A 47,406-nucleotide genomic window follows, 5' to 3' on the forward strand; every position below is an offset into this window, starting at 1 on the left:
GTTTGCCGCCGGCTTCCTTCAGATTCCACCTCGCGATGGACACCCTTGCCTTAGGCTAATGGCTACTGCTACCTTCGCCGCTCGGGACTTCCACCCTATAGCCAGCGCCCATGCCGGGCGCACATAAATGAGGAACCTGATCAGGTTCCCCGCTAGTAGCTATACAACTATATACTATCACAATTCGAGCCCGGCAACTACTCAAACTCGGGCTCGATCAACCCGTAATTCCCGTCTCGCCTGCGGTACAAGACATTCACTTCCGCAGACTCCACGTTGAAAAACACGAAAAAGCTGTGCCCCAGGAGGTTCATCTGCATAATCGCCTCTTCCACATCCATCGGCTTCAGCGCAAACCGCTTGGTCCTGACCACCTTAGCGGCTTCTCCTTTCTCCTCCTCTTTTACCGGTGGAGCCTCCCCCGTGACCCCCTTCTTCAGTCCTACCTCCCGGTAACGCCGGTAGATGCGGGTCTTGTACTTGTCAATCTGCTTTTCTAGCTTGTCAACCACCAGGTCGACCGAGCTGTACATGTCGTCTGTCTTCTCCTCCCCCCTGAGGATAACCCCGTTTAGCGGAATGGTCACTTCAACCCGGTGGGTATCTCCTTCGACCGACAAGGTCACCTGGGCCTCTTTGAGGTCGTCGATGAAGCGTTCCAGCTTGGACAACCTTTTCTCGACGTACTCTCGTAAGGCATCAGTTAGTTCGATGTTCTTGCCCCTGACCTCGATCCTCATACGACCACTCCCTTCCTTGCATTACTAGATATTATATTCTACAATTACCGGTTAAATCCTCCATCACCTTGTACAACCGACACCCGCAGTTTGTCTTAAATCTCCTGCGTTAATCAGCGTCAAAAACAGAAAACGCGAAAAATGTAGCCTAAGGCCCGCCCTTTCTGTGGATAACAGTGTTAATAACCCACCTCTGGCAAAAAACTCTTGTGGATAAAACTTCCTGTCGATCCTTTTGCCCATCGGTTGTTAGCGGAAATCATCGAAAAATACAATCTCGTACAGAAACGAAAAACCCGGGGAATTCCCCCGGGCCTCGCTGTCACTTGTGTTGCTCGGAAACCTAGATAGCTCTTTGTTTGGCAAAGCAGTCTTGACAGTACACCGGACGGTTTGCTACCGGTTTGAACGGAACCTTGGCTTCTCCGCCGCACCCGGCACACACCGTTGTGTACATTTCCCGCGGTGCCCTGGCGCCCGTGTTTCTACCCTGCCGGTTCTGCCGACATACCCTGCACCGCTTCGGTTCGTTTTCAAATCCTTTTTCTGCGTAGAACTCCTGTTCTCCGGCAGTGAAAACGAACTCCTCACCGCAGTCCCTACACACTAAAACCTTGTCTTGGAACATGTTGAAAAAACCCCTCACTTTTTGGATATTCTGCTCCGGCTCCTCCCGAACCGGCAAAGTTGGTAAGACCGCCTTGCCTGAGTGAATTCCCCGAGCAGTTAATGTCATTATACTCCCCGCAAATCATAATAGCAAGCAAAATAACCGGTCTGCTCTAAACTCGCCCCGATAAAACAAAAAAAGGCGGTATATCCCGCCGTTATCGTCCCCGGTTAAGGAGTTACCTTTTTTTGTCGATGAACCATGCCGGATTGGTGCCCGGCGGCAAGCGGTAAGCCTGGTTGGCCTTGCGGCTGGTCCGCACCTCTCCCAGCTTCTCTTCCAGCCCTTTAAGCCTGGCCTGCATTGTTTCCTGACAGGTCGTGTCCTTGGCCTGTATCTGGGCTATCAGACCCTTAATCTCGTCTACCAACGTCCGGTACTTTTCTCTTACCTCTCCAGTCTCCTCATAAGACCCCGGTCTCGCCCTTACGGCTTCGACCTCTTTGGTCAACTGGTCTACTTCCTGCATCAAGCCCTGGCGCAGCTCCAAAAGCCTCAGAAACTCGTCCAACCAGCTTTCATCCTCCGCCCCTCGGGCGAGCTGCAATTGCTGGTCAGCTATTTGTAACATCTCGCTGAAAATGTCTTTTTCCCGCCTGAGCTTTTCCACCACTTCTTCCAAAACACTCATCACTTCTACCCTTCCATGCAAATGCCTTGGGACTTGCCGCAACTCACTGCCGCTGTTCGTCCCGCTTTTCTAACTGCCTCCCGCCAGGTGTCCCTGAGTTCGGTCATAAAACCGTATACTTCTTCGACCAGCTCCAGGCTCTTTTTCACGTTGGCCTGAACCAGCTGCCGGTACAGGTAGTCGTATAGGCTCCACAGGCTCTTCGATATCTGATACTCCATGTTCAAGGTGCTCATCAGTTCCAAAACGATGTCCTGGGCCCGGGTCAGGTAATTGTGAGCCCCGGCCATATCGTTGCCCTCTATGGCCCGCTTGGCTCCTTCCAGGTTCTGAATCGCGGCGTCGTACAGCATGAGAAGAAGCGTTCCTGGGCTCGCCGTTTCGACCGTCGAGTTCCTGTATTGTTGATAAGCGTTAATGTTCACACTCATGTTACCCCTCCCTGCCTCACACCAATTCGTCTACCATTAGTCCTACCATCTTGTGGAAGTTCTCGAGCATTTCCATTATACTGGCAGAGAGCCTCAACATCTGTTCCGGGGGAATCTCCCTGATGACCTCCTGGGTTTCGGCATCCACCACTTTCACCTGAACCCTTCCGCTCTCTTTGTGTATACGAAACTGCAGATTATAACCGGAAATTTCCATGGCCTTATTGGCAATGTCTACCGCCCGGTCCAGGCTCTCAGGTTCCCTCGTTGCCTTTTCTCCGTCCGCTTCTTTCGAAACTTTCAATCTGTTTTCATCCTCGGTCTTCTCCAAAACCCGCTTTTCACTGATCATATCGACCGATACCGGACGGACCGGTTCGATCTTTGCGGTGCTCACATCGCTCGCCGTCCCTGGCCCCTCGATCCGCATCCGTTTCGCCTCCCTGCTGTCTTCCTGCTTAGTCTCATATTAAACATATCGGAAACAACCAATGCTCACTTTAACCAATTCCATCGAAAGCAGCAAACGACACAACTCCCATTGTATTCTTCTTTATGCAAGCATCCAGCAGCAAGCAAAATCTGGCCAGAAACTAACCGATCCACTAGCCGGTTTTCCAGACGGCGCTGATGATGGGAGCGTGCCGAGTGCCGGCTTACCGTGTATGCGTGGCAGTATTGACAGTAATTTTCCTAATTCTTTCGATTTCTGTTCACAGAATCGTAAAACTTTCGGGATAGACTCTAGTTAGGAAGCGGCTCTCGGTTTGAGCCGGCTTCCCAGACTGCCGATAAAGGAGGTGAAGATTTGAAGAAAAAGGTCCTGTTTCTAGTCTTGAGTTTGGTACTGGTATTCGGCGTAACCTCGGTGGCGTCTGCTGCCGGCTTGGGCCTGGGATTCGGCGGGCTTCGCGGTCAGCTCAGTATCGACAACTGGACCCCTCTGTCGCAGAAGCTCAATCTGACCGAGGATCAGAGCCAAAAACTAAAAGAGCTCAACCAGAGCACCTATGAAGCCACCAAGGAGCTGCGCCAAAAACTGGCAGACGCCATGTTCGAGCTGAAGCAGATGGAGCTCGACACCAACCCGGACAAATCGGCAGTTGAAGCCAAGATGAAAGAAATCAACCAACTCCGTGCCCAGCTTCAAGAGCTGATGCAGAAACAACGCGACCAAATGAACCAGATCTTAACCGATGAACAGAAGCAACTCATGAAGAACTGGCACGGCAAAGGCAAGGGACCCAGGCGTGGTTTCGGTCAAGACACCTGTAATCAAAACGGCCAGTCTAGTACCGAAAACAGCACCCAGTCCTAGTGAATCAGGTCGATCAGGGGGACGGTTCCTGCGGTTTATTTTTTGAAATAAACCGCAGGAACCGTCCCCCTGATTTTTCCCCTTTTTTCACGCTTTCAAATCAACCATGTCTACCTTTCCCACAAACCCGGCCTGGCCGTTTTCTTTGAGGTAAATCCCCCCGCTCCTCAACAAAGCCAGGTCGGAATTCGCTGGCGAGCGGAAGGAAAAGGGTGTCGCAACCCGGCCCAAGAAAACGGCGCCTACGGAAAGCTCGGACAAGCTGAACATTACCTCGCTGCCTCCGGCTGGCACCAGGACCCGCAGTTGGGAGTAGACGGAGTCACCTTCGTCGATCCATCCGTTTCCGTCGCTGTCATACGCCGCTAGTTCGGCCCAGCCGTCGCCGGTAGAGGGACCGAACATCTCCCGCCCATCGTTTATAACCCCATCGCCGTTTCGGTCCAACACCAAAAATCCAGCCCCCGGAGCGAGAGTTGCCAGTTTTTCTTTCACCCCGTCGCCGTTCAGGTCAAACTCCCAGGGCTCGGTGGTAAACGAGATGCCGTTGTCGACAAAGCTTATCGCCAAAGGATCTATCGCCGCGTCCCCCAAACGCAGGCTCAGCCTCTCCTCAGCCGCGAACGAACGGCTCATGTCCAGTTGGAAATCGAAGTTAAGCACCCGCCCGTCAGCGGTCTTGACCACGCCCTGCCCGGAGAAGGACAGCCTCTCCTCTTCACTGTAAGAAAAGCGGTAGTCGTAGGCGAGACCCCACCCCCGCCTGACCTGCCCGCTGCCGGCAGGAACGGTCACCGCCGCTTCTCCTGCCTCGGTTTCACCGTTCAACTTCCGCAGCTTCAGTTTGTTAACCTCCACCTTGCGCCCGGTAAACATCTCCACCAGCAGAGCCACTACTCTAACTTTTTCTTCTAGCTCAGATGGTAACTCCACATCGTCCGCACTCTCGGTATCGTTCACGGCTTTGCCCTTTTGCAGGGCTGTTGTCGAAAGCTCCACCCTGTCAGCCCGGAGCCACTCACCCGCAGGCCCGCCGCCCCTGCCCGCACCACCATCCCAGACTTCCAACCGTTCCTCTATTACCTGCGTCTTCTTTTCCTGCCAGGAACTCGTAAGGCTTACCTGATAACCTTCCACGCGCATCCTTGCGCCCCCTTCCCCAAATCCTTTTGGCCTCATTAAGGTTATCGTCAAAACCTCTACCCGTCTTTAGCCAAGCATGGGAAGGGACTCAGCCTTAGTCATTACTGGCACAACCGTGTTGGTTCCCCATTCGCGACGCTGTTATGCAAAACCAAAACCCTCCCGGATTTGCATAGCCACCGCCTCTTTCCCGGCCGTCTTTTCGTCAAAAACCCGGGCCGCATGTCACCCGGCAGCCCATTCGGATAGCGTGTCGGGATATAGTACGCATCGAGAACACCCCAACCCCTGCGCAACTCTCCCATTTCGCTCGCAAAACCTGCGGCTTTTTCGCTGAGCATGCTGACAGAGTGCCGTCTACGGTTCATCCCGGTCTCACTTCCGGGACTACCTCAAACCCCGAACTGAGAAAAGCATCCCAAAGCCTGGCATCGAAGCACGCTGCTCTGACCCGGCTCTTAGCCGTTCCCTTTAAAGTCATCGCGGAAGCCAGGTGAATCGAATCAAAGCCCCGCAGCCGGTAACGCTCGGCCAGCTCCCCTGCCAGCCACACCAGAGAATCAGAAACCGCCAGGGTCAGGTACCGCGGCCAATCGGACTGCAGGGACGCGACCACCTGAAGGTAGCCTTCCTCTCCCAGAACCCCCTCGCGGAAAGCCCTGGCAAAAGCTGCCCGCGCCTCGGCATAGGCTACTTTGCTGGTAGCAACTAAAGACGCACTGTTTACAAGTGTCCGCACCGTTTCGGACCCTGCTTCTCGAACATAAAGCTTTACCAGCGCGCTCGTGTCCAGGTACAAAATCATCGCCGGTCCTCCACCACAAGTGCTGCGATGGAAGCAGATCCGCTTAACTCTGGCCCGTTGTGAATCCCTGCCGGTTTCCCTCCCTCCCAAGAAGCCAATCCCCGTTCAACCAGATCCAGCACTTCTGCCTTCAAACTCTCTTCAACGGGGACAATCTTGGCTACCGGAACGTTCCTTTCGGTGATGTAGATGATTTCCCCCTGCTTTACCCGCCGAAGGTATTCACTCAAACGATTTTTCACCTCGCGAACGCCCGCCTTCATCCGACCACCTCCTAGTAGCTACATGATAACGTATTTGAGGCCACGTTGCAAATTGCGATTGACTTTTCAATTATCAGTCAACCGGAGTAATAAGTCACAGGAAGCCACGTCCCAGACTCATCGGGTATAATGGAACTAACGAAGTAGCAAAGGCAGTGCTCTCCGAGTTTACCCAACTGTGTCAGTCAAGGCATAAGCAAAAAAGAATCTATCGTTAATATCAAGGAAGCCTTAAGATCATTCAATTGAAAGTCTCAGGGGCGATGGCACCCCTGTCTTGCCGCAACGGAAACACCATCAAATAGGCGATTTCAGCATATGGATCGTCTCGCCCGAAGACCCGATACTGTCGAAACTGGCTTGGGCCAGGGACTCTCGCTCTGAGACGCAAATACAAGACGTGAAAAACGTGCTAGGCTACTTGCGAGGGCAGATTGACATAAACTACCTGCGATACTGGGCCCAAGAGATCGGTGTAGACGGTTTTCTGGAGGAGATACTCGATGAATGATACCCATCCGGAAATAGAGAGGCTTTTCGACTCCCTACTGCGGAACAAGAGCGGTGAAGAAAGACTGTTGATGGCCGCCTCAATGTTTGACGCTTCGCGAATAATGGCGGTGAACTCTATCCTGGAGGAATATCCCGAAATATCTCCAGGTATACTCCGGGCAAAGCTATTCAAACGAAGCTACGGCCAGGATTTCGCCCTTTCTACTGTTGACAAAATAGCATCCCGCCTGGAGCAAACGGAAGAATAAGCCACAGGAATCGCCTGCGGTTTACGTCTCTTCCAGCAGCAGACGGTCCATCTGCTGAAAAAACTTCGTGAGGTCTTTCTTCACTGCAGAGGATATCGCGGGCAACTTGGTAAGAAGTGCCCGTACCTTTTCTGGGTCGAGGTTGAAACCGTACATGTTGCGGAAAACATGCCTGAATCCCCGCAACTCGTCAACTTTACCCTTTGTCTGCTTGCTTATTACCGCTACTCGAACCCCTGGGATGGCCAAAGCCATCTCCTCCAACAATTCCCTATGCCACTGTGACCCGTCAGGTACACGCTCGCCGAAGCTGCGGGCAACATGCACAAAAACCCGCTCCAGGCAGCAGTAATAATCGTGGAGATACGAACCTAACACCCGACATGAAATCTCGTCATCCAGCGGCAGTCCACTGATGTTGTCGGTAACTATCTTTGGAAACACCTGCAACTTCTTGAGAGATGTCTCCATCCTCCGGATGTTCTCTAACTCTTCTTCCACTCTGGCCTTCAAAGCCAGGTATTCGACCGGCGTGATCACAGCCGCACCCCCTTTTCTTTAACCTTTGCCTTCAGACTCTCCGTACAGTCTTCTGCACAGGCCACGCTAACCCGAAAGGGACTGGCTGCGGCTTCCGCATCAATGTAAGCCTGCCAGTATTCGCCAGAAAGCCCTACCACGAAGAGATCGATGTCAGAATGCTCATCGAAACCGCCCCAAGCCAAGGAACCGTAAAGGTAGACCTCTCCTGCCCCGTATCGCTCCTTCAACATCGTTGCTACATCACTAGCTCTCTGCCAAGCAAGCCGGTACAAGCGCTCTTTCTTTCGTTCCTCCAGTCCCAGCAAGCGCCGCCGCAAGACCCTGTAGTCGTTGATATCGACTTTGTCCTTTCCTTTAGCCATTCCTGACCCCGCCCTTAATACACACATGACAGCTTGCATCTCGGTGTTAAGTTAGCACAAAGTAAGGCCCCCGGCTTTGTACCACATAATAACCTCTTTAACCCGCGAAACCTTCTTAAACCACCCTGCTGCAGATAGCGCGACTGGCAATGTTATCGGCGAACCGCTAAAAGCTCGTATAATCAATCGCTCCACTCTACCCCATTTGATTGCTGCGACCGCTTATCTCCGGGTTCAAAGCCTCCTAACTCCCTATGTCAATTATATCCATTCGGCTCTTCGTAAAGCAATTGTTGCCCCGGATCACAAGGGGACGGTTCTTTTGATCCGCTTATTTGATAAAATGGAATAAAATAGATCAGAAGAACCGTCAGTCTGTGTGAAAACGAAATTTTGACGCTTAATCATACATCGAACTGCATAGTATGCTCCCGCTGACCGGATTGCTCGTGATTGGTGTGTATATTGATGCTAGCGCGAACCAATTTTCACACAGACTGCCGTCCCCTTGTGCCCTTGTTATAAATCCCAACAATAAGCCCGACCACCGATCACAAAGCTTGCGCAAGTGGTATAATGTCAACAGAAGCAACACACTGACGGATGTGATGGTTATGGCTGGCCAACTGATTACGGTATCTCTAGCTCGATGCAGGCAAGTCTCATGTGACGAACGCTGGCAGATAACCAGGTCTTATACGCCTTCCGACAGCCTGCTCTGGGTACCAGAACTTGCTCCTAGTCCCCGGCTGTTTAATCAGTTCATAAACCGTTGGAAAGACCAAGATCCGCAAATGTGGTGGCCGCTTTATAAAGAACAGTTCGTTAGGGAATTAGAACAGGAAGAAAAGAAGTCAGCCCTTCGGCGGCTGTGGAAAAAGCTAAAGGCCGGTAAGTCTATAGCCTTGGTCTGCTTTTGTCCGGACGCCAGCATTTGTCATCGTTCATTGGTAGCGGAGTTCATGAGGCACTATGGCATAGAAGCCTTTGAGTACGAGCCGCCTAGTCAGCACGAGGTGGCAGATGACCCCTACGTTACAACCCTGTTTTGAGGTGATACTGTGGTAATTTATACCATCGGTTTCAGTAAGAAGAACCTACGGGAATTCGTAGCTCGCTTGAAGAGAGCCGGAGTTAAGAAAGTCATAGACATAAGATTAAACAACACTTCGCAATTGGCGGGCTATGCTAAGAAAGATGATTTGGCATACGTGCTAGAGTTGGTTGGTGTCGAATATGAACACCTAACAAACTTGGCTCCTACCCAGGATTTGTTGGACAGCTATAAAAAGAAAGCAATTTCCTGGCCAGAATACGAAAAGCGATTCCTAAACCTCTTGCAGGAGCGGGAAGCAAGCACTTACACAAACCGCATTGCTGAATCCGATGCTGTGTGTTTCCTCTGCGCTGAAGATAAACCAAACTTTTGTCACCGACGCTTGGTAGCAGAGTACTTCGCCAGTCTAATCCCGGGAACGAGAATAGAACATCTATAAAGTCCATGGGGAGGGGTTGAATACCCAGGAAAAAGCTTTTGTGTCTTGCCCTCTCACGCAAGATGAGAGGAACGTGCATTGCAGGTATAGACGCGGAAACTCACACCTGGCTGCGACCGGTAAACACCGGCGGAGCGGAACTTTGTGAAAATGACATCAGATACCAAAGTGGGGACGACTTGCCGAAGCTTCTGGATGTCATGGAAATCGTGGTAACTCAGCCCGAACCCCTGTATTACCAACCGGAGAATTGGGTCATTGACGGATCTTGCCCGTGGAGAAAAGCTTACAACCTTCTGGAAAGAAAAGGGACCAATAAACAAAAAGTTCTCGATGAGTTCCTGAGCGATCAAGAATACGTACTGGGAAATACGAGTGACAGGCTGACACCAGAGGAATGCCGCAACCTGAAGTCGTCGATAATGCTAATCAAAGTACCCAAAGCTACCTTTGAAGTTACTTTGAGTATTCGTCATTCCCTGCAGGTAAGAGCCCATTTTCCCTACCGGAGTAACGAATACAATCTGGTGGTTACAGATATCGCCTGGGAAAATAAAATGAAAACAAACGCCTTGGGCCTTTACGAGTATAACACCCCTTTTTACCTGACAATTGGCTTGGGACAGAAGCTACCAGCACTGAACGCCCACTTTAAACTGGTCGCCGGAGTAATCCCTGTTAGAATCCTTTAACCCAAATCAAGGTTGTCTGGTCCACTGTTTACAAAATAGAACTCCACCTGGAGCAAACCCAGCAATAAGCCTCAGGAACGCCCCTTTTAGCTGCGGCTCACGACTTTTTCTCTCTAAGCTTTAGAACATTTATCATGGGAAGCCTCACTGGAGGGTTTATCCCTGACTGAGCGGTAACCGTTATCACATAAGCACGACAGAGGTGCAATAAAGTGATCAAGCCGTTCAACTCCAGTATCTGCACGAATTGATCTTTTGAAAACCTTTCCCTACTACCCGCGAACAGCGCCTCCATATCCAAGCTCAGCTTAAAAACCAAATTCCGCCCCTTGCTGGCCCTAACATTCACCATCAAGGCCAGCACCGCAAAAAATCTCTCCTCCCCTTCCTCCATGGAACGGATCTCATAGTCAAAATCAAAATCCAACCTGCCCTGCGCTTTTTCTTCTACGAGGCGCGTTTCTAACGTAAACTTTGCCACCCGGTTTCCCAGAAACTGAAAATCAGCCAAAACCTCGCCGGCCTTCATGCTCCCACCGCCAGACATCTCACGTCGTAGTCAACCACATCCACACTTTCAATGGTCCACCCACCAGCAACCGTCTGCCCGGCAGCTTTTTCTCCGAACTCAATCCTAAACTCGAGGCCCAGCTTACTGGCTATCTTCCACAGCTGCTCAATGGTGTAGTTATAGTCACCGCTCTCCAGCTTGGCCACCATCGGCTGGGTTACCCCCAACTGCTCCGCCAGTTGCTTTTGCGTAAAGCCACTCTTAACCCTGTACTCGAAAATCGCCATAGATATCCGGTAGTAGATATCATAAAGCTCCTGCCGCTGGCGCGCCCCCTCATCACTCAAATTATCGAAAATGTCCCACGCTGCCGGCAAATTTCTAATCTTCATGACTAATTTGCTCAACCTCCTTCAACCTTTCCCTCGCCACCCTTATAGCCTGACGATAGCCATGAGAACCTTTTGTGTTCCCGTTCTTTTCTTCAAACGCGTGCAACAAAACCGCATATTCCAGCATTCCTTCGCTCACAAAAGCAAAAAGTATCCTGATATTCTTCTGGCTTTTTCCAAACCGCATGGCGTGCAAACCGCCTGCTCCCTTAAGCTGCTCAAACCAGTCCCTTTTTAGTATGCAACGGTTGCGGTAACTCTCAAGAAGCAGCATCCTTTGACGAAATTTGCCCAGAAAATCATCCTTCTGGCCGCTTCTTTCAATAATGTCCCTGAGTTCGCCTTCAAAATCGTAATGCGCCACAATATACTCATTGCGAAATTCTTCCGGATAAACCACCTTTACGGTCCTGCGCATGACCTAACCTCATTACCATTATATTACCCATAAGTTATAATCGCAATACAAATTGTCCCTACCCTAGAGACGTTCTGTCGGAACAAACCCGTTGCTACAGACACCCCGCCGGCTCGATTGGCTTGCCTAGAAACAAACGTGTTGATATTTACGCCTCATCTATGCTCTGCACCGGTGGCAAACGGCGGATAAACCTCGCCAAAGATATCGCATAAACCAGTGAGACGTCAGACTGACTGTGTGAAAATAAAATTTTGACGTTTAATCATACATCGAACTGCATGATATGCACCCGCTGACTGGATTAATCGTGATTGGTGTGTATATTTATGCTAGCACGAACCAATCTTTACATAGACTGACGGTTCTCGTGGCTTACTGTCTATGCAAAATGAGAACCGTCCCCATTTGCACATTTGCATATAAAGCTGGGGAAGAAACACCAGTCTTACTATCTCTGCTCCGGTCAGCTCTTCCCCTCTCTGTACCTTACCTTTGAGGTATTCGTGTTCCTTCTCCCCATCCATCCGGTTCAGGTAGACATTCGTCACCTGGTAGACAAGCGAACCATGGCCTATTCCTTCCGGCCCTTCCCTGACCCGACCGGAATAGATAACCGCCGTCCTTATTGTCTTCCGATATCTTTCTGCCAGCTTCAGGTCGTACCCGGCAAACCGGTACAAGTCTTCTACCCGAGCCGTGGTTTGAAATTCTAAGTGTAAGAGGCTTTCGTCGGCAAGCCGGAAAAGAAAATCAATCCGTTCTTCCTTGACCTCGGCTACCGGCAACACGGTGGGCAACATCTCTACTATAGGCGGTACATGAAGACCTATTGCTTCTAATGCTTGCCCCCGGAATACCTCTGCTGCGGCTTTCAGTATTATGTCATTGCTCTGGCGGCTTATTCTTGAGTCCAGAACTTGTTCCCCCCTGCCTTAATTATATGTCCTCAGCTCGGCGCGGGGCAATCACTGCCTCCCCTGCGATATGACGTACCGACATGTAAGACAGCGACGGTTCTTCTGGTTTTATTTTTATGCAACATCAGAACCCTCCCCGCCTTGCACACCCTGCACGACTTGCACTGGCCGATCTAATGGACTAGCAAAACAAACCGCGAGAACTGTCCCTCTGGTTTACCAGGTTGCCAATACCTGGGTATTACAGGTATAATCAAAATGTAGTTCCTTAACTTACTTGCGGACATTTCTTCTAGCTAGGGAGGAGAAGGTACCTCTTGGGTGAAGCCAAATTAAACATGCGGCGCATATTCGAAAAAATCGGAGATATCAGAGAATCTCTCGGATTTCTATCTGATTACGCTGGCTGGAGCGATGAACGTTTCTTGAACAATCCCGAGGCCATTCGCGCCGCCCGCTACAGCTTTATTGTGCTTGCAGAAGCGGCAAGTAATATAGCTACTCATCTGTGCGCCCGGCTGCTGAGAAAGGCACCGGCTACTTATGTTGAAAGTTTTACCCTGCTCGCCGACCATAAACTGATAAACCCTGAGCTTGCGCAGCGCCTGGGCCAAATGGCGAGCTTCAGAAATCTGCTAGTTCATGGCTACAGCAAGATAGATGACCGTAAAATGCTGCAAATAATGCGCAGCGACTTGTCCGATCTGGAACTCTTTATAAAAGAAGTTAAACGCCTGGTTCATGCGTCTGAGGAGTGACCGACATGCAGAGTGACTCAAAATTTCATGAGATGATCCAAATGGAGCAGGGCAGACGTGCCCTTTCAAATGAGGAAAAAGACTTCATCTCCACTATAGTAAACAAGCGGTTAAGCGAATACCCGGAGGTCCGCTTTGCCTTTTTGCACGGCTCGTTCCTGGAAAACCTCCCCTCCCGCGATATCGACATCGCGGTTTACTTTGACCCTCGGCTTGACTCTGAAACCATCTTGGATCTCACCCTTAAACTCTCGGTGGAAATAACGTCTTCCATCCATATCCAAGCAGACGTGCACGCATTGAACCTCGCCAATAATGACTTCCGCTACCACGCCACTCAGGGACAGGTAGTCCTGTCTAGGGACGATGAAGAAACTTTCGGCTTCATCGAGAATACCTGGCTGGCCTTTATGGACTTCCATCCCCTGGCCCGGCAGATACTGTCCGATCTTGCAGATTAGTAAAATAAACCGCAAGAACCGTCCCGGTGGTTTACGCCCCAGTTGATACTCTCATATGTTTGTTTATGGCCCTTCCTCATACAGCTCTACCTCCCAGACAGTCCCATTGAAAGTCAAAAGGACTACTGCCTATAGATCCACCTTATTGTAGAACCCAATGTTTGCGGGCTGACTTCGAAAAGCCGTGCTACCGGGCAGCCCAGCGATAAAAGACCCTATCACCACCGTCTTACATCATTTTCAATCACCAGCCCGGAGCTTGACTTGCCAATTCTGGGAACAAATTGAGGTAAACTCTCGTACAACCCCCCAAGGAAAAGTTTTGCAAGGGTTGGCAGTATATCCTGGTGCCCGTTATCTTGTAGCAAGTTGTGCCCTTAACGTGCTTAGAGATGGTGACTTGGTGTATACTTGATTGCGCTTTCAAACAATCCAGGGTTTCCTGATGAGGATGCCGATATCGTTTGCTGTTTCCCGCGGATATGAAGGCATACGTTGGAGCTAGCTTACTAAGCAGAATATCGCTTGTGCCCGTAATACTACCGTGATGAGAAACCTTAAGTATGGCATTGTTGTGGTTGTTCGCATTCAACCTGGACTGTAATACCGGATAACCCGCGTCACCCGTCAAGTAAATCCTGCCATTCTTATACGTAACACACATCACAATAGAACTGTCATTGATGTCCGGGGCCTTATCCTTAGTTCTCGTCTCATGGGTGGGATTAGTGATATCTAATTTACATGCCCCCTCGATAATCGACATTTTGTCATTTACGTTAACCCACTGCTTAATAGACGTGGCTGCCTCCATTAGATTCGCCACTGCGTTGGTCTCGTGTTCGTAATCCATATTAATCAGCAGATAGTCAACTGTAAAATTCTCAGTTACTGCGTTTATTCCCCGTATATGGTCGAGGTGTTTGTGGGTAATGACTAGAGCTTTAAGATGACCCTGCGGTAGCCCAAAGTTGTGCAAAATATGTTTAATCTGGCAAACGTAGTATTGGGGATTCCAGTTCCCATTGGTCACGAAGTTGAGGTCAATGAGGTACGTGCTTCCGTTGGGAAGAAGAAGTAAGAAAGAGTCCCCTTGGCCGACATTAAAGCAAAACAAGTACATAGCATCGAGTTTATCGAAACTTGAATGTTTACTTAATAGTTGTGCTCCGGTCTCTGGTGACAGAATTTCTTTGTTTAAGTTCTTGTAATCTCGCTTATAGGGTGAATCTTCAATGTTTCCACGAAATATATCTTCAATAACCTCGAAGCCTTCGATTTCTCGTTTCATAAGCTCGCCGAGCTCCGGCCCTGAGATTATGGTCCGGGGATTAAATACGTGGGGCGGAACGTTCTCGACCGAAATCTCATAATAGCCACCCTGAACCACACTGCCGCGGCAATCGAAATCCTTACGGAAATCCTGGTTAGTTGCAAGCTTAGACCGCATAGATTCGTAAAAGGAATTCTCCAATAGATCTGCTGTGATGTTGATTGTTCTTGTAAAAAAAGGTGGGAGGTTTTTAGATTTTATGTCCGGGATAATTCTGGCAGAGAAAAGAAGATTATTAACACTCGGCCGGAACCTGTCGTCACCGAAAGGGAATATTTCATCTACAAAAAACCGCAAACTTTTCCCCCGCAACAGAGGATCCAACTATATCCCTCCCCTAAAAAGCCTCTATTCCCATCGAAAAGAGACCCTGGATGCACCAGGGTCTCTTTCTAGGTGGTCAATACTACCGGCCGAGGAGCTGGAGTACTGTCTGCGGCTGCTGGTTGGCCTGGGCCAGCATGGCGGTCGCCGCCTGGGTTAGGATGTTCTGCTTGGTGAACTCCATCATCTCCTTGGCCATGTCCACATCTCTGATGCGGGACTCGGCGGCAGTCAGGTTTTCGGAAGCGGTACCGAGGTTATTGATGGTGTGTTCAAGGCGGTTCTGGATAGCACCGAGTTTAGAACGTTCTGCTGAAACCGTGTCTATTGCTGATTGGATGGTTGTAATTGCAGTATTTGCTCCCGTCTGCGTGGTCACATTTATACCACTTACGCCAAGGGCAGAAGAATCCATTTTATTAATTGCCAATGATGTACTTTGATCTTTATTGGCGCCAATATGGAATTTAACTGCTTTGTTTGTAACATTGACAGTAAATACATCACTATTTGAACCGTGGTTGGTTAAAATCTCGAACTGGAAGCCACCGATATTAACATTGCCCCCGGAATAATCAAAAGGTGCATTGCTGACAGTTTTATCGCCGCTCAAATCAATATCAACATTGTCAAGGCTTAGAGTAATATCAATCGCGCCGTTTTGCGTAACATTATCAGTATCCAAGTTAAGGGTCAAGCCACCAATATCCAAGTCAGTAACTGTCGAAGCTCCGGTGACAACAGTCCTCGTCCCGTCAGGGCCAATCAGCTCAAAATCCGCAGTCTGCCCGCTACCATCATAATTCGACACTGTCAAATGGTACGTCCCATACTGAATATGCGCTCCTGCCTGAACTGAGAAGGTTCCTGCATCAATCGCAGCGTTCAGCGAACTGTTGGCGGTTGCAAAGGTATCAGTTCCGGCCGATGTCAGGGTAAGAGTATAGGTTCCTGTATCAATGTCTTCTCCTACAATATTGAAATTTGTCGCAGTAAAGGAATTTGCAGCAACCGTATATGTCTTGCCCATATCGCCGTTCAGGAGCTTCTTAGTGTTAAATTCAGTATTGTTAGCAATCCGATCGACTTCGCTAATCAACTGATCAATTTCTTTCTGGATTTCTGCTCTGTCATTATCGTTATTAGTGTCATTTGCTGCTTGTACTGCTAATTCCCTCATTCTTTGTAATATACTGTGGGTTTCGCTGAGCGCACCTTCAGCTGTCTGGATGAGGGAAATACCGTCTTGAGCATTCTTGGAAGCCATTTCTAATCCCCGGATCTGGCCGCGCATCTTTTCGCTGATGGCCAGGCCCGCGGCATCGTCGCCGGCACGGTTGATGCGAAGGCCACTGGACAACTTCTCCAGGGACTTGGCCGTTAAAGCGTTATTCGCCGAAAGCATACGATAGGTATTGAGAGAAGCGATGTTGTGGTTGATACGCATAAAAAATCTACCTCCTTGTACTTTCTGCGGCGGCGTCCGTGCCGCCTGATCAATTAAGAATTAAGAATGCAGAATAAAGAATTGATTTGGGATGTGGAATTAAGTTATGAAGGCGGAGACTTAAGAACGTTCGTGCCTTTCGGCACTAATTCTTAATTCTCAATTCTTCATTCTTAATTCCTTCTACCCCCTCCCTTCTTTCGTCCCCGGAACCGAAGGCTGGTAGCCCGGCTCCGGTTCTGTTACATAGAGTATCGAAAAATCCACCCCGAAAGTTTAGACTTTTCAGGGTGGATTTTTATGCATTTACGATGTTTTTTCTTGTGTTCTCGCCATTTTTCTTTCTATTACTGTCCTTGGGTCCCAATTCCCAGCCACAGACCCGGCACTCAGCTTAAATCTTGATTAGCGACTAGCGTTTTGGGACCTGCTGTCATGTTACAACTTCAGTCGACTGAGTGCCGGGCAGATGGGCACAGATTCTCACTGAGGATTTAGACGCTGATTAACGCAGATTTTTTCAAATAATAGTCATGTTGTGTTTTCCCGCAAAAAGTCACAGCCGAGTCTTGACCTTTCCATTCTTCATTCTTAATTCTCATTTCACTGCTGTTGCTGGCTGTAGCCGCCGAACTGCATAGCCAGCCACATGCTCTGCTGGTTCATGCGCTGGATGGCCTGCTCCATGGCCTCGAACTGGCGGTAGTAACGGTCTTCCATGTCGCTAAGGCGGTCTTCCATCTGGTCGATGGTGGTATTGATGCGGCCGATTTCGCGGCCGATGCTGCTGTTGTCATAATAGCTGGTACTGGAACCGGCTTTATCGGTGATGAGCTTCATGCTGTTGGTCAGTTCGTCGTAGAGTCTCACCGCAAGCCCCTCGTATGACTCAGTGTCGCTGGAGGTTGTAAAAAGGTTCATTACCCCTTCGGGGTCGGCGGTCAGGGCTTGGCGGAGCTTGGACTCGTCGATGTAGAGTTTGCCGCCTTCCTGGTAAGAGCCAGTAGTGATGCCGATGGCGCTCAGGTTGTTGTAAGTGGTCGACAGCCCTTCCACCCTGGCCATGGTCGTGGACCGAACCCGGCTGTATACCCCGTAAAGGAGCGAATCGCCCTTCAAAAGCCCGCTCCTGGCTTTCGCCTCCCACTTTTCTATGTCCGAGTCCTTCATCTCTTTTTTCTGGTCATCGGTCAGGGGCTGGTAGTCACGGTAGCGCTCCTCGTTCAGCTCGGTGAACATAAGCCCCACCGCGTCGTTGTAGGCGTTGACCCAGGCCTTAATCTTGTCGATGACCGCCTCCGTGTCGTTGGCGACGCTGACCGTGACCGCACTGGCGGACGTACTCTTGAGGTTGAAGGTGATGCCGGCTACCGTGAACTGGTTGCTCGAAAACTTGAGGCCGGTCAGGTCGTTGAAGTCAATCTCGGCATCGGTGCCGTGGTAAGCGTTGGCCTCGTCCGCTCCTACTGTAACGTTAAGCTTGAGGCTGCCGGTTAGAAAATTCTCGGCGTCGGCCTTCACATGGAGCTCGGATGAGCTACCGGTCGATGCGGTCATGAGAAAGAATCGGTTCAAGGTGCTGTCGTAAGATGCCTTGAGCCCGATATTAGCATTATTGATCTCGCTCACCACCGTGTATATATTGGCAGTGGAGGTATCAAACGAGAAATCTTTAGAAACGGCCTCACCGTTTACGGTTCCTTCCAAGGTGAAAGTAACGGTCCCGCTCAACCCGAACTGCTGAGCCAGGGTTTTAGTCCCGCTTGTCCCCTGCTCGTCCGGAAGGGCGTCGGTGCTGGACTTGTATACCCCGCTCGCGAGGCTGTTCACCTTCACGGTGTAGGTGCCGGCAACCGCGGACGTACCTGCGGATGCGGTAAGCACGTTGGTGTCGGAAGATGTTACCGTTTTCGACTGGAAACTTCCCTGGAGCTTGAGGTCGAAGGTAGCGTTCCTGAGAGCCAGAAGTTTGGTGTTTATATTCCGGTAGTCTTCCTGCTGCCATTCTAATATCTGCTTCTTCTGGTACCAGGTGTCGACCCGGGTGCGCTCGGCCTTCATGAGGTCGCTGACCCACTGGTCGATGTCGATGCCGCTCGCTAATCCGGTTATCCTTGTAACCATCTTATCCCCTCCTTTGAGCCACAGATTTACACTGATTTTCGACCACAGATTTACACCGATTTTTACTGATTAACACAGATGGTTTTTAGACGCTGATTAACGCAGATATTATTAGACGCGGATTGACGCACAATATTTGTTATGTTAATGATAAATACCCTATATAAATATGAATCGCTTGCGTCCGCGGTATGGCGCCTTACTGTCTTCTGTTAACCGATAATTGTCGTACGTTATTTGTCGTTGCCCGTTCTGCGTTTTTCTGCGTCTAGTAAGACGTTCACCAGTCCCTCGATACCGCCCATGGTCCGCGCGGCGCGGAGGTTCTCTTCGCGGATGGCCTCGTACAGTTCCTGGCGGTAAACTGTAAGCTCGCGCGGTGCTTCGATGCCCAGCTTCACCTTGTCCCCCTGAATCTCGACTACCGTAATGCGGATGCTATCTCCGATGACTATGGCCTCGTCTTTTTTCCTGCTCAATACAAGCATACTCTACAACCCCTGCCCGGCGGAAGCCGCTTTTTTTGGTTCTTGCGGGTTGAACAGGCGGTGACGGGTGCTGTAGGGGGACTGCACCGGCACATACTGCACTCCCTTTTGCTTATCCAGGTTAACGACTACCGGGGCGAGGAGATTGGCAGTCGTATCTCTGAAGTCGTCGGGTATAGTCAACACCACAAAAACCGCCAGCCCTTTTGCGTCTTCCTCTGCGGCTAGCTTCCCCAGTTCCTCCTGGGGTAGGTCAACCGCATAGTCGGGGAAGAACATGAAAGGCACCGCCAGTACCAGGCAAAGATCGGGGTTTCGGACCGAGTGCATGTAGTAGAACGGGGCGTCCGGTGCCAGAGAAAAAATGGCGAATTTCTTTTCCGATTCGAAGCCGGGAATGCCGTCCGGGAAGTCGATTACCTGCTTATCATCTATTTCGATCTCGCCCAGGCGGCTGCTTTTAAGTAGCAAAGAAAACACCTCCAGTAAGAGCCACAGATGAACACTGATGTTCACTGATTGACACAGATTTTTAACGCTGATAGGAACCACAGATTAACACAGATTACCACTGACGTACACAGATTACCGTAAGAAACGGGATCATCCCATAGTTGTCAGTCAACGAACCTTTTTCTTTCTTTAGTGGCGACTCCGTTAGGTGTCATTGGAGCTGCGTCCGTCTGCGTCATATAATTATATCGTAGTTTTTGCCCACGTACTGAATGTCGAGCTGCGGGGGCTGTAGGAGGTAGGCTCTCACCTGGCCCCAGTCGAGATTCCCGCGCACCGCTCCCGGTTCGAGGTGGGTTTCGACTGTTCCCGGCTCTACCTTGATATTGACCGGGTATACGGCGAAGCCGATTTCGGGCGGGTGTGACGGCACCGCAGCCACGTCGTACTCCTTTACGTCGAACGAGTTTTCGAAAGCGATGTCGGAAACGGTCAACCCGTCTTCGATGGAGGCCAGCATCTCGCCTTCTGCTGCTATACGCTCGGTTCCCTGCTGTCCCAAAGCCCAGGCCAGGTTCGCCATGTAGCTCATAAACTCTATCGGGGTCCTTTTGCCCATGTCGGCAAAACACTGGGTCTGGTCGATGCTGATGTCCGGCAGGCGGCTCGTTATCTCCATCCGTGGCGGAACCGACCTTAAGTTCAGCCTGGGCGAACTCACGTCCAGGTTCAAAAACGGGTCTTTTATGTTCAGGCCGATCCGCGCAAACGACTGCTCGATGCGCAGCTCCATCCTGTCCACCCTCCTCAGTGTTAACCACAGATACACACAGATTAACGCTGATTACCACAGATAATTTATTCTTATTAATATAGTTCATCAGTGTAAATCTGTGAAAATCCGTGTCTATCTGTGGCTCACCTCAAGAAGTCGGCCAGGCTCGGTAGAATGATGCGGGCGCCGGCGGCGAGCGATGCCCGGTAGACATTTTCCTGCATCTTTAGGTCCATTATCACCTCAGCCATGTCCGCGTCTTGATTCTTGCTCAAGAGCTCGGTGTAGTTGGTACGGGTGGTTTCGAGCCGGTTTTGCTGGAGCTCCAGCCGGTTCACCTTAGCCCCGACGATGGCCCGTTCGGAGTTGCACTGGTCGAGCCGCTCCTGCACCAGCCCCAGGTCCTTCTCCAGAGCGCTAGTATCTCCTGAGTCAAGATGGTCGGCTATGCCGTTCAGAAGCTGGAAAAGACCAGGTTCGTTAACGTCTTCGTTGTAGAAAAACTTGCCCATTACGGAGTTAACCGGTATCTTAACCCCGGCCCCGATCTCAAGCTCCATCACCCTGTCGTTGCCTGTCCACGAGCTTCCGGTAAACGGGGCTTCGGTGACGTTAGTCCCCGCGAATACATGTTTCGAACCGTAGGTGGTGTTGGCGATGACCCCCACCTGGTCGGCCATCTGGCGCACCTCTTTGGCTATCGCTTCGCGCGAAGCTTCGGAGTTCGTCCCGTTCAGTCCCTGGATGGTGAGTTCATTGGCCCGCTGCAGGATATCGGTGATGTTGCCCAGGGCGCTGTCGGTGGTGTTCAGGAAGTTCTTGGCTTCGTCTATCTTCCCCAGGTATTCCTCGGCTTCCATTATGGTACTCGAGTAGCGCAGGGTGTTGATGACCGCCACCGGATCGTCGGAGGGCTTCCTTATCTTCTGGCCGCTAGCCAACATATTCTGGTATTTCTCCAGGGTTCTCATGTTGGTGGATAGGTCCCTTTTCAGGTTGGTTATCATCATCGAGTTGGTAACCCTCATGACCAATGCCTCCTTAAAGCCACAGATAAACACTGATTATCGCTGATTTACACAGATTCTTATTTAATTGAGTCCGGCAAGTACCAAACCGCGCTGAGTTCCAGGCCTGTACCGACAAAGTCAAAGGAATTTCATGATTAAAAAATAATATCCAAAATATATCAGTGGCCATCAGTGCACATCTGTGTGCATCTGTGGCTCCAATACTATCTCCCAACCACGCCCATGCGGTTGACGATGACTTCGACCGCTTCGTCGATGACGGTGATGTAGCGGGCCGCGGCGTTGTAGGCGTGCTGGAACTTTATCATGTTCACCATCTCTTCGTCGAGCGAAACCCCGCTGGTGGCCTGGCGCTTGGCCTCGAGCTGGTCCAGAAGCACCTCCTGGTTTTCCACCATCCGGGTCGCCTCCTGGGAAATTACCCCGACGGAAGAGACCTGGGAGCGCCAGTAGTCGTCTACCGTCACCTGCTGGATCATCGTTCGTGCAGCCACATTACTGAACCCGGAAGCCGGGAACGTCCCGCCTGTAACCCCCTGGAACTGGTCGCTTGACGAGTAGAAAACCAGCCTCTTGCCCTCGGCCCTCACCCCGACGTTCAGTCCCATCGCTTCCAGTTGGCCAGAGATAGCATTCACTACCTCCTGGAAGTCCTGGTAGGGCTCGGCCGGAGCATTCATCGTAATTTCGTAATCGACCCCGCCATACCTCACCGTGAAATTCCCCTGAAACTGAGTACTGTCGGGGAAAGTGACATCTATCTCGTCCGAGGCAGTCCAGTATTCATTCCGGTTCAGGGTGTGCTTGAGCTGGGCAATCTTCAAGGCATTGGCGCCGTCTCCGAAATTAACCGGGTTGCCGGTGTCGTCGCTGGTACGGTTCAGAGCAGCTGCGATGTTTTTGGGGTCTGATACTATCTCATCGGCCACCTGGATGTATTTTGCCCATTCGGTGATGCTGTCCTCGTTCGCCTGTTTGAAGAAATCAAGCCCGTCGGGGTAGGGCGTGGTGTTATTCAGGCTGTAGCCGGCCCGGTGCAGGGCGTTGGTGGTCATGACCACGGTTTTCGCCATGAGGTTAAGCCGGTTCATGAGGTCGGGCACCAGGTTACGCTCGCTGCCCAGAGTTGAGTGATCCGCCGGGCCCCGGGCTTCAAGCAGGCCCAGAAGCTCGCCCGATTTGAGATGCAGCTCGGTGTATCCCGGGTCGTCAGCCGGGTCCCCGGTAATCGAAGTTCCCGGGTGTCCGGACGGGTCCGGGTCCCACACAACTTTGTAAATTCCGTTGGTGTCGGCGTTAAGCCCTACCTTCATCGTCGTTATGCCCTGGACCAGAGGAGTGCCGCCCACCATCACCGTAACCATCCCGTCTAGTTCATATACAATCTTGGCGTCCACTATCTCGGCCAGCTGGTCCAAAAGGAGGTCCCGCCGGTCTTTCAGGTCGTTAGGCTCCTTGCCGGCGATGGTTATGGCCTGTATCTGCAGATTCAAGTCAGCTATCTGGGTCGCGTAGGAGTTCAGCTCGTCCACCTTGGCCTTAACCTGGGAATTCAAGTCTTCTCTCAGTTCCTGAAGCTGGTTGTAAATGTGGTGGAAGGTGTCGGCCACCGCCATCCCCCGCTGGGCCACGACCTGCCTGACTGATTCGTTTTCAGGGGACTCGCTAAGGTCCTGCCAAGCCTGCCAGAAGTTGTCGAGCACCCCGCGAAGTCCCTCGTCGCTGGGCTCGTTTATCACCGCTTCAATCTTGTCCAGGGCAGTTTGCAGAGCCTGCCAGTAACCGGTGGTATTCGTCTCGTCTCTTACCTGCATGTCTACGAACCCGTCGCGCAGGCGCCGGATCTCCGAGACTTTGACCCCCGTACCTATCTGCCCCACGCTCAGATTTTGGGTCAGGGCTGGGCTGTGGTAAGCGGGAGTGGTAACCATTACCGCTACCTGACGGGAATACCCCTCGGTGTTGGCGTTGGCCACGTTATGCCCGGTCACGTCCAGTGCCGTCTGCTGGGTCATGATGGCTCTTCTTCCTATTTCTAGTCCGAGAAACATCGAACGCATGGCTATAACTCCTTTTACAGCCACAGATGAACACTGATTGGCACAGATTAACACTGATTGATTAACACTGATAAAATACTGGTTTAAAACATAACTCTATTTGAAAAGGACAACCCCCTAATGAAAGTCAGCCAGTCTCTCGATTAAATTTTCTCGGCGTTGCTGAGGTACAGCGCGCAATCATGAAGCCTCTCGTAAACTGCCCAACACCATTCTATACAGTTTATACAGTTATAATCTGTGTACATCCGTGACAATCAGTGTTTATCTGTGGCCCGTGAATCTGTGGCCCTATGGCTCTGCGGCTAGATCTTTCTGTCCACCAGGCTGGTCGGTGGCTGGTCGGACACGAGGCCTCCGCTACGCGTGTAAGTGGTAGCGCCGCCTCCAGTCAGTTCTCGCTCCACCGCCTGGATAAAAGCGATAGACTGCTTAATGAGATCTTCGTTTTCCCGGTTCAAAAACTTTAGCGTAGTCACAGCCTGGTTAAGGGACTCAATACGCTCTTCCAGTTCCCGGGCCTGCTCCAGGCCGAGCTCTCGCGCTTTCTCTACAAGCTGGCCCCCACGCAAGTCAAGAGCGGTGCTGCCCCACTCCTGGGCTAAAGCTTCGTGCCTTTGGTGGCGCTCAGCCTCTGCCTTTTCCAGAGCAGTCACTGCCCGCGCCTCCCGGTTCAACAGTTCCTGTAGCTCCTTTACCTTCCCCAGCACTACCAGTTGCTTTTTCTCCCGCGCGATCTCGATTAAGCCTTCCAACACCTTGATTTCTTCTTCCAACACGCTGAGAAATTCTTCCAAGGCCTGCACCCCGACCCCTCCCATTCTCAATTCCTAATTCTTAATTCTTCATTATGGGTTCAGCGGCTTTCGCCCCAAACAAAAAGGGACCTCTACAAGTCCCCTCATCAACACGCTATATTGGTTGCCCTCAATGGCTAAACCAGCTTATCCACCAGCGACCGGTAGATTATCTTTTCCGCGACCTCTTCATTAGACACCGTGTAGGTGCCGGTAGCTATGGCCTGGCGCAGCTCGTTGACCTTCTCCTCCCTGACCTCGGGAGCAGCCTTCGCCGCCGCCACCGCCTTCTGTTTCACCCGGCTGTCACTGGATATGGTCACCTGATCCGCCTGCACCGGAGCGTTTGCCTCGTTCTTGGGCTGGACCTGGTTGGCTTTGAACTGGCGACCGTATATTTTTAAGACGTTTTGCACTTGACTCGTACTTATGTTCATACTTAACACCCTCTTTCCGGCCACAGACTAACACAGATTGGCACAGACCTGGCACTCAGCCTGGTCAAAGCATGATTATCACTGCAGCACGGGTTCTCCTGTACCTGGATACCCCGTCGTCTTTTGCGGTTTTGTTGAGTGAATAACCTTTCGTTGCCTCGAATAAGCGTTCACCAACAGCTCTCACACATAGTCTACGGATATTGATCTTTGTAATAGCTATTATGAGTTTCGTCATGCGCCAGCCAAACTTGAACCTTCTCAGAAGCCTTCTCTGCCGTTTTCCTCCGCCTATCTTCTTCCTGCTCCGGCTTTAGCCTTCAGTCGTCATCATCCGAACCCAGACGCGCGTCTTTTTCTTTTATGAACATGCGGTCCCTACCCCGACTCTCTCCAGGTTCGCTGCGCTTCTCAGGCTCGCCTTTTAAAGCCTTTACGGTCTGGGTAACGGCCTTATTCAGTTCATCCAGACACCGCCTGCAGAACCGCCCTTCCGATATGCGGGTCCCGCAACTCTCGCAATAAAACACCGCAGCCTTGGCCAGGCCCTTGGATATGAGGCGGCCTTCTTTCAGCCAATCCAGAATCTTGAGCTCATCAACCCCGGTAGCTTCGGCCACTTCGATGACGGTGGCTCCGGGATACTTCCTAATGTACTCCTTCACCACCCTGAACTCCTCTTCGGCCTTTTCCGCGCACCGCGGGCAGAGGTTCCGCCCCATGTATACGAATAGGCGGTCACATTCCGGGCAGTTCCTCAGGTCCTGCATTCTCTCACCTCTGCTTACAAGCCACAGATTAACACAGATTTTTCACTGATGGACACTGATATTCATTAGACCCACAATTATGCAGATTTTGGACATTAATATATTAAGTTATCATTAAGTTATCACTATTAAATACACTCTAGCTGTTGTACATTACCATGATAATATATTAGCACGCCAGCATATTATTCTTTCTGTATTATTTGTTATTATTGTTATTTATTTCTATTCTGCGTTAATCAGCGTCTAATTAAATTAAAATATCTGTGTCAATCAGTGCCAATCTGCCCGGCACTCAGCTGACTGAAGTTGTAACACGACAGTTGATCCCGAAAACGCCTGTCGCTAATCAGGATTTAAGCTGAGTGCCGGGTCTGTGGCTGCGGTTCGCTCAGAATCCCTTGCCTGAGGCCCAAGTTATAACCGAAACCCGATTGGCCCCGGCGTCCAAAAGAACCGTCGCGCACTCCTTAGCCGTAGAACCGGTAGTGTACACGTCGTCTACTAAAAGTATATTCTTTCCCCTGATCTTTTCGCAATCCCGAACATCAAAAGCTCCTTTCAAGTTCTGCTGCCGCTCTTCCTTGGTCAATTCCCGCTGGGAAGGGGTCTCCCTGACCCGCACCAATACGTCCGGCAGCATCTTAAGCCCCAGGGCTTTGGCCACGTTCCGCGCTAGTACCTCGGACTGATTGAACCCGCGTTTCATCAGGTTCGGCTGCGAAATGGGGACCGGGATAACCAGGTCCAGAGGCCAATAGCGCGGCTCGTTCTTCACCACTTCCGCCATCATCCGCCCCATGCGGACGGCAATATAACCCCGGCACATGAACTTTAAAAGCTTCACTGCCACCTTATAACACTTCTCATAAGGTCCCACGGCCCGGGCAATAAAAAATGGCGGAGCTTGTTCGCTACAATCCTGGCACTGACTATCCCCGCCACACAGGTACTTTCCGCATCTATCGCAAACAGGCCGGTTCTCTCTCGTCGCCTCTAGTTTTCGGTCACACTCCTCACACCACGGCCTCCCAGTCCAGTAAAGGCCCGGTTTGCGGCAGAGGGCACAGGTGTTGTGAGGAAAAACCAGATCGAATAGGAACTCAAACATAGGCCCCACCTCATGACTTCAGATCACTGCGCTTCACGGCGCCGGTTTCGAGCAGCCCCTTCTTTTCCGCCTCCTCGTTTAACAGGTTAATCTTTCTTATAGCCCCCTCTATGGGGCGCGTCATCCGCGAGGCTATGAACCATACCTTCCCGGTCGGGTAGCTATCAGACCACCCCACTCTTCCGGCAAGTTGGAGCAGGGCACCCTCATCAAAGGTCGGGTTATCGGCGTAAACCACGATAACGTTGGTGTTAGGGGCCACGTCTCCTCGCCGGGTCAGGTTGGTCGTAACCAGGATTGGGAATTCTCCCCGCACCCAGCTGTTGACCTTGCGTTGCTGCTCCTCGTCCTGGCACCCGGTCGACATCAAAAGCCGGTCAGCATCGCCATACGCCATTTCCATGAACTTCTCCCGCAAAAATGCGCCTATCCTCGCTGAAGTACCCTGGTCCGGCACCACCACCAGGAGCTGGGCCAGGTCCTCTTCGATAGTTTCCCGGACCAACCCAAACAGGCTGTCGGGAATCTTGCGTTCCCCCTGGATATCTTTCTCGACTATCATTTTGGGCACCGGCAGCGGAATCCCGTGCACCCGCAGAGGTATCATGATAACCTTGACCTCGCCGCGCTGGGCCCGGGCATACATAGCCGGGTCAGGCGTAGAGGTTATATAGACGTACTTGCCGTCTGTCTTCCTAGCCCGCCTCAGGGCATTCACCAGCATATCACAAGCCCGAAACGGGAAAGCCTCTGCTTCGTCCAGGATGACCAGGTCGAAATTGCGGTAGTACTTGAGAGCATGATAGGCAGAAGCCAGAACGATGTCCGGGTCCTTCACCGCCTTGGTCACCTTACCCCGTACCCCGGCCACTGTAACCCCGGGGAAAGCCTGGGTAAGGCGATAGTTCATCTCCTCCATGATCTCTTTACGCGGTATACCAAAAAGCACCCTGCCTCCCCGCTTCAAAACCTCCCTGATCGCCCCGTAGGCAACTTCAGGACGGGCCGCACCGCTGGCCGCCCAGACCATGGCCTCCGACAAGCTATCCTTGCGTACAAAGCGTGCCAGTGCTTCAAACGCCTCATACTGTGGCAGGCTGAAAGCGATGTCCAGGTTCAGCCTTACGCTCTTCACATAATTCTCCTGCATCCGGGGACGGGCCGGAGCGGCGTACAGTGCCTCACAGGGTTTAGACTCACCTAGCATAAGGCAGCCTTCACAGAAATAGCACTCTCTCTTGCCTACGTTGCAGTACGCTTTCTTGATACGTTCGTGGTGACCACACCGGTTGCACACCATCCTGTCAGGCTCCGCTATCTTGATCGATGGTACCTGCTGGACTTGCCCCCTCAGGGTCGAAAGATGAAGCAAAACATCCAAGTTATCTAGTTCAATTCCCCGCTCCTTTAAACGTCGCTCTATCTCGCGCCGGTAATAAATACGGCCCGCCAGAATGTCTTCGAGAGCATCCTCGTACCTGTGCAGGGAAAAATAGTCTATACTGATGGACTTACTGGAAAAATGTAAAGGTTTTTCCAAAAAGCATTCTTCTTTAAGCTGTTCCAGCTCCTTCTTCACCTGCTTGAATTTGGCGTCTATAATGCGCTTCACACTTCTCGCCGGAGAACTAACAAGGGGCAGCTTGAGCCCGGAAGAATAGTCTTTACCTATCCGTTCCTGGGGCTTCGAAATGGTCGACAGCACATAGTCACTTACAGCCAGGGGTAGGGGAGACGAGATGTAGGCTATATGGTCGTATCCCTCATTATGGTTCAAGAAGGAAAGGTCGATCTGGGGATTGGCAGACATTCCCAGCTTGTATTTCTTGTCGTTCCACGCCACGTAAATAACATACCTGCGGCATGGCATACTAACCCCTCCCCCCTTTTTCCTATTTTTATTCTTGCACCAAATGCCCGAACTGTCAACGTTTTTACCTTGTTTATCAGAACCATCGACAGGGGTGGGTTTCCGCGACGCGCAACGCGAAAACATGACTATAGTCTCTCTGTTTGCAACACGAAAGAAGTCCCTATTTTATAAAAAAATACCACCACTATTCTGCAGCATCAGCCTGTCGCCTGCCCGGGTTCCGGTACGGCTCACGACACCAGGCGGAAGCTCAATTACCAGCTTGGCACGTCTAACTACAGGACTAAAGCGAAACGGTTCCATTTTCTCAATGACGTGCACGACTAACCCGTCTGCGCTTACAAAAACGACGTCGATGGGGAACCTCATCCAGAAAGTGTGCACGCTTCGACAGGGATCGAGTAAAAGCGCTTCCCCGAACTCCGCTGTTTTATTGCCCATCCACCCGCGGAAACGGGACCAAAAGGTACCGGCGTAAACCGCCCGCTCCGCCAGCACCTGGTTTCGTGTAAGGTTTATAACCAGCAAGCAAACGTCCTCCTACTTGAAAACCTTGCCGATTTGAAGCAAAGCCGGGCCTAAAAGCACTATAAAAATAGTGGGAAATATAAAAAAGAGCATGGGTATGAGTATCTTTACCGGAGCTTTTTGCGCCTTTTCTTCCGCCCGCTGTCTCCTCTTCTGGCGAACCTGTTCAGCCTGCACCGTCAACACGTTGCTGATGCTGACCCCCAGGGTATCCGCCTGAACTACCGCTCCCACGAAGGTCGAGACGTCATCCACTTCCACGCGCCTTGCCACGTCCCGAAGCGCCTCGCGCCGGGGCTTTCCCATCCTGATCTCATTCAAGGCAGTGTCGAACTCGTCCGCCAGGGGGCCCTGGCTTTTTTCTACCACCTTCTGCAAGGCCGCGTCGAATCCCAGGCCGGCCTCCACGCTGACACTCAGAAGGTCCAACACGTCGGGGAGGCTTTTGAGTATACTCTCCGAGCGCTGCCGCCGGCACAGGTTCAGATACATATCGGGCAGCAAAAGCCCGGCCATGCCCAGTAACACAAGCAGCCAAGGCGAGCGGGTCAAAACCCCCAGCAGCACCGCAGCGGCAAACACCCCGTACTTGGCAGCCACGAAGGTCTCGGCTTCAAGCCCGTGCGGGTTGCCAGCCAGAGTCAGCCTGTGCTCGTAAGCCCGGGCCTTTTCCTTAGGAACGAACCGCTTCATGCCTCGCAATGCGGCTCCTATCAGGGGCTTGAATACCCGCTGCGATAGCGGTTGGTTCAGCTCCTGGTAAATGGTCTTCTTGCGCTCCTCGGTGTAGTGCTCAAGTCTTTCCAAGACGGCCATCCGTTCCCAAAACAACGTGTACCCCACTCCCAAGGTCAGGCAAAACCCGGCAAGGAACACGGCACCGTAGACAGCCAGCTCCATACCCGCCCCTCCTTCTTGCTAATAGAGCCACAGATGAACACAGATTGACACAGATTGACACAGATTGACACTGATGGTCATAAATATTGATTAGACGCAGAAGGACGCAGATTCTGTACTTAGTAATAATCTTAATTACTATCATAATATTTCTATATGCATACTCTTGCCTTGCCTTTTTCTGTCAAATCAGGACAATTTTTGTAGCATTTTGTTCTTTATTACATCTTTTGTCTGCGTTAATCAGCGTCTATTTAATCAGCGTAAATCTGCGTCTAAAAATTATCATCTGTGCAAATCTGTGCCCCATCTGTGCTCATCCGTGGCTACACGTCGATATCCACGATCTTCTTTATCACAAACAGCCCGATGACTTCCGATAATGCCGCTGCCCCCAACAAATATACCCCGATAGGATTCTGCAGGAACGGGGTCATGTAACCCGGGTTCAGGATGAGGAGTATGAACAGAAGGGCAATCGGGAGAAGGCCGATAATGATTCCGGACAGTCGCCCCTGGGCGGTCAAGGTCCGTATCTCTCCCTTGATGCGGGTTCGATCCCGGATAGTTCGGGAAATGTTGTCCAGTATCTGGGCCAGGTTGCCTCCTACCTGCCGCTGGATGAGTACCGCGGTCACCACCATGTCGAGATCATCGCTTTTCACGCGTTCGCAGAGGTTAAGGAGGCTTTCCTCGGTAGTCGAGCCCAGCTGAATCTCGCGCAGTGTCCATTCAAACTCGGTGGAAATCGGCGGGGGTAGTTCGCGTCTCACCGTTTCCATGGCCTGTTGAAAACCAAACCCCGCCCTGAGCGCGTTAGCCATAATAACCAGGGCATCTCCGAGCTGTTGGTTAAAAGTCTTCAGCCGCTCGCCCTTCTTGTGCTGGAGATAGAAACGGGGCCCAAAGACTGCCAACAGTAGCACCAGGATGGCCAAAGGCCAGTTCCGGGTAACAAGCCAGGTCATCGCCGGAATCGCGGTCGCCAAGAACACCCAGAGGGTAATGAATTCTTCTCCTTTCAAGGGTAGTCCGGCTTGCAGCAGTTCGACCTGGATTTTCTCGGTGTAGGACCGCGAAGCAAAAACCGAGGCCATTCGTTCGAACCCGGCTTTAAGAGCAGGGGTTGACTTTTCTTTTTTCTCGGTTTCGGCAAGTCTCGCGACGTAACGCTCCAGCCGGTCTTTTACTTCTGATTTGCGGTCAAGAGATCGCACCAGTGCCAGAGTGAAGAACATCGACGTAAAGAAAACCATGACCAGTACAAACCCCATCTCCCCACCCCCATAACCACAGATGGACACTGATTAATACTGATTAACCCAGATAAACTTGTGTCACAAATGTGATACCTGGCCATAACTCTCGAAGTGTAACCTTAAACAGAAGGATTTGATGACAACAAAAGATCAATATCAGTGTTCATCTGTGGATACGTATCCCGTCATTTTCATTCCGCTAGTCACCCTGAAAAAATCTCCGCTGAAAGGTTGATTCCGGCAGCGGCGAGTTTGTCCAGGAACCTGGGACGTATACCAGTGGCCCGGTGCCGTCCCAAAACCCGGCCCTTGGCATCCACCCCGGTCTGCTCGAAGACAAAGATGTCCTGCAATACCACTACGTCCCCTTCCATTCCGGTTACTTCGGTAATATGGGTTATCTTGCGGGTTCCGTCCTTCATCCGGGCCTGGTGCACGATGAGGTCGAGGGCAGATGCTATCTGTTCGCGAATCGCTTTCACCGGAAGCTCCATTCCCGCCATCAACACCATGGTTTCCAGCCGCGAAATCATATCCCGGGGCGAATTGGAGTGCCCGGTGGTCAGAGACCCATCATGACCGGTGTTCATGGCCTGTAGCATGTCCAAGGCTTCTCCTCCCCTCACCTCGCCCACTACGATCCGGTCCGGCCGCATCCTGAGAGAATTGCGAACCAGGTCGCGGATGGTGATGGCGCCCTTGCCCTCGATGTTGGGCGGCCGGGTCTCCAGTGAAACCACGTGCTCCTGACTCAACTGCAACTCCGCCGCATCCTCGATGGTGATAATTCTCTCGTCCCCAGGAATAAAAGAAGAAAGCACGTTCAAGGTGCTGGTCTTACCGGCTCCGGTCCCCCCGGATACCACGATATTCAGCCTGCCCTTGACGCAGGCCTCCAGAAACTTGGCCATAGCCGGGGTCAGAGTCCCGAAGCGAATCAAGTCTTCAATCGTCAAGGGATCTGACCCGAACTTGCGGATGGTAAGCACCGGACCGTTTAAAGCCAACGGCGGGATGATGGCGTTCACCCGCGATCCGTCGGGTAGGCGGGCGTCCACCATGGGCATGCTCTCGTCTATTCTCCGGCCTAAAGGAGAAATTATCTTCTCGATGACGTGAAGCACGTGCTCGTCGTCGCGAAAACCGATGTTCACCGGCTCCAGCTTGCCTTTTCGTTCCACGTAGACCTGGTGGGGCCCGTTGACCATGATTTCAGACACATCTTCGTCTTCGAGCAACGGGGTTATCGGCCCAAAGCCCAATATTTCATCCAGAACCTGGGCCATTATCCTCTCCCGTTCCACTCTCAAAAGTACCCCGCCTTCGCGGTCAAGGACCGCCTCGGCTATCCTTTTCACTTCCTGTCGGATCTGCTCGTCGTCGGTTTCGCCGCCATTGCTCCGAGACTTCAAGAATTCGCTGTCGATTTCTTTTATCACTTCCCGGTGGATAAGCTGAACCAGGTCCTGGTGCGGGTCCCTGGTTTTTTCTTGTCGGTTGTCCAACTTGCGGGTCTCCGATTTCTCAGCCTCCAGCCTCTTCAACAGGGACATAGTCTCTTCCCCCTACTTGACCTCCAACTTCTAACGCTTGCCGTCTTCCCAGCCCTTGCTGATACAAAAAGCCTTACCTTATCCCCTGCTAGACTTCTACCGCTTGCCGGTTCCAGAAACCGCGGCCTTTGCTTGGCCTCGTTCTTGTGTGTCCATCTTGCCCCGCAGAAGACCCGGTTACCAACCCCAACATGGAATAAACTCCCCGGCTGAGAGGGGCGGCAGCGTCCATCAGCACCAACGGTTGTCCCCGGTTCACTGATTGCAGGGCCAGCTTCCCCTCACTGGGCAGGTAAGCCTCAATCTTTATCTCCAAGACCCTTTCCACGTCTTCAGGTTCGATGCTCTGCGCCCCGGAAGCGCGGTTTAACACCAGCTTCACCTTCGGCAGGAGCCCCAGGGTCTTTAGAATATCGACACTGCGTTTGATGTTCTTGACAGTAGGCAGATCCAGGGTAGCTACCAGAAGAATCCGGTCCGATGCATCCAGGGCCACCAGGGTGGTGTCGTTAAAGACCGGGGGCGTATCCACGAGAACGTAGTCGTGGTTCTTCACAAACGCCTTCAATACCCGGGCGACGCCGTCGGGAGTCACCAGTTCCGCCAGTTCCGGTTTGTTCGGAGCGGCTAGGACCTTGACACCGTGGCGTTCGTACAGGTAGTTCTCCAAAAGCTCGGCATCGATTTCGTACTGTTCCTGCATGAGTTCGGCTATGGTGCGTTTCGGATAGACGTTCATCATCACCGCCACGTCTCCGAACTGCAGGTCCAGGTCCACAAGCCCTACCTTCTCCCCGGTCTGCCGGGCCAAGGACACCGCCAAGTTCGTACAGATCAAGGTCTTACCCACCCCGCCTTTGGTGCTGAAGACCGTGACTATTTTGGGTTGGTGGCTTTTGGCCTCGGCCTGGGCCTTCTGCCTTTCTCGCCGCTTGCGGTTTAACTCCACTACTCGCTTCACCGTGGAGGCGAGCTCATCTGCGGTAAACGGCTTGATTAGGTACTCTTGGGCCCCAGCCAACATGGCCCGCTTCAGGTATTCCTGTTCCCCTTGCACCGAGATGATGATGACCGAGATTTCGGGGAATTCCATGGAAATCAGTTCGGTGGCCCGTATCCCGTCCATTTCCGGCATGTTGATGTCCATAAGGATAACGTCCGGCCCGGCCACCCGGGCCAGCTCCACCGCTTCCTGCCCGTTGCCGGCCTCGCCCACTACTTCTATGACCGGGTCAAGTTCCAGCAACATGCGGATGTTCTGGCGAGTTTCTTTCACGTCATCGGCAATAGCCACCCTTACCCTGTTCACAGATATTCACCCCTTGTTTATATCACTGCCCCCCGACAATATCGACAAGCCGTAAGGGCGCAAGGCTCACCCGGTCGTGGTCGGCGGGAGCGCGCAGGGCTAACCGTATGCTACCCCGTTCCGAGGCTAACACCAAAGGCCGGGCCTCTTCTGGGGTCACTGCCAGGGTAACAGTCTTCGCCATGGCAGCCTCTTCTTTCCCCGCCGGGACCGGTTTAGTCTCGTCCAGGTTCTGATCCACCGCCAGCACCTCCACGTCCTGAAGGATGAAGCTGGTCACCGCGACATTCTCCTGCCCTGATGCAAGCTCGACGGTAGCTATAACGTCGACCCGGTCGCCGGGCCTGACTAAACCAGAAACCCCACTCACTGCATTAACCGGGACTGAGACCGCCCGCTTACCCCTGGGAACGGCGTAAGCGAGTTTGTTCGACTTTTCAGCATCGGAAATAATCTTCGCAGACAGGATCTCTTCCCCAGCCACGATGTAGCTCGCGGCCACCCGACCCACCACCTTGTCTAGGTCCCGAACGGCGGCGGGATGGGCAAACTGAGCCGGAACAAGTTCCAGCTTGACCATCTCGCGGGTGATGATGGAATTCTTAGGGATGTCAGTGGCCGCAATCGCCACTTGTACCAGGTTTTTCGGCTCGTACCGGGCCTTTACCCCTTCTATGTAACGGTAGGCCAATACTGTTGCCGCCAGACCGAATAACATCGCCAGTATCCAGTACTTTTTGGCACCCTTCATGCCCTTCCCCCTCTACTCCACCAGCTGTACCCCGTAGGCCCCGTACTCCGCGGTACCGTCGCCAGCCGTTCCCGGAAACACGGTTTCCACGAAGTGACCCGTAACCTCGTTCTCGTGCCCGCAGCCTGGAGCTTCATCCACCAAGAAGGCTCCGAAGGCCACTACCTTTACGCTTTTGACCGAACCGCCGGGACTCGTTTCTTCTATCCTAACAATTGGAACCAGCAAAACCCGCGGGCAGGTTCTTTCATAATGTTCGCCTGAACATTTCGGATAATGTGGGCACTGGTTCAGCCGGTAGTTTATGCCTTGCGATGTGGGGCCCGACATGTTGCCCGGTTCTACAGGTATCACGTCCCCGACCTTTATTTCACCCTGGTAACCGTATTTCAGGTTGTCCCGGTAAACCGAAGCCCCGGATCCGCCTAACCGCAGGCAGCCGAACCACCCCTTGTGCTGCCCGCCCCCGGCCCCTTCTTTCAGCGTGTACTCGGCCCCGATCTCAAATTCGTCTTCCAAAACCCCGAGCGGGGCACACCCGGTTGCCGCCGTCAAAGCTCCCACCCGGGCCGCGGCCCTGGCTTTTACCTCGCCTTGGGTGAACCCCAGCACCCGGGCGAAGTACAGCCCGACCCGACGAGTGGCTTCACCCACGATCTGACGCCCGTCCTCCGACACGCTGAAAACCGCCTCAGCATCGGTCACCCCGTTGGCCTCAGCATATGTTCGGGCGACCGCTAAGGCAGCGTCGGGATTACCTGGCAACTCCTGCGCTCCGGCCAGCACGGCGCTGTCTACCGCATTGGCCACTCTACTCTGGTTGAGAAACAAAAGGCCGCTGTCCGTGACCAGGGCGGTAAAACCCAGCAAAGCCGTCAAGCTCAGAGCGAACAGGACCGCAGCTGTACCTCCCTCACCGCCGATTAGTTTCTGCCATAGCTGCACTGTCCGTTCACCCCTTCATTCCAGCCGCATGGTACACGAAGCCACAACAGGCAAAGGGTCAGGCAGCAACGCCCCGATAAACGGACCTATCAAATCCACCGTGTAGTCGATCTTAACCGTGAGCCCCTGTCCCCGGACTCGCTCTCCGTCGTTGGGGGTAACGTCTATCACCAGTTTCTCGGGGTCAAGAACACTCGCCATACCTTCAAGGTGCTCCACTATCTGTTGCTCCGTGTGTCCTACCACTCCGTACCGGGCTCCCTCCCGCGCCAGCTCAGTGATTACCAGGTAGGAAAAAAAAATGCGGCCGAACTCGATGATGCCCATAACCAAAACCAGGAGGATCGGCAGGACTAGGGCGAACTCTACCAGAGCCTGGCCTTCACTCTTCTGTGCTGCCCGTCGCAACCTCTTTACCGACACTAGCACCAACCCCTAAATAACGCAGCTACCGCCCCCATTGCGATAGCAGCGGCATACGGGAACGACACGGAAAACGGTTCGGTGCTGGCGCTTGTCAGTAATAACTTGGCCCTTCCCCCGGTCAGGGCCAGGATCATCCCCCGCCCGATACGCACCAGGAATTCGCCCAGGCGTTGTTCCCGGATCAAGACCGCCAATGCGATTAGTCCTCCGATGAGAGCCATCCACAGAAATGCGTTGAATACGAATACAGCGCCCTTAAAAGCCCCGACCATTCCCAAGAGCTTCACATCACCGGCTCCCATGCCTCCCATGGCAAAGGGTACCACCAACAACAGAAGGCCAAGCCCCAGGCCTTTCAAGCTGAAGACCAATCCCGAAAACCCGCCCTGGTAAAGATGCCAGCCCAGGGCTGTCGCCACTCCTGCCAGTATAAGCCAGTTGGGTATACGACGTTCTCTAACATCTAAATACACTGCTAAGGCCAGCAACCCTACCATAATCCAAGTCATGGCCTCGCCCCCAAAACCTCAATTTAGAATTCAGAATTAAGAATTGAGAATTAAGGGCTGAGAGTAAAGACCTGCAACGGGGAACAATTCTCAATTCTTAATTCTTCATTCTGCATTCTTAATTCTAAGGTTAATGGAGGAGGGGAGCATTATCAGCTCCCGCCCCCCGACAGACGCTGACCCGATATCACAATGCGTCTATCACTTCCTGGAATTTGTCCTTTATGGCGCCACCCATCAAACCGAGCACCGTTATAACCGCGATTGCCACCAACGCCAGAATCAGCCCGTACTCGGCCATACCTTGGCCTTCTTCTTCCACCAGCAGACGCTTGACTAAGCTCAACATACCGTTTTCCCCCTTTACCTTAGATTTTCCAGAAAAAATACTTAAAACGTCTTGTCCTGCTTTAATTCTAAGCGAGGGCTAAATCTGGGAAAATCGGTCGAGGTTCTCAATTCGGAGGCGAAAAAGGCAGGAAGTTAATGTAGGACTTTAGTCCCGCTAACAGAGGATGGCGGCTATTTTAGCCGCGGAAAACCCAAGGCGCGAACGGTGCATGGTCATGCTCTAGGATAACCGGTGGCAAACTTGAAGTAGCGGGCACGGTGGTAGGATCGCTTAAGCAGGCCAGTAATGCTGAAAAGCCAGCGACGGCCGAGCCCCCATCTCTTTCCGTGCTTCTCAGCACCCGGACGAAATACCAGGCAGGCCACCATGACCACCCATATGACTAGGCTCACCCACTTGAGTATCAAAACCAAAAAGAACCCCTCCCTCGGCCCTTTGTAATATAGATATGCCGGGGAAAAAGGGTTCTTGCTCTGGCAAAAAATCGCTACTCCGTCTTTACCACCTTGTTCTTGAGAGCGTAAATAACGGCCTGGGTCCGGTCCTTCACCTCCAGTTTCCGGAAGATGCTGGTAAGGTGATTCTTCACCGTTTTCTCACTGATAAAGAGCGCGGCCGCCACCTCCTTGTTCGAGTAACCTTTAACCAGCAACTCCAGCACGTCCCGCTCGCGTTTGGTCAGCTTCATCTCATCTCTCTTACGGTTTTGACGTACCAGTTCTTTTGCCACTTGGCCTGCCACCCGCGGGTGGATGATGACGTTTCCTTCCCTCACCTTAAATATCGTACTGGTAAGCTCGTCTGGACCCACGTCTTTCAAAACGTAGGCGGAAACCCCGGCTTTGACCATTTCCACTACCTGTTCGTCCTCGTAAACGGTCAAAGCGATGATATCGGTCTCGGGCATCTCCTTTTTTATGACTTGGGTGGCGGCGACGCCGTCGGTGCCGGGCATATTCACGTCCATCAGAATTACGTCCGGCCGGTACTTCCGCGCCAGGTTGATGGCTCCTTGCCCGTCTCCGGCCTCTCCCACCACTTCAATGCGTTCGTCCAGTTCCAGAAGCCTCCTTAAACCTTCCCGAACCAGGGCGTGGTCATCCGCGATAAGCACTCTTACCTTGTCCATTCCCTTCTCCCTCCCGTTCCAAAGGCACCTCGATTATTACCTGAGTACCCTGCCCTGGTGCCGACTTCACCCGGAACTTGCCCCCGAATAATCCTACCCTCTCCTGCATCCCCAAAAGACCGAAGCTTTCCTTTTTGCCTTCCCTTACAGCCTCCACGTCAAATCCGCACCCCTCGTCCTTGATCACCACCGTAACCTTCTCCGGAGCAATACCAAGTTTCACCTGAGCCCGGTCGGTCCCGGCATGCTTGCGGACGTTGGTTATTGCCTCCTGGATTAGCCGGAACACGGCTACTTCCCGGGCTAGATCCAGCCGCCGCTCTTCGCCAAAAAATAGGAAATCGATTTCCATGTCATATTTTTGGGCATAGTCAGCCAGGTATCGTTTTATCGCAGGGACCAAACCCAGGTCATCCAAAGCCATGGGTCTGAGATCGAAGATGACCCGTCTGATGTCGCTCAGGTTCTGCCTTACCACTTCTTTAAGCTCGGCTAGTTCCCTTCTGACCCGCTCCAGATCCTTGTCCCACAGCCGTTCCATCAGCTCCAGCCGCATCACGATGTTGGCCAAGTTCTGGGCCGGGCCGTCGTGTAGCTCGCGCGAGATGCGTCGTCGTTCCTCCTCCTGGGCCTGGATAACCCACAGCCCCAGCTGTTGTTTCTTGTTGGCTTCTTCCAAGTGGCCTGTAATGACGCCTACATTGCCCTTCAGCATCTTCAGCACCATGTTGATGCGGTCTACCAGACCTTCCGCCTTCCGGGCTATGCTTTCCACCTGCTTCAGGTGCCTCTCCAGCTCGTCCCGGCGATGGCGCAGCTGCTTTTCTTTTTCACGCAGGGCCGAAAGCTGCACCTGCAGCCTGTGAGCCTCCTCGTACGCCTGTTTAATATCTTCCTCGCTGTATGCCTGAAAGTCCCGGCTGACCTCCATCAACCTGACGCGAGCCATCCTCTCTTCCCGCTCGCACGATTCCACCTCGGCGATGGTAGACAGTATCTCTGACTTGAGCTGTTCCAGTTCCCCCTGCAATCGGGCCAGCTCATTCCGGGCGGTGTCGGCAATGCCGTAAATCTCCTCCCGCCCGCTCTCGATTGTCGTCATTATATCGTTAACTATCTTTTCCAGTTGCCTGACATCTATTGCTTTCAGTCTACCTCACCAACTTTATGATAGTCCCAAAACCCGCGAAAAAAGAATTCGGCCAAGCGACCGAATTTATTGGGATGATAGTCCTAGCGCGTTTTGAATCTCCCGTTGGATATCGGCCAACCGCACCCGGTCTTGAGCCTCGATATAAACGGTTACAACAGGCTGGGTTTCCGGATTCCTGACCAGAACCCAGCTCCCGTCCTCCATGACGAACTTTTTCCCTTCCACGCTGAGCGTCTTTTCCACCTTGACCCCGGCGATGGCTTTAGGGCTGAATTCCTGCAAGCGGGCGGTGACGCGTTCCCTATCCTGTTCTCTGTAACAGAAATCTAACCGCTGGTTCTCGGTTCGCCCGTATTCCTCTGTGAACTGCCCGTAAATCTCGCTCAGGCTTTTTTGCGCAAAAGCCACCATTTCCGCCACCAGTAACCCGGCTAGTATGCCGTCCTTACACGGAACATGCCCTAGGACGCTTAGGCCCCCCTCTTCGTCGCCCCCCAGCATGCACCCCCGTTCCCGCAGGCACTCGCCAATGTAGTGGAAGCCGAGTGGGGTTTCGTTTACCCCCAGGCCGTTTTTCTTCGCTATCCTGTCCAGCACCCGGGTGGTAGCTGCGGTCCTGGCTACCGGGCCACGGAAGCTACGGGTCTTTAACAAATGATCAAGAACCAGGCAGAGCACCCGATTCGGGGTGAGAAACTCCCCCGTTTCATCTACTACCCCCAGACGGCCGCCCTCACCGTCCAAGGCCAGCCCTAGATCCGCCTCGTACGCCCTCACCGCCCGTTTTAAATCATCCAAGGAGGTATCGACCGGTTCCGGCCTGAGCCCCCCAAATAGAACGTCCCGGTACCCATGCACGACCCTCACCTCGCAACCGAAGGCCTCCAGGCACCGATCCAGGCAGCCGACCGCGGCCCCGAACATAGGGTCCACCACGACCTTTAACTGCCTCTCTTTAAATATCTCGGGGTTTACCATCCTGCTCAGGTGCCGCAGGTAATCATTCTCTACCTCGATCTCTTCGACCAATCCCAGCTTCCCCCCCTCTTCCAGGGATAGCTCGTACACCTTGCGGCACTCGAGCACGCGGTCGGTCTCCGCCTGAATCTCTTCAGCCACTGCTGGCATTGCCGCCCCGGCGTACTCGGGTATAAACTTCAAGCCCTGGTACTCATACGGGCATGAGCCACCGGCAACCACCAGAGCCCCACCTGTCGCGCGTTCACGTACCGCGAAGGCGACTACCGGAGTCGGAACCGGTCGGCGCAAGAGAAAAACTTTAATGCCATTGGCCACCAGAACCCTGGCTACCGCCCGAGCAATCTTATCTCCCAAGAAACGGCTGTCGTACCCTACCACCACTCCCTTTTTGCCCAGGTTGTTGCTGTTAAGGTAAGCGGCAATCCCCTGGGTCAGGGCCTTCACGTTGGCGAAGGTGAATTCCTCCGCCAGAACCGCCTTCCATCCTTCAGGGCCGAACCGTATGCGAGACATTTTTACCTCCATATCAAGCCGTCAGCTCAAATAACGCCATTGTCCCTATTAACTTAACACACCGGCAAAGATGCGAAAACAGTCAATAGCAATTTCGCCAGTGATAACTCACTTCTACTAGTATATTCAACGGAAAAGCCGGATCTCCTCTTAGTCCGAAACGTCAGTCATATGCGGCATTTTATCTCTTCGCTCGTCGATATAGAGGTTTCCGTCTGTATCGAGGCTGGCGTACAAGATGTCCTTAGGGCTGTTGTACCCCCGCTTTTTCAATTCCTGGATAAGCCACTGCTCGTCCAGGTTGTTCTGCTTCAGGTTCTGGTACACGACCTCGCCATCGACGATGATCTCGGAAGGAATCCCCTCATACCTCGTCGGCATGTTCAAGTCGGCGGGAGTAACGGGGCGTTTCTGGGACTTGACCAAAACCGAAAGGTTGCCGTCGTTTTCGGCAACTGCGAACTCGACGTCGGCGATGTTGAAAACGTTTTTCTCACGAAGCTGCATCATGAGGTTCTCCATGTCATACCTGAGCTTGGCCATGTTGTGCTCCAGGATCTTGCCGTTGTGGATTAGAATGGTCGGTTCCCCTTCGATGAGCTTGCGCATGGGACGGCTCTTAACCGTAAGCACCCCTGTGAAATAGTTTAGAGCGACGAATACCGTCAGTACCCACAAGAAGATGCCGGTGTTAGCCTCTCGGTCCAGGGCGATGGCAGCGGCAATAGAACCGAAAGTGATACCGGTCACGTACTCGTAAAACGTCATCTGGCTGATCTGCTGTTTCCCTAAAATCCGCGTATACACGAGTATCCCGAAAAACGCCACCGCCGTTTTTAGGAAGCTCTCAAACAACTGGGCCAACTCCGATTCACTCCTTCTCTCGAAGTCCCCCTCCCCAGCCACAGATTTACCCAAGCCACAGATTTACACAGATGTTTACAGATAAACACTGATATTGAATAGACGTAGATTTAAGAGGATTTAAAATTTAGTTAGAATTGAGATTTGAGAGTTGAGAATTAAAGCTTGTGATTAAGAATCTGTGCTTAAAGATGGTACTGTATATCTACTGCTGCTGTTGCCATATCTTAATTACACTAATCATAATTTGCTATGATTTCAACTATTTATAATTTTAATCTGCGTTAATCTGCCCCGAAAATCGATTGGCGGGAGGAGTGTTAGCCAGCTCGCTCCAAGACTCCTCGCCTGCAACACATCGGCTCTCTTCGGTGCGAAGCGGACCGCTCGGGATTCGACATCCATGCACTCAGTCCCTCGCTGCTCGAAACCTCCTGTTTCTCGCTCCGCTTCGCAGCCCTCAGTTTCGCCGTGTGTTGCAACGGCTCGTCATACGTCGCTTCGCCCGGCTAACACTCCTCCACAGTCGCATTTTCATTCTCTAGTGGTGACTCAGATGAGAGTCATAAAGGTCTGCGTCAAAAACAACCATCTGTGTAAATCTGTGCCCCATCTGCCCGGCACTCAGCTGACTGAAGTTGTAACATGACAGTAGGTCCCAAAACGCTAGTCGCTAATCAAGATTTAAGCTGAGTGCCGGGTCTGTGTCCATCTGTGGCTAATAATTGTGCAGGAAATCCCGCACTACCTTGGCGATGCGGGGAGCAGCCTGGCCGTCTCCGTAAGGGTTTACGGCCCGGGCCATCTTCTGGTACGCCTCCTCGTCGGTGAGTAACCTCTTGGCCTCTTCGTAAATGCGGCGGCGGTCGGTTCCTACCAGTCTTACCGTGCCTGCTTCGACCGCCTCCGGCCGTTCAGTCGTGTCCCTCAGCACCAGAACCGGCTTGCCCAGCGACGGCGCTTCTTCCTGCAGTCCCCCGGAATCGGTCATGACCAGGTAGGATGCGGCCATCAGGTGGGCGAAGGGCTCGTAGTCCAAGGGCTCGATGAGGTAAACCCGCTCCCGCCCTTCAAGAACTTCTTCTACCACGTCCCGCACCACCGGGTTCTTGTGCACGGGAAAAACCACGTCCACGTCGTCGAACTCCTCCAGGATGTCGCACAGAGCCTCGTAAATCTGGCGCATTTTCGTCCCCCAGTTCTCCCGCCTGTGGGTCGTGACCAGAATAATCCGCCGGGTGAAATCCAATTCCGCCAATTCTCCCGTAAAGCGGTAATCAGGCTTTACCGTCTGGTAGAGAGCGTCGATAACGGTATTACCTGTAACCCAGATCCGAAACGGCGCTACCCCTTCCGCCAGCAGGTTCTGGCGGGCGGTTTCGGTCGGGGCAAAGTGCAGGTCGGCTAAGCGCCCGGTCAAGGTCCGGTTCATCTCCTCCGGGAAGGGCGAGTACTTGCGCCGGGTCCGAAGCCCCGCTTCCACATGCCCTACCGCGATGCGAAGATAAAAAGCCGCCAGAGCAGCGGCAAAGGTAGTTGTGGTATCCCCGTGTACCAACACCAAGCGAGGCCGTTCCCGTTCGTATACGTCCCGCATCCCTTCCAGTACCCGTGAGGTGATACCGAACAGGTCCTGGTTCTCCCGCATCAGGTTCAGGTCGTAATCGGGAATGATGCCGAACAGGTTTAGGACCTGGTCCAGCATCTCCCGGTGCTGGGCGGTCACCGCTACTCTTACCTCCAGCTGCTCCATCGCCTGCAATGCCTTGACTACCGGGGCCATCTTGATGGCCTCCGGCCTGGTTCCAAATACTACCATGACTTTGTTCCGCAACACAAACCCTCCTGTTACTTCAGCCACAGACCCGGCACTCAGCTGGACGACATCGCAACATGCCATTTAGTCCCGAAAACGCTAGTCGCTGACCAAGACTTAAGCTGAGTGCCGGGTCTGTGGCTCTATCTCCTCAGCGTCGAGATTGGAGCAATCCCTATAATCTTGAACACCAGGCAGTTTTTGAGCGGGAAATCCCGGTAAGGGGTAGCTTCCAGCCTGGCTTTGATACGGTCGTAATAAGGCCCTTCGGTCAAATCCTCGGCCAGCTCCACATAGACGCGGACCCCGTCTTTTCTCCCCTGCTCGTCGGTCACCAGTACCATGAAGACTCCTTTGCCCGTCTCCTTCAGGTTCGCGTATGTCTGCTCGGCCCCGAACCGGGCGCAGAGTATCGTCTCGTCGTCGACCATCTCCACCACCGTAATGACGGCCACGTTGACATTATACTCCTTATCGACCGTGCTCAGAGTCGTGGTCAACAGGTTCCGGTTTAAGAGTTCCCTCGCCTTCTCCACCAAACTCCTCTCCATGCCATCCACCTCCCGGTTTTGATATGACGCTGATTAACGCAGATTTGAAATAGAATAAAACAAATTTATGATATCGGCGCACAATCTCTTGAGTTTACCTAGAGGCGCTCGCTTATATCTTATATATATAGTGCTCAAATTGAAAACGACCCCCAGATGCTGTGCCCGAGGCGTATAGTCCACCTGTTAGCGGTGAAACCATTATTACAATTATCATGTCTGCGCGAATCAGCGTCTACATAATACAATCCCGCGGTTGGTTATTCGCTGCCAGCACTCTTGATTCCTGCCCGCCATCCAGCCCGGCCCCTTGTTGCCAATCTCATCCAGTGGTACAATCAAAACAGGTGTCCGATTGTAGGATCACCAAACCGACCACTGTTGATGTAATCTATACTTGAGGTGAGGCCAGGTGCGCAGATACGAAAAGCTGAGCAAAATCTGCCGCAAATACGGCGTGGCTTTATTATACCTCTTCGGCTCCCAACAAGATCAAGGTCTTGCCCTCCTGTCCGGAGAAAAATGTGAACCGCGGGACGCGCTGAGTGACATAGACGTGGGAGTAGTCATCAAAGGCGGGTTGCCTCCTGCCTATCCGCGGGCTAAGCTGTACGCCCGGATCTACAACGAACTGGAAGAGCTATTCCGGCCGTTCCGGCTTGACCTCACCTTCCTTCAGGAAAACCACTCGGTTTTCCAGCTCGAGGCCGTAGCTCGTGGACAATGCGTTTACGCAGAATCGGAAGAGTTCAGAGAAAATTACGAAATGTCTATTTTACGCCGCGCCGCCGATTTCCGGTGGGTACTCGAGAAATTCTACGAAGAAAAGCTATCCGAATTTTAAGGGGGAAGCCATGATTAACAAAACCTTAGTATATGAGCGCCTGTCTTTTATCTGCGATGCCCTTAAGAGGCTGGAATCCTACAGCCGGATTGAACCGGGACAGTTTCCCGGCTCGGATCAAGCAGCCGCTGCCGAAAGCTACCTCCGGCGAGCTCTAGAAGCCATGTTCGACATCGGCCGCCACCTGCTGTCGAAGCTAGGTGAAACTGACCTGGCAGCCGAGTACAAATCCATAGCTTCGGGCCTGCAAAAGCGGCAAATAGTGACCGCGGAATTGGGCGCCAAGCTCTTTGAGATGGCAGGCTACCGCAACCGTCTGGTACACTTCTATCACCATGTGACAGATGAAGAGCTATACCAGATCCTTCAGCACGACCTGGACGACATCAGGCAATTCATCTCCGAGGTTAAGGCGTTTATGGCAGCAAACGGCTGCTGACACTTTACGCAAACAAGGGCGGTTCTGGTTTTGCACATCGTGCCATGCAAAACCAGAACCGCCTTCGCTGCGCGCTCGTCATTCCGTCGCCTGGATTCACCTTGGAGGCATGAGGCGGGCGTTCTCAGGAACAATTGTCCCCTCGTGCACTTGGTAACGACTGCCGATCACCGCACCTGGACCGACCGCAGCTCCGCGGCCAATGCGGCAGCGGCTGCCGATAACCGAACCTGTAATAACCGTTTCCGCCTCTATCACCGTATCCTCCCAAATTACAACGTCCTGAAGCACCGCCCTATCCCCGACGCGGCAGCGAGGCCCGATAACGACGCACCCCTTGAGCGTTACCCCGCGCCCGAGCTCCACCCCTTCGCCCAACAGGATACTCGTGACCCCCAGGGTGCCTTGCAAAAGCTGCCCTTCTGTGGGATAATTCACCCTGCCTTCGAGCACATCCCTGTGGGCCTGGCGGTAGGCGTCGACGTCACCTACGTCGCACCAGTACCGGTCGATGACGTGTCCGTAAAAAGGCGCCCGTATGCGAACCAGGTGTGGAAACACTTGCCGCCCGAAGTCGTAAAACTCACCCTCGGGTATGTAATCGAAAATCTCCCGTTCAAACACGTAGATCCCCGTGTTAACCAACCGGCTTGAGGCCTCTTCCCGGCGCGGCTTTTCCTGAAAACTCTGAATGAAGCCGTCCTCGCCTACGATGACGACCCCGTAGTGTTCCACCTCGTCCATCTCCCGCAGGGCAATGGTAGCAAGCGCGCCGTTCCTTTTGTGGGCTTCCACCAGGTCTGTCAGGTCCACATCCGTCAGGGCATCACCGCTCATAACCACGAAAGTGTCGCCCAAAAACCATTCGCACCGGCGCACTCCTCCGGCGGTCCCCAGGAGTTCCTTCTCCTCCGAGTAGAGAAGGCTCACCCCGAAGCTCGCCCCGTCACCGAAATGCTCCTTAATAACCGGCCCGTGGCAGTGCAGGTTGGCGATTATCTCCGTAATCCCGTGCCGGCGTAACACACCCAAAATGTTTTCCATCACCGGCCGGTTGGCGACTGGAACCATCGGCTTCGGAATCTCGGCCGTAAGCGGCATCAGCCGGGACCCAACCCCGGCTGCCATAATCATCGCCCGCATAGCCACCCTCGCTTTCATAGCTTTTACCACTTTTCCAACTTCAAGCCTTCTATCGACTCACTGGGATCCACCTGCTCGCATCCTTCTTCAATTGCTCGTTCTATCTCACCAGCCTCGTCTGGGCTCAAAATTCCCGCAAACCGTATAAGGTCATTCCCGGAGACCCCTTCTTGAGGAAACGAAGCCAACCTGCGAGCAAAATCAAGAACCAATTGCTGCATCTCTGGCGACAGTCGAGTCAGCTCCCTCAAAAGCTCTTCCGTTAGCTGCACGGTATTCATGTTAACCACCCGCCATTATGTCTCTCTTAAAGTATACTGCAATCTATGCCTGCCGCCAACGAGCTAAACCTCAAGCCCTTTCATCAGTATGTCCATAGCCTCCCGAGCCAGGTTCGAGGGATCAGCTTCCTGGCACTCCATAACGATGGGCACGATGAGTGAGGTCATGGCCCCGATAAAAATGGAGGCGGCAATCGCGGCATCCACCGGGCGGAACTCACCCCGGTCGATACCCTCCTCGAAAAGCGCCCGCATTCGTTCCAGCTTGGCTTTCCGCTGTTCGTATATCCAAAAGGCCAATTCCTGGTCATAGCCTACACCGTCCGCAAAGGCTACCCGGGCGAATCTCGCGTTTTGGGAAATGAAGTCCAAGTGAAGTTCTAAGAGGAGCCGCAACCGCTCGACTACCGTCAGCCCCTCTTCCCTGACTGACTGGAGACGCTCGTAATACCTCCCCAAAACCGCCCGGAACATCTCCTGGAACAGCTCGAGCTTGCTGGCAAAATACTCGTAGACCGTGCCCTTGCCGACTCCCGCCCGGGCCGCTATCTCCTCGATGCGAGCCTGATGGTAGCCCTTTTCGGCAAACACGGCCACTGCCGCCTCTAGTATCCTTTCTCGTTTGGTCCCTTCGCTCACTCCGCCCCACCTTTCCTTTTTAGCCACAGACCCGGCACTCAGCTTAAATCTTGATTAGCGACTAGCGTTTCGGGAGCTACTGTCATGTTACAACTTCAGTCAGCTGAGTGCCGGGCAGATGGGGCACAGATTAACACAGATATTTATTGGACGCTGATTAACGCAGACGAGCAATTCAGGATG

At 52.7% G+C, this 47,406-nt stretch carries 57 protein-coding genes; 10 read left to right on the forward strand and 47 right to left on the reverse strand.

The window, feature by feature from the left end:
- Positions 1-197: 197 nt before the first annotated feature.
- The 5 genes from hpf to HPY90_RS07980 form a co-directional block, all read right to left on the reverse strand.
- Positions 198-740: a ribosome hibernation-promoting factor, HPF/YfiA family gene (hpf, locus tag HPY90_RS07960; RefSeq protein WP_273698530.1), complete on the reverse strand. Its 543-nt coding sequence runs from the start codon at positions 738-740 to the stop codon at positions 198-200.
- Between the two features lie 343 nt (positions 741-1,083).
- On the reverse strand, positions 1,084-1,368 hold the full coding sequence (locus tag HPY90_RS07965; RefSeq protein WP_013176036.1) for a zinc-ribbon domain containing protein: 285 nt from the start codon (positions 1,366-1,368) through the stop codon (positions 1,084-1,086).
- 220 nt (positions 1,369-1,588) lie between these two features.
- Entirely contained in the window at positions 1,589-2,044 is a 456-nt protein-coding gene (locus HPY90_RS07970; protein WP_287193319.1) for a hypothetical protein, read from the reverse strand.
- A 2-nt stretch (positions 2,045-2,046) separates the two neighbouring features.
- Positions 2,047-2,472 carry a flagellar export chaperone FliS gene (gene fliS, locus HPY90_RS07975; RefSeq protein WP_287193322.1) on the reverse strand — a complete coding sequence of 142 codons (426 nt, stop codon included), beginning with the start codon at positions 2,470-2,472 and terminating at the stop codon, positions 2,047-2,049.
- 16 nt (positions 2,473-2,488) lie between these two features.
- Complete coding sequence (locus tag HPY90_RS07980; protein ID WP_287193327.1) at positions 2,489-2,902, reverse strand: flagellar protein FlaG; 414 nt, start codon at positions 2,900-2,902, stop codon at positions 2,489-2,491.
- 378 nt (positions 2,903-3,280) lie between these two features.
- On the opposite strand from HPY90_RS07980, the gene HPY90_RS07985 reads away from it, so the two are divergent.
- A complete protein-coding gene (locus tag HPY90_RS07985) occupies positions 3,281-3,790 on the forward strand; it encodes a Spy/CpxP family protein refolding chaperone (RefSeq protein WP_287193334.1) in 510 nt (169 codons plus the stop codon).
- An 87-nt stretch (positions 3,791-3,877) separates the two neighbouring features.
- Here HPY90_RS07985 and HPY90_RS07990 read toward each other — a convergent pair whose 3' ends face one another.
- From HPY90_RS07990 to HPY90_RS08000, 3 genes are all read right to left on the reverse strand, one after another.
- Positions 3,878-4,933, reverse strand: a complete 1,056-nt coding sequence (locus HPY90_RS07990) for an SPM autocatalytic domain-containing protein (RefSeq protein ID WP_287193337.1) — start codon at positions 4,931-4,933, stop codon at positions 3,878-3,880.
- Positions 4,934-5,297: 364 nt separating this feature from the next.
- Positions 5,298-5,738, reverse strand: a complete 441-nt coding sequence (locus tag HPY90_RS07995) for a type II toxin-antitoxin system VapC family toxin (RefSeq protein WP_287193340.1) — start codon at positions 5,736-5,738, stop codon at positions 5,298-5,300.
- Positions 5,735-6,001 (reverse strand): type II toxin-antitoxin system Phd/YefM family antitoxin, encoded by a 267-nt coding sequence (locus HPY90_RS08000; RefSeq protein ID WP_287193343.1) that lies wholly within the window; start codon positions 5,999-6,001, stop codon positions 5,735-5,737. Before HPY90_RS08000 ends, HPY90_RS07995 begins: the two co-directional genes overlap by 4 nt.
- Before the next feature lie 277 nt (positions 6,002-6,278).
- Here HPY90_RS08000 and HPY90_RS08005 point away from each other — a divergent pair, with 277 nt between their 5' ends.
- Positions 6,279-6,512 carry an alpha-amylase family protein gene (locus tag HPY90_RS08005; RefSeq protein ID WP_287193346.1) on the forward strand — a complete coding sequence of 78 codons (234 nt, stop codon included), beginning with the start codon at positions 6,279-6,281 and terminating at the stop codon, positions 6,510-6,512.
- Positions 6,505-6,762 (forward strand): hypothetical protein, encoded by a 258-nt coding sequence (locus tag HPY90_RS08010; RefSeq protein WP_287193349.1) that lies wholly within the window; start codon positions 6,505-6,507, stop codon positions 6,760-6,762. Before HPY90_RS08005 ends, HPY90_RS08010 begins: the two co-directional genes overlap by 8 nt.
- A gap of 21 nt (positions 6,763-6,783) precedes the next feature.
- Here HPY90_RS08010 and HPY90_RS08015 read toward each other — a convergent pair whose 3' ends face one another.
- Together HPY90_RS08015 and HPY90_RS08020 are read right to left on the reverse strand one after the other, a co-directional pair.
- Positions 6,784-7,302, reverse strand: coding sequence for a ribonuclease toxin HepT-like protein (locus tag HPY90_RS08015; protein ID WP_287193352.1), 519 nt, complete (start codon positions 7,300-7,302; stop codon positions 6,784-6,786).
- Complete coding sequence (locus tag HPY90_RS08020; protein WP_287193356.1) at positions 7,299-7,667, reverse strand: nucleotidyltransferase family protein; 369 nt, start codon at positions 7,665-7,667, stop codon at positions 7,299-7,301. The genes HPY90_RS08015 and HPY90_RS08020 overlap by 4 nt, the downstream gene beginning before the upstream one ends.
- A gap of 614 nt (positions 7,668-8,281) precedes the next feature.
- Here HPY90_RS08020 and HPY90_RS08025 point away from each other — a divergent pair.
- From HPY90_RS08025 to HPY90_RS08035, 3 genes are read left to right on the forward strand one after another with little or no spacing between them, the layout of a single operon-like run.
- The gene (locus HPY90_RS08025) at positions 8,282-8,719 is read left to right on the forward strand and encodes a DUF488 domain-containing protein (protein WP_287193359.1); all 438 of its coding nucleotides are present in this window, start codon (positions 8,282-8,284) and stop codon (positions 8,717-8,719) included.
- Positions 8,720-8,728: 9 nt separating this feature from the next.
- Positions 8,729-9,163 carry a DUF488 domain-containing protein gene (locus tag HPY90_RS08030; RefSeq protein WP_287193362.1) on the forward strand — a complete coding sequence of 145 codons (435 nt, stop codon included), beginning with the start codon at positions 8,729-8,731 and terminating at the stop codon, positions 9,161-9,163.
- Positions 9,164-9,201: 38 nt separating this feature from the next.
- Positions 9,202-9,855 carry a dual OB domain-containing protein gene (locus HPY90_RS08035; RefSeq protein ID WP_502707200.1) on the forward strand — a complete coding sequence of 218 codons (654 nt, stop codon included), beginning with the start codon at positions 9,202-9,204 and terminating at the stop codon, positions 9,853-9,855.
- A gap of 97 nt (positions 9,856-9,952) precedes the next feature.
- On the opposite strand, the gene HPY90_RS08040 is transcribed toward HPY90_RS08035, so the two are convergent.
- The 4 genes from HPY90_RS08040 to HPY90_RS08055 form a co-directional block, all read right to left on the reverse strand.
- A complete protein-coding gene (locus HPY90_RS08040; RefSeq protein WP_287193367.1) occupies positions 9,953-10,384 on the reverse strand; it encodes a preprotein translocase subunit SecB in 432 nt (143 codons plus the stop codon).
- Positions 10,381-10,773 carry a helix-turn-helix transcriptional regulator gene (locus HPY90_RS08045; RefSeq protein WP_287193370.1) on the reverse strand — a complete coding sequence of 131 codons (393 nt, stop codon included), beginning with the start codon at positions 10,771-10,773 and terminating at the stop codon, positions 10,381-10,383. The genes HPY90_RS08040 and HPY90_RS08045 overlap by 4 nt, the downstream gene beginning before the upstream one ends.
- Positions 10,748-11,176, reverse strand: coding sequence for a type II toxin-antitoxin system RelE/ParE family toxin (locus HPY90_RS08050; protein ID WP_287193373.1), 429 nt, complete (start codon positions 11,174-11,176; stop codon positions 10,748-10,750). Before HPY90_RS08050 ends, HPY90_RS08045 begins: the two co-directional genes overlap by 26 nt.
- A 332-nt stretch (positions 11,177-11,508) precedes the next feature.
- Positions 11,509-11,979, reverse strand: a complete 471-nt coding sequence (locus HPY90_RS08055; protein WP_287193376.1) for a hypothetical protein — start codon at positions 11,977-11,979, stop codon at positions 11,509-11,511.
- A 434-nt stretch (positions 11,980-12,413) separates the two neighbouring features.
- Here HPY90_RS08055 and hepT (HPY90_RS08060) point away from each other — a divergent pair, with 434 nt between their 5' ends.
- Both hepT (HPY90_RS08060) and HPY90_RS08065 read left to right on the forward strand, forming a co-directional pair.
- Positions 12,414-12,854: a type VII toxin-antitoxin system HepT family RNase toxin gene (hepT, locus tag HPY90_RS08060; protein ID WP_287193377.1), complete on the forward strand. Its 441-nt coding sequence runs from the start codon at positions 12,414-12,416 to the stop codon at positions 12,852-12,854.
- A gap of 5 nt (positions 12,855-12,859) precedes the next feature.
- Positions 12,860-13,315 carry a nucleotidyltransferase domain-containing protein gene (locus tag HPY90_RS08065; RefSeq protein WP_287193380.1) on the forward strand — a complete coding sequence of 152 codons (456 nt, stop codon included), beginning with the start codon at positions 12,860-12,862 and terminating at the stop codon, positions 13,313-13,315.
- 244 nt (positions 13,316-13,559) lie between these two features.
- Here the strand turns inward: HPY90_RS08065 and HPY90_RS08070 are convergent, their stop codons facing one another.
- The 30 genes from HPY90_RS08070 to HPY90_RS08215 form a co-directional block, all read right to left on the reverse strand.
- Positions 13,560-14,972 (reverse strand): ComEC/Rec2 family competence protein, encoded by a 1,413-nt coding sequence (locus HPY90_RS08070; RefSeq protein WP_287193383.1) that lies wholly within the window; start codon positions 14,970-14,972, stop codon positions 13,560-13,562.
- A gap of 82 nt (positions 14,973-15,054) precedes the next feature.
- A complete protein-coding gene (locus tag HPY90_RS08075; RefSeq protein WP_287193386.1) occupies positions 15,055-16,419 on the reverse strand; it encodes a flagellin N-terminal helical domain-containing protein in 1,365 nt (454 codons plus the stop codon).
- Between the two features lie 603 nt (positions 16,420-17,022).
- The gene (locus tag HPY90_RS08080) at positions 17,023-18,543 is read right to left on the reverse strand and encodes a flagellar hook-associated protein 2 (RefSeq protein WP_287193389.1); all 1,521 of its coding nucleotides are present in this window, start codon (positions 18,541-18,543) and stop codon (positions 17,023-17,025) included.
- 233 nt (positions 18,544-18,776) lie between these two features.
- Complete coding sequence (gene csrA / locus HPY90_RS08085; protein WP_287193392.1) at positions 18,777-19,031, reverse strand: carbon storage regulator CsrA; 255 nt, start codon at positions 19,029-19,031, stop codon at positions 18,777-18,779.
- 3 nt (positions 19,032-19,034) lie between these two features.
- Positions 19,035-19,502, reverse strand: a complete 468-nt coding sequence (gene fliW, locus HPY90_RS08090) for a flagellar assembly protein FliW (RefSeq protein WP_273698507.1) — start codon at positions 19,500-19,502, stop codon at positions 19,035-19,037.
- A gap of 217 nt (positions 19,503-19,719) precedes the next feature.
- Positions 19,720-20,277 (reverse strand): DUF6470 family protein, encoded by a 558-nt coding sequence (locus HPY90_RS08095; protein ID WP_287193464.1) that lies wholly within the window; start codon positions 20,275-20,277, stop codon positions 19,720-19,722.
- 125 nt (positions 20,278-20,402) lie between these two features.
- Positions 20,403-21,287 (reverse strand): flagellar hook-associated protein FlgL, encoded by an 885-nt coding sequence (flgL, locus tag HPY90_RS08100; protein WP_287193396.1) that lies wholly within the window; start codon positions 21,285-21,287, stop codon positions 20,403-20,405.
- Between the two features lie 206 nt (positions 21,288-21,493).
- On the reverse strand, positions 21,494-23,350 hold the full coding sequence (gene flgK / locus HPY90_RS08105; protein WP_287193399.1) for a flagellar hook-associated protein FlgK: 1,857 nt from the start codon (positions 23,348-23,350) through the stop codon (positions 21,494-21,496).
- Positions 23,351-23,655: 305 nt separating this feature from the next.
- The gene (locus HPY90_RS08110) at positions 23,656-24,156 is read right to left on the reverse strand and encodes a flagellar protein FlgN (RefSeq protein WP_287193402.1); all 501 of its coding nucleotides are present in this window, start codon (positions 24,154-24,156) and stop codon (positions 23,656-23,658) included.
- Between the two features lie 128 nt (positions 24,157-24,284).
- The gene (gene flgM / locus HPY90_RS08115; RefSeq protein ID WP_287193405.1) at positions 24,285-24,584 is read right to left on the reverse strand and encodes a flagellar biosynthesis anti-sigma factor FlgM; all 300 of its coding nucleotides are present in this window, start codon (positions 24,582-24,584) and stop codon (positions 24,285-24,287) included.
- 320 nt (positions 24,585-24,904) lie between these two features.
- Positions 24,905-25,354: a TIGR03826 family flagellar region protein gene (locus HPY90_RS08120; protein WP_013176068.1), complete on the reverse strand. Its 450-nt coding sequence runs from the start codon at positions 25,352-25,354 to the stop codon at positions 24,905-24,907.
- A gap of 391 nt (positions 25,355-25,745) precedes the next feature.
- Positions 25,746-26,465 carry a ComF family protein gene (locus tag HPY90_RS08125; RefSeq protein ID WP_287193408.1) on the reverse strand — a complete coding sequence of 240 codons (720 nt, stop codon included), beginning with the start codon at positions 26,463-26,465 and terminating at the stop codon, positions 25,746-25,748.
- 10 nt (positions 26,466-26,475) lie between these two features.
- Positions 26,476-28,335: an ATP-dependent helicase ComFA gene (locus HPY90_RS08130; RefSeq protein ID WP_273699145.1), complete on the reverse strand. Its 1,860-nt coding sequence runs from the start codon at positions 28,333-28,335 to the stop codon at positions 26,476-26,478.
- A 168-nt stretch (positions 28,336-28,503) separates the two neighbouring features.
- A complete protein-coding gene (locus tag HPY90_RS08135; protein ID WP_287193412.1) occupies positions 28,504-28,866 on the reverse strand; it encodes a DUF192 domain-containing protein in 363 nt (120 codons plus the stop codon).
- 12 nt (positions 28,867-28,878) lie between these two features.
- On the reverse strand, positions 28,879-29,766 hold the full coding sequence (locus HPY90_RS08140) for a type II secretion system F family protein (RefSeq protein ID WP_287193414.1): 888 nt from the start codon (positions 29,764-29,766) through the stop codon (positions 28,879-28,881).
- 326 nt (positions 29,767-30,092) lie between these two features.
- Positions 30,093-31,040 carry a type II secretion system F family protein gene (locus HPY90_RS08145; RefSeq protein WP_287193416.1) on the reverse strand — a complete coding sequence of 316 codons (948 nt, stop codon included), beginning with the start codon at positions 31,038-31,040 and terminating at the stop codon, positions 30,093-30,095.
- A 188-nt stretch (positions 31,041-31,228) separates the two neighbouring features.
- Positions 31,229-32,578, reverse strand: coding sequence for a TadA family conjugal transfer-associated ATPase (locus HPY90_RS08150; RefSeq protein WP_287193418.1), 1,350 nt, complete (start codon positions 32,576-32,578; stop codon positions 31,229-31,231).
- An 88-nt stretch (positions 32,579-32,666) separates the two neighbouring features.
- Positions 32,667-33,887 (reverse strand): CpaE/TadZ family protein, encoded by a 1,221-nt coding sequence (locus HPY90_RS08155; RefSeq protein ID WP_287193420.1) that lies wholly within the window; start codon positions 33,885-33,887, stop codon positions 32,667-32,669.
- A 22-nt stretch (positions 33,888-33,909) separates the two neighbouring features.
- A complete protein-coding gene (gene cpaB / locus HPY90_RS08160; RefSeq protein WP_287193422.1) occupies positions 33,910-34,638 on the reverse strand; it encodes a Flp pilus assembly protein CpaB in 729 nt (242 codons plus the stop codon).
- A 12-nt stretch (positions 34,639-34,650) separates the two neighbouring features.
- Complete coding sequence (locus HPY90_RS08165) at positions 34,651-35,583, reverse strand: TadE/TadG family type IV pilus assembly protein (RefSeq protein ID WP_287193424.1); 933 nt, start codon at positions 35,581-35,583, stop codon at positions 34,651-34,653.
- 15 nt (positions 35,584-35,598) lie between these two features.
- Complete coding sequence (locus HPY90_RS08170) at positions 35,599-36,006, reverse strand: TadE/TadG family type IV pilus assembly protein (RefSeq protein ID WP_287193427.1); 408 nt, start codon at positions 36,004-36,006, stop codon at positions 35,599-35,601.
- Entirely contained in the window at positions 36,006-36,518 is a 513-nt protein-coding gene (locus HPY90_RS08175; protein WP_287193430.1) for an A24 family peptidase, read from the reverse strand. Before HPY90_RS08175 ends, HPY90_RS08170 begins: the two co-directional genes overlap by 1 nt.
- A 187-nt stretch (positions 36,519-36,705) precedes the next feature.
- Positions 36,706-36,867 carry a Flp family type IVb pilin gene (locus HPY90_RS08180; RefSeq protein WP_287193433.1) on the reverse strand — a complete coding sequence of 54 codons (162 nt, stop codon included), beginning with the start codon at positions 36,865-36,867 and terminating at the stop codon, positions 36,706-36,708.
- A 215-nt stretch (positions 36,868-37,082) separates the two neighbouring features.
- On the reverse strand, positions 37,083-37,283 hold the full coding sequence (locus HPY90_RS08185) for a hypothetical protein (RefSeq protein ID WP_287193436.1): 201 nt from the start codon (positions 37,281-37,283) through the stop codon (positions 37,083-37,085).
- 74 nt (positions 37,284-37,357) lie between these two features.
- Complete coding sequence (locus HPY90_RS08190) at positions 37,358-37,999, reverse strand: response regulator (protein WP_287193439.1); 642 nt, start codon at positions 37,997-37,999, stop codon at positions 37,358-37,360.
- Complete coding sequence (locus HPY90_RS08195; protein ID WP_353733647.1) at positions 37,968-39,149, reverse strand: sensor histidine kinase; 1,182 nt, start codon at positions 39,147-39,149, stop codon at positions 37,968-37,970. The genes HPY90_RS08190 and HPY90_RS08195 overlap by 32 nt, the downstream gene beginning before the upstream one ends.
- A gap of 66 nt (positions 39,150-39,215) precedes the next feature.
- A complete protein-coding gene (locus HPY90_RS08200; RefSeq protein ID WP_287193441.1) occupies positions 39,216-40,646 on the reverse strand; it encodes a phosphohexomutase domain-containing protein in 1,431 nt (476 codons plus the stop codon).
- Positions 40,647-40,796: 150 nt separating this feature from the next.
- Complete coding sequence (locus HPY90_RS08205) at positions 40,797-41,510, reverse strand: YetF domain-containing protein (protein WP_287193444.1); 714 nt, start codon at positions 41,508-41,510, stop codon at positions 40,797-40,799.
- 718 nt (positions 41,511-42,228) lie between these two features.
- Positions 42,229-43,329 carry a non-hydrolyzing UDP-N-acetylglucosamine 2-epimerase gene (wecB, locus tag HPY90_RS08210; protein ID WP_287193472.1) on the reverse strand — a complete coding sequence of 367 codons (1,101 nt, stop codon included), beginning with the start codon at positions 43,327-43,329 and terminating at the stop codon, positions 42,229-42,231.
- Between the two features lie 140 nt (positions 43,330-43,469).
- A complete protein-coding gene (locus HPY90_RS08215; RefSeq protein WP_287193447.1) occupies positions 43,470-43,877 on the reverse strand; it encodes a pyridoxamine 5'-phosphate oxidase family protein in 408 nt (135 codons plus the stop codon).
- A gap of 412 nt (positions 43,878-44,289) precedes the next feature.
- On the opposite strand from HPY90_RS08215, the gene HPY90_RS08220 reads away from it, so the two are divergent.
- Positions 44,290-44,721 (forward strand): nucleotidyltransferase domain-containing protein, encoded by a 432-nt coding sequence (locus tag HPY90_RS08220; RefSeq protein WP_287193449.1) that lies wholly within the window; start codon positions 44,290-44,292, stop codon positions 44,719-44,721.
- A 10-nt stretch (positions 44,722-44,731) separates the two neighbouring features.
- Positions 44,732-45,160 (forward strand): type VII toxin-antitoxin system HepT family RNase toxin, encoded by a 429-nt coding sequence (hepT, locus tag HPY90_RS08225; RefSeq protein ID WP_287193452.1) that lies wholly within the window; start codon positions 44,732-44,734, stop codon positions 45,158-45,160.
- 96 nt (positions 45,161-45,256) lie between these two features.
- On the opposite strand, the gene HPY90_RS08230 is transcribed toward hepT (HPY90_RS08225), so the two are convergent.
- The 3 genes from HPY90_RS08230 to HPY90_RS08240 form a co-directional block, all read right to left on the reverse strand.
- Positions 45,257-46,321, reverse strand: a complete 1,065-nt coding sequence (locus HPY90_RS08230; protein WP_287193455.1) for a nucleotidyltransferase family protein — start codon at positions 46,319-46,321, stop codon at positions 45,257-45,259.
- A gap of 5 nt (positions 46,322-46,326) precedes the next feature.
- Positions 46,327-46,584, reverse strand: coding sequence for a hypothetical protein (locus tag HPY90_RS08235; RefSeq protein WP_273699162.1), 258 nt, complete (start codon positions 46,582-46,584; stop codon positions 46,327-46,329).
- A gap of 63 nt (positions 46,585-46,647) precedes the next feature.
- On the reverse strand, positions 46,648-47,223 hold the full coding sequence (locus tag HPY90_RS08240) for a TetR/AcrR family transcriptional regulator (protein ID WP_287193459.1): 576 nt from the start codon (positions 47,221-47,223) through the stop codon (positions 46,648-46,650).
- Positions 47,224-47,406: the final 183 nt, after the last annotated feature.

The organism is Syntrophothermus sp., from assembly GCF_013314835.1.
GTDB lineage: Bacteria > Bacillota > Syntrophomonadia > Syntrophomonadales > Syntrophothermaceae > Syntrophothermus > Syntrophothermus lipocalidus.

Bases quoted from the DNA above. Each gene is read 5' to 3' on its own strand.
- hpf (WP_273698530.1), bottom strand. From the start codon at position 740: ATGAGGATCGAGGTCAGGGGCAAGAACATCGAACTAACTGATGCCTTA.
- HPY90_RS07965 (WP_013176036.1), bottom strand. From the start codon at position 1,368: ATGTTCCAAGACAAGGTTTTAGTGTGTAGGGACTGCGGTGAGGAGTTC.
- fliS (WP_287193322.1), bottom strand. From the start codon at position 2,472: ATGAGTGTGAACATTAACGCTTATCAACAATACAGGAACTCGACGGTC.
- HPY90_RS07980 (WP_287193327.1), bottom strand. From the start codon at position 2,902: ATGCGGATCGAGGGGCCAGGGACGGCGAGCGATGTGAGCACCGCAAAG.
- HPY90_RS07990 (WP_287193337.1), bottom strand. From the start codon at position 4,933: ATGCGCGTGGAAGGTTATCAGGTAAGCCTTACGAGTTCCTGGCAGGAA.
- HPY90_RS07995 (WP_287193340.1), bottom strand. From the start codon at position 5,738: ATGATTTTGTACCTGGACACGAGCGCGCTGGTAAAGCTTTATGTTCGA.
- HPY90_RS08000 (WP_287193343.1), bottom strand. From the start codon at position 6,001: ATGAAGGCGGGCGTTCGCGAGGTGAAAAATCGTTTGAGTGAATACCTT.
- HPY90_RS08010 (WP_287193349.1), top strand. From the start codon at position 6,505: ATGAATGATACCCATCCGGAAATAGAGAGGCTTTTCGACTCCCTACTG.
- HPY90_RS08020 (WP_287193356.1), bottom strand. From the start codon at position 7,667: ATGGCTAAAGGAAAGGACAAAGTCGATATCAACGACTACAGGGTCTTG.
- HPY90_RS08025 (WP_287193359.1), top strand. From the start codon at position 8,282: ATGGCTGGCCAACTGATTACGGTATCTCTAGCTCGATGCAGGCAAGTC.
- HPY90_RS08040 (WP_287193367.1), bottom strand. From the start codon at position 10,384: ATGAAGGCCGGCGAGGTTTTGGCTGATTTTCAGTTTCTGGGAAACCGG.
- HPY90_RS08050 (WP_287193373.1), bottom strand. From the start codon at position 11,176: ATGCGCAGGACCGTAAAGGTGGTTTATCCGGAAGAATTTCGCAATGAG.
- HPY90_RS08055 (WP_287193376.1), bottom strand. From the start codon at position 11,979: ATGTTGCCCACCGTGTTGCCGGTAGCCGAGGTCAAGGAAGAACGGATT.
- HPY90_RS08065 (WP_287193380.1), top strand. From the start codon at position 12,860: ATGCAGAGTGACTCAAAATTTCATGAGATGATCCAAATGGAGCAGGGC.
- HPY90_RS08075 (WP_287193386.1), bottom strand. From the start codon at position 16,419: ATGCGTATCAACCACAACATCGCTTCTCTCAATACCTATCGTATGCTT.
- HPY90_RS08080 (WP_287193389.1), bottom strand. From the start codon at position 18,543: ATGGTTACAAGGATAACCGGATTAGCGAGCGGCATCGACATCGACCAG.
- csrA (WP_287193392.1), bottom strand. From the start codon at position 19,031: ATGCTTGTATTGAGCAGGAAAAAAGACGAGGCCATAGTCATCGGAGAT.
- HPY90_RS08095 (WP_287193464.1), bottom strand. From the start codon at position 20,277: ATGGAGCTGCGCATCGAGCAGTCGTTTGCGCGGATCGGCCTGAACATA.
- flgL (WP_287193396.1), bottom strand. From the start codon at position 21,287: ATGAGGGTTACCAACTCGATGATGATAACCAACCTGAAAAGGGACCTA.
- flgK (WP_287193399.1), bottom strand. From the start codon at position 23,350: ATGCGTTCGATGTTTCTCGGACTAGAAATAGGAAGAAGAGCCATCATG.
- flgM (WP_287193405.1), bottom strand. From the start codon at position 24,584: ATGAACATAAGTACGAGTCAAGTGCAAAACGTCTTAAAAATATACGGT.
- HPY90_RS08120 (WP_013176068.1), bottom strand. From the start codon at position 25,354: ATGCAGGACCTGAGGAACTGCCCGGAATGTGACCGCCTATTCGTATAC.
- HPY90_RS08125 (WP_287193408.1), bottom strand. From the start codon at position 26,465: ATGTTTGAGTTCCTATTCGATCTGGTTTTTCCTCACAACACCTGTGCC.
- HPY90_RS08130 (WP_273699145.1), bottom strand. From the start codon at position 28,335: ATGCCATGCCGCAGGTATGTTATTTACGTGGCGTGGAACGACAAGAAA.
- HPY90_RS08140 (WP_287193414.1), bottom strand. From the start codon at position 29,766: ATGGAGCTGGCTGTCTACGGTGCCGTGTTCCTTGCCGGGTTTTGCCTG.
- HPY90_RS08145 (WP_287193416.1), bottom strand. From the start codon at position 31,040: ATGGGGTTTGTACTGGTCATGGTTTTCTTTACGTCGATGTTCTTCACT.
- HPY90_RS08150 (WP_287193418.1), bottom strand. From the start codon at position 32,578: ATGTCCCTGTTGAAGAGGCTGGAGGCTGAGAAATCGGAGACCCGCAAG.
- cpaB (WP_287193422.1), bottom strand. From the start codon at position 34,638: ATGAAGGGTGCCAAAAAGTACTGGATACTGGCGATGTTATTCGGTCTG.
- HPY90_RS08175 (WP_287193430.1), bottom strand. From the start codon at position 36,518: ATGACTTGGATTATGGTAGGGTTGCTGGCCTTAGCAGTGTATTTAGAT.
- HPY90_RS08180 (WP_287193433.1), bottom strand. From the start codon at position 36,867: ATGTTGAGCTTAGTCAAGCGTCTGCTGGTGGAAGAAGAAGGCCAAGGT.
- HPY90_RS08190 (WP_287193439.1), bottom strand. From the start codon at position 37,999: ATGGACAAGGTAAGAGTGCTTATCGCGGATGACCACGCCCTGGTTCGG.
- HPY90_RS08200 (WP_287193441.1), bottom strand. From the start codon at position 40,646: ATGTCTCGCATACGGTTCGGCCCTGAAGGATGGAAGGCGGTTCTGGCG.
- wecB (WP_287193472.1), bottom strand. From the start codon at position 43,329: ATGGTAGTATTTGGAACCAGGCCGGAGGCCATCAAGATGGCCCCGGTA.
- HPY90_RS08215 (WP_287193447.1), bottom strand. From the start codon at position 43,877: ATGGAGAGGAGTTTGGTGGAGAAGGCGAGGGAACTCTTAAACCGGAAC.
- hepT (WP_287193452.1), top strand. From the start codon at position 44,732: ATGATTAACAAAACCTTAGTATATGAGCGCCTGTCTTTTATCTGCGAT.
- HPY90_RS08230 (WP_287193455.1), bottom strand. From the start codon at position 46,321: ATGAAAGCGAGGGTGGCTATGCGGGCGATGATTATGGCAGCCGGGGTT.
- HPY90_RS08235 (WP_273699162.1), bottom strand. From the start codon at position 46,584: ATGAATACCGTGCAGCTAACGGAAGAGCTTTTGAGGGAGCTGACTCGA.